The sequence below is a fragment of the Marinicrinis lubricantis genome (assembly GCF_042658665.1).
GTDB classification, from domain to species: domain Bacteria; phylum Bacillota; class Bacilli; order Paenibacillales; family KCTC-33676; genus Marinicrinis; species Marinicrinis lubricantis.
In genome coordinates, this window is record NZ_JBHSQV010000173.1 from 1 (window position 1) to 55,808 (window position 55,808).

Sequence of the window (55,808 nt, forward strand, 5' to 3'; positions counted from 1 at the left end):
GACCGGGATGGACGTACCGCTGGTGTACCAGTTGTTCCGCCAGGAGCACCGCTGGGTAGCCAAGTACGGAAGGGATAAGCGCTGAAAGCATCTAAGCGTGAAGCCCCCCTCAAGATGAGATTTCCCAATTCGTAAGACCCCTTGTAGACGACGAGGTAGATAGGTTCGGGGTGGAAGTGCAGCAATGCATGGAGCTGACGAATACTAATCGGTCGAGGGCTTATCCACAGATTTTTGATTTCCACCTTAACGTCACAACAAATATGAATCACATTTGATGTGACAATAAGTTCAGAGAAATCAAAAGATCCACCTTAGTATGACCCAAAAAAGTGACGTGAAGCGTTGAAGCTTACCCAGATACTTTTTCGGGACCCAATGGAAAGACATGAACTGCAACCTTACACTTTCGCATTCAGTTTTGAAGGAGCAAGAAAAGTACCCCACAAAGTGAAGAGAAATCTTCGAGGTGAACAGCCGATTACTTTGCGGGGACCCCGAAATGCTTCTTTAACTAAATATGGTTTGGTAACAATGGCGGAGGGGAACCACGCGTACCCATCCCGAACACGACCGTTAAGCCCTCCAGCGCCGATGGTACTTGGACCGAAGGGTCCTGGGAGAGTAGGACGTTGCCAAGCTAGCCTGAAGACCTGTGCATCTGCACAGGTCTTTTTATATGTACTCGTCAGATAGGTTTTTATTCGATATAGTTAGTGTCAATTAAATTGACATAAAACTAAAAGTTTCGAAAAATTAAGCATTGAAACGTAAGTATGAAATATAAGAATATGTATGCGTTTTTTTTATATTATAACATTATTGTTAAATAACTTAACATTGAATATGATTAATTCAATAGGTCTGGTTCTTATGTTAGTGAAAATGACATATGAAAAGGGTCTACTTCATCAACGATACATAGACGAGGAGGAATTACGATGAAGATGAAAAGATGGGGAAAGTGGCTGTTAACGAGTACATTAGCGGTTTCCGTATTGAATCCACTTCAAGCTTTTGCGGAATCTTCTAATGAAGTGATCACAAAAGGGGAGTTTTCCCAGTTGCTGATAGAAACAGCACAGCAAGCAGGGGTGGGGGCGCCGGAATGGATAGAGGATAGTTCTCCGCTGACTCGTGAAGATGCCGCAGCCATGATGTATCCGTTATTGAATATTGGTGAAACCGGTGAACCGTTTACGGATGTGCCGGACGACCATGAATATGCAGGAGAGATCGGGGCTGTTTATCAATCGGGAGTAATGCTGGGGTATAGTGAAGAAACATTCGGTTTTGGCGACCAGCTGACTCGAGAGCAAGTAGACATATTGCTGCCCAAACTCTATGAAACTATTAAGCCGTTTGAACTTTTGGAAGCAACAATCATGGATATTCAAGCCGCGATGGATGCTGGCAAAATTACCTCCAAAGAGTTGGTTCAGATGTATATAGATCGAATTGAGGAATATGATGATCAAGGACCGTCGATCAATGCAATCATCACAGTCAATCCGGCTGCGGTAGAAATTGCCGAGGCATTGGATAAGGAAAGGGAGGAAAAGGGTCCTAGGAGCTTACTACATGGCATACCTGTCATCGTAAAAGATAACTATGATACAGCGGATATGGAAACAACGGCAGGGTGTCTTTGCCTAGATGATTCTTTGCCTCCGGATGATGCTTTCCAAATTAAGAAGTTGAAGGAAGCAGGAGCTATCATTTTAGCGAAATCGAATCTTTCGGAATTTGCATTTTCCTTCTTGACGAACAGTTCAATGGGAGGACAAACTTTAAACCCTTACGACCTGACAAGATATCCCGGCGGATCCAGCGGGGGCACTGCAGCCGCACTTGCAGCAAACTTCGGTGTTGCCGGGTTGGGTACAGATACGGGTGGGTCGATTCGGCTGCCTTCTACACTGAACAGTTTAGTCGGCATTCGTCCTACGATCGGTTTGACCAGCAGGGATGGAATCATACCTTTAGCGCTTACGCAGGATGTAGGCGGTCCGATGGCGAGAACCGTCGAGGATGCAGCAATTATTCTCGATGCGATCAGCGGATATGACCCATCTGACATAGTTACGGCCCGCAGTGTCGGAGAGATCCCGGTGAGCTATACCGATTATCTTGATAAGGATGGGTTAAACGGTGCAAGAATTGGCGTTATTCGGGATTTGTTCGGTACGGAACCTGAACATGAAGCGGTCAATTCTGTCATTGATACCGCAATTGCCGATATGGAAAAGCTGGGCGCTACTGTGATGGATGTGGAAGTACCCCATCTGGAAGAAATTTTACAATACCCAAGCTTAAGCAGCTGGGAATTTAAATTCCAATTAAATGACTATCTAGCTTCTCTAGGAGAGGATGCACCGTATCAAACATTGGAGGAGATTATTGCTTCCGAACAGTTTGACCCTTCCATCGAATCCTCACTAGTTTCAAGAAATGAAAGAGAAACATTAGAAGATGCAGAGTATCAGGACATTGTCCTGAATCGGACGAAGCTGACACAGGAATCTCTGCTTAAGGTGATGGCGGATTATGATCTGGATGCACTCATATATCCTTCGTCTACGAATACCGCGGCAAAAATAGGTGAAAATCAATCGGCTGGCAGCAATAATCGCTTAAGCCCATTCTCAGGCTTTCCGGCCGTGACTGTTCCTGCGGGTTATACAGCGGACGAGAACCTCCCAGTAGGGATTGAATTTTTAGGAAGAGCCTTCAGTGAACCGGTATTAATTAAACTGGCATACGCCTATGAGCAAGGTACGCTTCATCGGGTAGCGCCACAAACAACGTCATAATGAAATGATGGTAGGTGTCAATGCAAATGACGGTCATTTCGGGGCTAGGACACCACATTAAAGCATAAGTCATGGAGAATTCATTATCGAGCACGGCGAAATTGGATATTACGGAAATGGATATTTCCGTCCCTTTCCTTTATGAATGAATTCCGAATTGTCATGTTACAAACCAGGAAGGTTAACTGTACTGACCTTCAACCCAAAATAAATCGTGAAGAAGACGGTTGTCTGCAGTGAGTAATAGGCTGCGGCGGCCGTTTTTTTCTGAAAAAAGATAGAATGGTTCCGCCGGATGGTTTGTGTCAAAAGCGAGGATTCCCTTTCATATTCATCGATTCCAAGTCTCGCCAACTACACCTAATGGGGCATGCGCAGATGATTCGGTTCATGTACAATTTTTTTGGCGGACCTATGTATTGGATTATTGGCGGATGCACAAGTATTGCAATTAAGATCAAATATTGGCCGACGATTCATCGCGGTTAGGGCTATTCTTAATGGAACGATGAAATTCGTGTTTCGACAGTACGATTTGGAATATAATACGGTAAAGATGATCGGTTTTGAAGACGAAAGGGCTGCAGTAAAGATGAATACATAAGAGGTGAGCCTCCAATTGAAACAAGATAAAGTTGATAAATGGATCAAGGGATTGCTTCCTGTCATCATCCCCATCGCGGCGATTGTAGTGTTGAACATGGCTATTCTATATATTGAAGGGTTGGAATGGTTGGCTGAAACATTCTATAACTTAGGCTATACATTCGGCAGCCTGATGGAACGGCTGGATGGATAGTTGGTCGCTGCAGCAGGCGAACCTACGGCTTAAAACGCGAATGGTTCGCCTTTGGCGTTATGAAACGTTGCCTATTTAATTGAAAAATCATCTCCAATCTCAAATACGACGAGGATATTTCCTTAAATAATCGCCTAAAATAAATATAGATGCGCTAATAAAGCGAGCTATTGCAAAGATAAAAAAAGTGCAGTATAATAAAGTCAACCTAAAGTCAAAGAAAGTCAAAGTCAATATAAATGGTTAGCGAAATCGATGTCTTGATAAGGGAGGCGACAGCATCAGTGCGCAACATTTCGGATATTATCGAACAGTATTTGAAGAAAATACTGCAGGAGAGTCCGAATAAAATGATTGAAATTCAGCGCAATGATTTGGCGGATGAATTTCAGTGTGTCCCTTCGCAAATCAATTACGTCATCAGTACACGCTTCACTTTGGAAAAGGGCTATGTCGTAGAAAGCAAGCGAGGCGGCGGCGGATACATTCGTATTCAGAAGATTACTCTCCCGCAGGACTGCAGTATAGACCATTACTTGTTCCAAAGCATCGGTGAACAAATCGATCAGAGCGCCGCAGAAGGGGTTATTTATCAATTGGAGGAAGCCGAGATTGTATCACCGCGTGAAGCGAATTTGCTGAGAACTGCAATGTGCAGAGACGTGCTCGCGTTAAAGCTCCCACTTCGGGACCAAATTCGGGCTAAACTGCTGAAAGCCATGCTGATATCCATTCTGACCAGGTAATTTTTGTGGCCTTTCGCTTATCCTCTCGGGTAAGGAAGAGCATACTTGAATAGAATGATATAAAGGAGGTCGCGCAGCTTATGATTTGTCAGGAATGCGGAAAAAGACCGGCTTCATTACATTTTACGAAAATAGTCAACGGCGAGAAAACGGAATTTCACCTTTGTGAAGTATGTGCTCGCGAAAAGGGAGATAAAATCCCGGGCTCATCCAATGGATTCTCCATTCATAATTTATTGTCCGGCTTGCTGGATTATGAACCATCTGCGAATTCATTTGGTGCGGCTCAGAAGCCGCTGCGCTGCGAGACATGCGGACTCACTTATGCTCAATTCGGCAAGATTGGACGTTTTGGCTGCAGCGATTGTTATGAGTACTTCTCCAGTCGGTTAGATCCTTTATTTCGCAGAATTCACGGCACTACCGCCCATCAGGGCAAGGTGCCCGCTAGATCTGGCGGGAAAATTAAATATCGCCGCGAAATTGATCAGCTGAAGCAGCAGCTCCAGCAAACCATTCAAATGGAGGAATTCGAGGCAGCTGCGAAGCTTCGAGATCAAATTCGTGAATTGGAAAGAAAAATTTCGGGGATGTAGAGGGGAGGCTGCTACTTATGTCGCTCAGTCGTTTTATCAAAAATGCGCAAAGTGAATGGATGAGAGGGAACGGACCCGAATCAGACATCGTTATCAGCAGCCGAATTCGTCTGGCGCGCAACATTCGTTCGTATCCCTTTCCGATGCTGGCAACGAATCAGCAGTCCGAAGAAATTTTGAATCAAAGCGAGAAGCTTCTACGTGATTCCTCCATTCAGAATATTGGAGAGTTTGAGCTGCTGAAGCTCTCGGAAATGAACGAGCTGGAGCGCAGAGTGCTGGTGGAAAAGCATCTGATTAGTCCGAACCTGGCGAATGAATCGAGGAACGGAGCCGTCATTCTCAGCGAGAACGAATCGATCAGCATTATGGTGAACGAAGAAGACCATCTTCGCATTCAATGTTTATATCCAGGCTTCCAAATCAAAGAGGCATGGAGTTTGGCGAATCAAATCGATGACATCTTTGAATCGCAGTTGGATTATGCATTCAGTGAGACTAGGGGTTATTTGACAAGCTGCCCGACGAACGTCGGTACGGGACTTCGGGCATCGGTGATGCTTCATCTTCCGGCATTAGTGCTGACGCAGCAAATTAATCGGATTCTATCCGCTGTGAACCAGGTGGGTCTTGCGGTACGGGGGATTTATGGTGAAGGCAGCGAAGCGTTAGGCAATTTGTTCCAGGTTTCGAATCAAATTACTTTAGGCCAATCCGAAACCGAGATCATAGACAATTTGCATAGTGTCGTCAAGCAAATTATCGAGCATGAACGCGCCGCAAGACAAAGGCTCATGAATGAATCCAAAACGCGCATCATGGATCGTGTATTCCGTTCTTATGGAATACTAAGTCATGCGCATATTATGGATTCAAAGGAAGCCTCTCAGAGATTGTCGGACGTTCGCTTAGGCATTGATTTAGGAATGATTACAGATGTGTCGTCTAATGTGTACAACGAGCTGATGGTGATGACGCAGCCCGGATTTCTGCAGCAGTACAGCGGCAAGAAGCTTTCGCCGGATGAAAGAGATGCGCGTAGAGCAGAGATGATTCGTACACGACTTAATAAATCCTAACATGTATTAAATCTGGAGGTGTAAGAAGATGATGTTCGGAAGATTTACAGAACGAGCGCAAAAGGTATTGGCATTAGCTCAAGAAGAGGCTGTTCGTTTAGGTCATAACAATATTGGAACAGAGCATATTTTGCTGGGTCTCATCCGCGAAGGCGAAGGCATTGCGGCAAAAGCCCTTCAAGCATTGGGACTCAATTTGGAAAAAATTCAGGATGAAGTAGAATCTTTGATTGGAAGAGGTCAGGATAAGCCAACGAACATCGCATATACGCCGAGAGCGAAAAAGGTCATCGAGCTTTCGATGGATGAAGCGCGAAAAATCGGTCATACTTATGTCGGAACAGAGCATATTTTGCTGGGCCTCATTCGTGAAGGTGAAGGCGTAGCGGCACGCGTATTGAACAACTTGGATGTAAGCTTGAACAAAGCAAGACAGCAGGTGCTTCAGCTGCTTGGCAGCAGCGAATCCGTCTCTTCAAGCCATTCCGCATCCACGAATGTCAATACACCGACACTGGACAGCTTGGCTAGAGATTTGACTGCGATCGCTAAAGACGGCAATCTGGACCCTGTCATTGGCAGAAGCAAGGAAATTGAACGAGTGATTCAGGTGCTCAGCCGCCGAACGAAGAACAACCCTGTACTCATTGGGGAGCCCGGAGTAGGTAAAACGGCGATTGCTGAAGGATTGGCACAGCGAATTATCAATAATGAAATTCCTGAAACCTTAAGAGATAAAAGAGTGATGACTCTTGATATGGGATCGGTTGTTGCCGGTACGAAGTACCGTGGTGAATTTGAGGACCGTTTGAAAAAAATCATGGACGAAATTCGCCAAGCCGGAAACATCATTTTGTTCATCGATGAGCTGCACACCCTGATTGGAGCGGGAGGGGCTGAAGGTGCGATTGATGCTTCCAACATCTTGAAGCCATCGCTGGCGAGAGGCGAACTGCAGTGCATCGGGGCAACGACCTTGGATGAATATCGCAAATATATTGAAAAGGATGCGGCATTAGAGCGCAGATTCCAGCCGATTACGGTGGACCAGCCAACGAATGAAGAGGCGATTCAAATCCTGTACGGCTTAAGAGATCGTTACGAAGCTCATCACCGCGTAAAAATCACGGATGAAGCGATCGAGCAGGCAGTGAAATTATCCGATCGCTATATTACGGATCGTTTCCTGCCGGATAAGGCGATTGACTTAATTGATGAAGCGGCTTCGAAGGTAAGACTTCGTTCTTACACGACACCGCCAAACTTGAAACAGCTTGAGAGCCGTTTGGAAGATGTTCGCAAGGAAAAGGATGCAGCCGTTCAAAGTCAAGAATTTGAAAAAGCTGCCTCTCTTCGCGATACAGAGCAGAAGATGAAAGAAGAGCTGGAACGCACTAAAAATGAATGGAAAGAAAAGCAGGGACGCACCGATTCTGAGGTAACTCCGGACGATATCGCAGACGTTGTGGCAAACTGGACTGGAATTCCAGTGAAGAAGCTGGCGGAGGAAGAAACGGAGCGCCTGCTTAAAATGGAGGACATTCTTCATAACCGGGTTATCGGACAGGAAGAAGCGGTGAAATCGGTCAGCCGAGCCATTCGCCGTGCAAGGGCTGGACTCAAAGATCCGAAGCGCCCAATTGGCTCCTTTATTTTCCTTGGACCTACAGGTGTAGGTAAAACGGAATTAGCACGAGCGCTGGCGGAAGCGATGTTCGGAGATGAAAATGCAGTCATCCGCATCGATATGTCCGAGTATATGGAGAAGCATTCCACATCCAGATTAGTCGGTGCACCTCCAGGATATGTTGGTTACGATGAAGGCGGACAGTTGACGGAAAAAGTAAGACGCAAGCCTTATTCGGTCGTGCTTCTGGATGAAATCGAGAAAGCTCATCCTGAAGTATTCAACATCCTGCTGCAGGTGTTGGAAGACGGGAGATTAACCGATTCTAAAGGGAGATTGGTCGATTTCCGCAATACCCTCATTATCATGACTTCCAACGTCGGCGCAGAGATGATCAAGAAGAACTCCGCACTCGGCTTTACCGCCCATCAGGATGCGGGACGCGATTACAACAATATGAAGAACAAGGTAATGGATGAACTGAAGAAAAGCTTCCGTCCGGAGTTCTTGAACCGGATCGATGAAATTATCGTGTTCCATTCCTTGGAGGAAACCCATATTGGCGAAATCGTGAGTCTCATGGCAGAGGAGCTGCGCAAACGTCTCAAGGATCAAGAGGTTGATTTCGAGTTGACGGACAGCGCCAAGGCGTTCCTAGCGAAAGAAGGCTTCGATCCGACGTACGGGGCAAGGCCGCTCCGCCGAGCGATTCAGAAGCATATTGAGGATCGTTTGTCTGAGGAGCTGCTTAAAGGCAATATTTCTAAAGGCGACTCTCTCATCATTGATGTCAAAGACGGCGATCTTACGGTGGATAAGAAAGAAACGGTAAAACAATCTTAAACAAATCATGTAGAAAATAATCCGGCGTTATGCCGGATTATTTTTCTGCACTCAGAAAGGCGTGTAAGGGGTTTTCTTGCGTAAGGTAAAGTGGTAAACTTTGAATAAACAAACGTGTGAGGAAGTTTATGGCCAAGACAAAAACGAAATTTGCTTGTCAGGCTTGCGGGTATGAATCCGCAAAATGGATGGGCAAATGTCCGGGCTGCAACGCCTGGAATACGATGGTGGAAGAAACGGAAACGACAGTGAAGCATCGCGGGATCTCTAGCCCGCTTTCAATAAAGAAGGAAAAGGCGACCTCCATCATTCATGTCGATACAGCAAGTGAACCTCGAATTTATTCTCCCTACCATGAATTCAACAGGGTCGTTGGAGGAGGCATTGTTCCAGGCTCACTCATTCTAGTGGGTGGAGATCCTGGTATCGGGAAGTCGACATTGCTTCTGCAAATATCTCATGCGCTTTCCAGTCAACAGCTGAAGGTGCTGTATGTCTCCGGAGAGGAATCGGTGAAGCAGACGAAGCTGAGAGCGGATCGGCTAGGAGCATTGTCGGAACAGCTATATGTGCTTTGTGAGACGGATATGCAAGCGATTCAAGAAGCGATCGATCAGGTCGATCCAGATTGCTTGATCATCGACTCGATTCAGACAGTATATGAACCGGCTGTTGCTTCGGCACCGGGAAGTGTTTCTCAAGTTCGGGAATGTACTGGCATTTTAATGAGAATAGCTAAAATGAAGGGTATTGCCACCTTCGTTGTCGGTCATGTCACGAAAGAGGGGACCATCGCGGGACCAAGATTGCTGGAGCATATGGTGGATTGCGTGCTTTATTTTGAAGGCGAGCGTCACCATACATACCGGGTGCTTCGGGCAGTCAAAAATCGCTTCGGCTCAACGAACGAGATGGGCATATTTGAAATGGGAGAGCAGGGGCTGCGCGAAGTGAGCAACCCGTCCGAGTTGTTCTTGTCGGAACGGCCTATGGGGGCTGCCGGCTCTACAGTTATGGCGAGTATGGAAGGGACGCGTCCGGTGTTGGTTGAAATCCAATCGCTGGTATCTGTGACGAATTTCCCTTCGCCGCGAAGAACCGCTACCGGTTTTGATCATACAAGACTATCTTTAATCATTGCGGTCTTGGAAAAGAGAAACGGGCTGCATTTGCAGCACCATGATGCTTATTTGAATATTGCAGGTGGCGTAAAGGTAGATGAACCGGCTGCCGATCTTGCTGTGGCGGTCAGTATCGCATCCAGCTTTCGTGATGCACCAACACGCCCTTATGATGTCGTGTTCGGTGAAATCGGATTAACGGGGGAAGTCAGGGCGGTCTCAAGAGTAGAGCAGAGAGTGAATGAAGCGAAAAAACTAGGCTTTAAACGTGTCATCCTGCCGGAGCACAGCTTGAAGGGCTGGAAGCCAGCGGACGGAATCGAAATTATCGGGGTGCGGACGGTCTCGGAAGCCCTGCAGGTAGCCTTTGATTAAAGCTTCTTAGAAAAACGGGGGTGGTAAATCATGATAAGAGATGAAGGTAATCAAGAAGTAATGAGCAAGCTGCTTCAATTGGTCGCCCCGGGAACAGCGTTCAGGGATGGACTGGAGAATGTACTCAGAGCCAAGACAGGTGCTTTGCTGGTTGTCGGATATAGCCCGGAGGTGATGGAGATCGTCGATGGGGGCTTCTCCATTAACTGCGACTTTTCCCCTAACTACCTGTACGAGTTAGCGAAGATGGATGGGGCGATTATTCTAAGTGAAGATTTAAAGCGTATTTTGTATGCGAATACGCAGCTCATTCCGGATTCTTCGATATCTTCTACGGAAACCGGTATTCGGCACCGGACCGCGGAAAGGGTGGCGAAGCAAACGGGGAAATTGGTCGTATCCATATCCCAAAGGCGGAACGTCATCACCTTATATCAAGGCAACTTACGTTACTCCTTGAAGGACATTGGTGTGATTTTGACCAAAGCGAATCAGGCGATTCAGACGCTTGAAAAATACAAGGTCGTCTTGGACCAAGGATTTACTAATCTAGGCGCAACCGAGTTTGAGGAATTAGTGACGCTGCACGAGGTGTGCAATGTCATTCAGCGCGTCGAAATGGTGCTCCGCATCAAATCAGAAATTATTAATTATATTAACGAGCTCGGTACAGAAGGCCGGTTGATCAGCATGCAGATGGAGGAGCTTACGTCCAAAATTGATGCTGAGGCCTTGTATCTGCTCAAGGATTATGTGAAGGAACCGGACGAGGAACGCATCCAAGAAATACGCCAGCAGTTAAAAAGGCTCACGAATGACGAGCTTCTGGATCCGCATCATATTGTTCGGCTGCTTGGTTATCCGAATACGAATACAGCGATGGAGGAATCGATTTCACCGAGAGGCTACAGAGTTCTTCACAAAATTCCCCGTTTGCCTTCGATTATTATTAATAACCTGGTAGAACGTTTTGAGTATTTGCCTCACGTGATGATGGCAACGATTGAGGAATTGGATGAAGTTGATGGCATTGGCGAAGTTCGGGCAAGGGCAATTAAAGAAGGTCTGAAAAGAATACAGGAACAAGTATTCATTGACAGACATATTTAATTTGCATACAATCATACAATGAACCATCCCGATGTAAACATAGGATATTCTTGTTTTGCGTGGGGAACAGTAAACTTGAGGTGGACATTCCATGTTTACAAAATCGCTTCCGAGCTTTTTCACGATATGCAATTTATTTCTTGGCATCATCTCGATCATTTTGGTCTTTCACGAGAAGCCGGATTATGCGGCCATCATGGTTATCGTGGCCATGTTAACCGACGGTTTGGATGGTCGAGTGGCAAGAGCATTGAATGTGCAGAGTGAATTTGGCAAAGAGCTGGATTCTTTATCCGATGTGATTTCTTTTGGGGTCGCTCCCGCATTTATTATGTACGTCGTGGCTTTTCAGGAAATGAATGAGCCCTTAGCATGGATGATAACAGCGCTCTTTCCGATTTGTGGCGCATTGAGATTGGCTCGGTTTAATGTGGTGGAAGCCGTGCCTGGATATTTCATCGGCCTTCCGATTCCTGCGGCTGGCGGAGTATTGGCTACGTTGGCATTATTCCATAATGAACTTTCTACGGTTGTGCTGGCCATTGTAACCGTTATGCTGGCACTGCTCATGATCAGTACGGTTAAATATCCCAGCTTCAAAAAGGTTGGCATTCCCAAAGCGGCGATTTGGATTACACCGATCATCGTCGTTGTTGCGGTCGTACTTGCGGTATTATTTCCAGGTCAAATTTCGAAGATTATCATGATTCCATTAGTTTTCTACGCGATTTGGGGATTAAAAAAAAACGTTAGAATTGTACGTTTCTTAGCACGAAGGCGCAAAAAGAAGTCAGTGGATGAAGAGAGCTATCAGGAATCACGTTAACGATATAGAGCAGGTAAAATAAAAAGCATTTATTTTTTCCACATCGGAGAAATAAATGCTTTTTTTCATTCTTTTGCAGTTGTTTTGTTGAAAATAGGTTTTACGACATGTTGAAAATTCCTAGGGTTGAGCAGCGTTTGGCTTCATCCTCAACGACCTTCTCCAGCTTCAAATCCAGAAGATTGCATAAAGAGGAAAGGTAGAATAAATTTCTGCCGAGCTGTGCACTGACAGCCTCTTGGCAGCTTTCACACAATCCACCCTCAACTTGGCTGTCCAGTATTTTCTTCGCATCCTCGATCGTCATCTCTGAGGTCAACATTTGTTTTTTGCCGTGCAGCTCTATACATCCGCATTCGGTAACGGCCTTGATCACTGAACGATGAACGGCTGAACTGGATTGATCGATTTTGGATAATACGTCTAATAAGCTTCGGTGACGGAGCAGCAGTTTGGATACCAATTCCTGAAATTCATTCAAATTTTGGACGCTCATTCGAATCACCTCGTACTTTTCTCTAAGTCGTGCCAGCTCGCTGACAAGCAGCCAGGTCCCGGCGGCTCCAGAATAGGTTGATACCATTATAGTTCAAAAAGGGACCTCATTACAAAGAAAAAATCAAAATGAAAAAATTTAACGAGTGGCAGATTATAGCTTTCCCATGTTTTGTTCATACTGTTAAGGAATAAAACATCTTTCCCTAATGGAGGTGAATTGTCGATGTGGTTAAATCGATGGATACAATTAGCGGCGATTATAGCAGGAGCTTTACTAGGATATGAATGGTACAACCAGCGGACTTTTCTTCAAGATGCCGAGTTTGGGCAGTGGACAATGATAGGATTAGGTGCGGCAATTCTTTGGATGGCTGCGAACGTCATAGGAATCGTATTTTCCATTGTCTTAAAAAAGGGTGAGCGATGGTTTTCCAAGGTTTCGAATGGAGAGCTCGTCGCGGGTTTAAGCGGTTTGCTTATCGGATTAATGATTTCCGCGCTTTTATATCCGGCCATGTCTAAGCTGAGCGGCTGGGCAGCATGGATGCCTGCCGTGGTGACGATTGCGCTGAGTACGTTCGGATTTAGGATCGGAATGAGCAGGAAAGCCGAACTGACTGCATGGCTGTCTTCGATTCGAAGAGCAAGCGACATCGCAGATGTGAACAGTCTTTCGGTGTATGAACACAAGATTTTGGATACTTCAGTCATCATTGATGGAAGAATTGCGGATATTTGCAAAACGGGTTTCGTGGAGGGAACGCTCGTCATTCCTGAGTTCGTGCTGGAGGAGCTGCAGCATATCGCGGATTCTTCGGATTTATTGAAACGGAACAGAGGCAGGCGGGGGCTCGATATTTTGAATAAAATTCAAAAGGAACTCGATGTAAAGGTGCTCATCTATGAAGGTGACTTCGATGAAATCTCCGAAGTGGACAGCAAGCTGGTGAAATTGGCCAAGGTATTGCAAGGAAAAGTCGTGACCAACGACTTTAATTTAAACAAGGTGTGCGAGCTTCAAGGGGTACCCGTGCTCAATATCAATGATTTAGCCAATGCAGTGAAGCCGGTCGTCCTGCCAGGTGAGGAAATACTGGTACAAGTTATTAAAGACGGCAAGGAATATGGACAAGGTGTTGCATACCTCGACGATGGAACGATGATTGTCGTCGAAGGAGGAAGAGACCATATCGGCTCTGTCGTGGAAGTGATGGTGACGAGCGTGCTGCAAACCTCTGCTGGAAGAATGATATTTGCCAAGCCGAAATTGTTGGAAAAAGCGCTCTGAAAAGATTATACTTCTATAGTAGGCTGACGTCATGATCATATTTTTCGGCAGGAAATAACGTCACGCTATAATTGTGGTGATGGAGCTGAGCACATGAAGATCGGGTTAGGCGCTGTGATTGTTGCCGCGGGGAAAGGAACCCGGATGAATACGCCCGAAAGCAAGCAGTATTTGCTTTTAGAGGATAAGCCGATTCTCGTACATACGATACAGGCGTTTGAGCGCTTCGCTCTCATAGAGCATATTACCGTCGTCGTAGGATCGGAACATATAGAGAGAGTCCAGAATTGGACGAGCAGGTACGAGTTTAAGAAGCAGGTGAAGGTTGTAGCTGGCGGCAAGGATCGGCAGGAGTCGGTATACGAAGGCTTGAAGCAACTACCTGAGAATATCGAGTGGGTGCTTATCCACGACGGTGTTCGTCCATTTATTTTGCAGGAACAGATGCAGGCCTGCTGGGAAGCGGCGCAGATTACAGGCTCCGCCGTATTGGCGGTGCCTGTGAAGGATACGATTAAAACCGTCGGTTCGGATATGCGGATAAAAAATACACCGGACAGACAGAGCTTGTGGGCCGTTCAAACCCCGCAAGCTTTTCGTGTTTCCGAAATCGCAGATGCACATAGACGTGCGGCATCAGAGGGCTACGTTGGAACAGATGACGCGTCCTTGATGGAAAGGATGGGGCGTCCGGTGCAAGTTGTTATGGGAGATTATCGCAATATCAAAATTACAACACCGGAGGATTTACGCATCGCCTCAGTTATTTTAGAGGAAATCAGAACAGCCCAATCGTAAAGCCTCAGGTACCTCATAAAGAGATGATGCGTGTGATACAACTATTCTTTATTAAAAATATGAACTGGGGAGAGGAATTTCATTGATTCGAGTAGGACAGGGCTTTGATGTACATCAATTTGCGGAAGGACGCAAATGTATGATCGGGGGAATCGACATTCCTTATGAAAAAGGGCTGCTTGGCCATTCTGACGCTGATGTTTTGCTCCATGCCATTACGGATGCCGTATTAGGAGCACTTGCCAAAGGGGATATTGGAAAGCATTTTCCTGATACAGACCCCGAGTTTAAAGATGCCGACAGTGCACAATTGTTGAAGCAGGTATGGCAAATGGTCAAAGCTGAAGGATACAGACTTGGGAATGTGGATGCCACGATTATCGCTCAGCAGCCTAAGATGGCTCCGTATATCGAACAGATGGCAGCGAATATCGCTCGTCTGTTAGAGGCGGATGTGACGCAGGTGAACGTGAAGGCGACTACGACAGAGCGTCTGGGCTTTACAGGCAGGGGCGAAGGGATTGCAGCACAATCGGTTGTTTGTCTTGTGAAAGATATGCTATGATTTGAAAATAATTGTATCTCAAGAAAGTGGAGAGGGGTTCGTATTTCGATGACGGAACAGGTTCGTGTACGTTATGCGCCAAGTCCAACAGGACATTTACATATTGGAAATGCTAGAACGGCTTTGTTTAATTATTTGTTTGCTCGAAACCAAAATGGGAAGTTCATCGTTCGGATTGAAGATACCGATTTGAAACGGAACGTAGAGGGCGGCGTAGAAAATCAGCTGACGTTCATGAAATGGCTCGGCATCGATTGGGATGAATCGATTGACGTGGGCGGGGAGTATGGTCCATACCGTCAGACGGAGCGTCTGGATATTTATAAAGAAATTACACAGCAATTGATGGATAGCGGCTTTGCATACAAATGTTACTGCACGGAGGAAGAGCTGGAGAAGGAGCGGGAGGAGCAGGCAGCGCGCGGCGAGAATCCGAAATATTCGGGGAAGCATCGCAACTTGACGCCGGAAGAGCAGCAGGCTTTGGAAGCTGAAGGACGAATTCCGAGCATTCGCTTCAAGGTACCGGAGAATAAGACCTTTACGTTTAACGATATGGTTAAAGGAGAGGTATCCTTCAGCTCGGATGATTTCGGCGATTTCGTCATCGTGAAAAAGGATGGCATTCCAACATATAATTTCGCCGTTGTGGTAGACGATTATTTGATGAAAATTACCCACGTGCTGCGCGGGGATGACCATATTACCAATACGCCAAGACAGCTGATGATTTATGAGGCGCTGGGATGGACCGCACCTACCTTCGCGCATATGACACTGATCGTGAATGAAAACCGGAAGAAGCTGAGCAAACGAGATGAATCCATCATCCAGTTTATTGAGCAGTACAGTAATCTCGGCTATTTGCCGGAGGCGATGTTTAATTTCATCGCGCTGCTGGGCTGGTCGCCGGAAGGAGAACAAGAGCTATTCTCAAAAGAGGAGCTTATTCAGATTTTCAATCCGAACCGTCTTTCCAAGAGTCCGGCCGTCTTTGATCGCGAAAAGCTGAAATGGATGAACAATCATTATATAAAGCAGGCTGACGTGAAGCGACTGACCGATCTGTGTATTCCGCATATGCAGGATGCCGGCTATTTGTTCGACGATGTGGATGAGCCCACCTATCAGTGGACGATGCGTCTTGTGGCGCTATATCAAGAGCAGATGACCTGCGCCGCCGATATTGTGGAATTGTCCCGCTTGTTCTTCTATGAGAATGTAGAGCTTGAAGAGGAAGCAGCGGAAATTTTGGGGCAGGAGCATGTTCCAGTGGTTCTCGGAAGCTTCGTGCAGCAAGTGGATCAAGCGGAAGATTTTGAACCGGAAACCATTAAGGGTCTCCTTAAAGCAGTGCAAAAGGAGACCGGCTATAAGGGCAAGGATTTGTTCATGACGGTCCGTGCAGCGGCAACGGGGCAGACGCATGGGCGCGATCTTAATCAAACCTTGTCTCTGCTCGGCAAAAAGACCGTTCAAAAACGACTGAACGCTATATTGCAAGCCTGAGCATCAGCAAATTCCTTCTTGTGATCAAGCCAAATATGAAACGTGATCCCTTATGAAGGGGAAGCCTCCGTTGAATAGGTTTTCTCATTGTCAAACGAAAGGCGATATGCTACGATACAAGAAAAGTTGAACAAAGCGTCAAAAGCGATGAACAGGAAAGTATGCGTAGGCTGGGAATTCACAGAGAGGGCGGCCGCAACTGCTCATGAGGCAGTGGGGGCTGGAAGCTGCCTATTTCCCCTTATGAGGAAGTGCACCTGTAAGCTGCTGGGCTGACGCGAATGGGGATCAGAGGAAACTCATTCGTTAGGTCCTGCCGTCCGGCCGCGTTAAGGTCATGAGAGGGTACAGTCTTCGTCAAGTTAGGCTGTGCCAAGCAGAGTGGAACCGCGTCATGACGTCTCTGCAGCGATATCGCTGCAGAGACTTTTTTGTTACCTATCATTGCTGCGCTTTAGACAGATAGACAGCCAAGTGTTTCACATTCATCAGGCGAATATAGATGACGAATGGGGGGAGAGGTGCCAATGTTCAAGACGATCAGATCCGATATTCAAGCAGTTTTTGACAACGACCCGGCGGCACGCAGCGTTTTTGAAGTGATATTTACGTATTCGGGTCTGCATGCCATTTGGGCACATCGCATCGCTCATTGGTTTTTCAGACACGGCTGGTATACGATAGCCAGAATCATTTCGCAGTTGAGTCGATTTTTTACCGGAATTGAGATTCACCCGGGGGCTAAGATTGGCAATCGATTTTTCATTGACCATGGAATGGGCGTCGTCATTGGGGAAACGTGTGAGATTGGTGACGATGTTGTGGTCTACCAAGGGGTTACTTTAGGCGGGACCGGCAAGGAAAAAGGAAAGCGGCATCCGACGATTGGGAACAATGTTGTCATCAGCTCTGGGGCTAAAGTGTTGGGTTCGTTCAGTGTAGGCGACAATACGCTGATTGGGGCCAATGCGGTTGTCTTGAAGGAAGTCCCCCCGAATTGCACGGTTGTTGGCATTCCGGGTAGAATTGTAAAGAGAGACGGCATTCGTGTAGATAAGCTGGATCACAGCAAGCTGCCGGATCCGGTGATGGAAGTGTGCAAAGGGATGCAGGATGAAATTGAACGGCTGCAACAACAAATTAGGCAAATGGAACAAATGGAGGAAAAGAAGAAGAATGAGCTTACACATTTATAATTCGCTGACAAGGCGAAAGGAACCGTTTCAACCGCTTGAGCCAGGAAAAGTGAAAATGTATGTGTGCGGCCCTACCGTCTATGACTATATTCATATCGGAAATGCGAGACCGGTCATTGTCTTTGACGTCGTTCGAAGATATTTGGAAAACCAAGGCTATGAGGTTCGCTTTGTTCAGAATTTTACGGATGTGGACGATAAGCTGATCAAACGTTCCAACGAAAGAGGAGAATCGGTTCCGGTTCTGGCTGAACGGTATATTGAAGCGTTCTACGAGGATGTAGAAGCTCTAAAGGTGAAGAAAGCGACCGTCCATCCGCGAGTGACGGAAAATATCGATGAAATCATCGCTTTTATTTCCGTTCTAGTCGATCGGGACATTGCTTACGAGAAGGACGGAGACGTTTATTTCCGCACCTCTAAATTCGAAGAGTACGGGAAGCTGTCGCATCAAAATCTCGATGAGCTTCAATACGGCATTCGGATTGAAGTCGATGAGCGCAAGGAAAGTCCGCAGGATTTTGTGCTGTGGAAAGCAGCGAAGCCGGGAGAAATTTATTGGAGCAGCCCGTGGGGAGACGGTCGTCCGGGTTGGCATATTGAATGCTCGGCGATGGCGCGCAAATATTTAGGGGACACGATCGATATTCACGGCGGCGGTCAAGATTTGCAGTTTCCGCATCATGAGTGTGAAATCGCGCAGTCGGAGTCGCTGACCGGAAAGCCATTCGCCAGGTACTGGATGCATAACGGATATATTCAGTTTAATCATGTGAAAATGTCCAAATCTTTGGGCAACGGGGTTAATGTAAGGGAACTGAGGAAAAAATATTCACCAGAAGCGTTAAGGTACTTTATGCTTTCCGCCCACTACCGCAATCCGCTGAATTTCAGTGAAGAAGCGATGACACAAGCGGTACAAAGCTCATCGAGGCTGGAAATCGGTCTGCAAAACTTGAAATATGCTTTGGATAAAGCGCTGGATCGGCATGACGAAGATGAAGCTCAGCTGATCGCCAAGGTCGATGACGCCGTGCAGCTATTTCATCAGAAGATGCAGGATGATTACAATACACCGGATGCCATTACAGCTATGTTCTTGGTGTTAAACGAAGCGAATCAATATTTAAGCCGTCAAGAAGGACTAAGCCGTAAAGTGCTGGGGCATATGGCAGCAGCGCTGGAGATGATGAATTCAGTACTCGGCATCATTCCAGTGCAGGAGGAGCAGCTTCTGGACGAGCAAGTTGAGCAGCTGATTCAGGAAAGGACCCAGGCCCGCAAGGATAGAAACTGGGCAAGAGCGGATGAAATTCGCGATCAGCTGCAGGAGCAGGGCATTATATTGGAAGATACCCCTCAAGGCATTCGCTGGCGGAGAAAGTAGAGCGTGCATACGATGGAACATCAACTGGAAATGATGGGTCGGCTGTTCGAGCCTTCCAAGCGGCCCGAACTGCTTCACCCCCTTGTACTTGCCTACATTGGAGACGGCGTGTATGAGGTGTTTGTTAGACAGCACCTGTTGTCCCGGAAAAACCACAAGCCGCATCATCTGCAGAAAGAAGCGGTGAAGTACGTCTCAGCGAAGGCCCAAGCAAAAGCACTGGAGAAGCTGATGCCTTCGCTCACTGAACCTGAACAAGAATTCGTGCGCCGCGGAAGAAACGCCAAATCAGGCACGATTCCGAAGAATGCTTCTGTGGCAGAGTATCGGCACAGCACCGCTTTCGAGTGCTTGATCGGATATTTATATTGCACGAAGCAGTACAGCAGGCTGCAGGACATCATATTACGCGTCATTCAAGAGGAGGATTAACTTGGGAGAATATATTGGAGGAAAGCATGCAGTAATAGAAGCGCTGCGTGCCGGCAGGGAAATCCATAAAGTATTTGTTTCCCTTCAAGCTCAGCCCCATCTGACGCAGCCCATCATGCAAGCAGCCAAAGCAGCAGGGATCGTCGTGCAGAAAGTGGATAAAAAGAAGCTCGATCAGATGGCAGAAGGTATTCAGCATCAAGGAGTCATCGCCCAAGTCGCCTCTGCTGAATACATAGAGCTTGAAGATTTAATGGAGCAAATCCGTGAGAAGGAAGCACCGGCTTTTTTGCTCATTCTGAATGAATTAGAGGATCCGCATAATCTAGGATCTATACTGAGAACAGCAGAATGCACCGGGGTAGACGGTATTATCATACCGAAGCGCAGGTCGGTCGGTCTGACGGCTACTGTCGCCAAAACATCGGTGGGTGCCGTTGAATATGTGCCGGTTGCGCGGGTTTCCAATTTGGCACAGACGATGGAGAAGCTGAAGGAAGCGGGTATATGGATCGTCGGAGCGGATGGCTCGGCCGATCAGGAGGTTTACGATGTGGATTTGAAAATTCCGATTGCGATCGTCATTGGGAATGAGCATAAGGGGATGAACCGCATCGTACGGGAAGGCTGCGATTTTGTGGCCAAGCTTCCAATGTACGGAAAGATCAATTCGCTGAATGCATCCGTCGCTGCAGGTCTATTCATGTATGAGGTGGTCCGGCAAAGATACGGCAAAGGGTAGTCCGGTACGATGGTGCAGGACATTTTGATTGTGGACGGCTACAACATGATCGGGGCATGGCCGAATCTGAGGAGACTGGCGGACGAGAATCTCTTAGAAGACGCGAGGGACGAGTTGATATCGATGCTTGCCGATTATCAAGGCTTCAGCGGCATGAAAGTCATTCTCGTCTTCGACGCGCACCAAGTGCCCGGACTGGGGAAAAGATATAGGCAGAGCAGATTGGACATTCGTTATACGAAAGAGAAGGAAACGGCAGATGAATGTATCGAAAGGCTCGTTTATGAATGGTTGAATAGGAGAACCCGGATTTATGTTGCGACGTCGGACAATGTAGAACAGCATGTTATTTTTGGCAAGGGAGCGCTTAGGTTGCCGGCAAGAGAGCTCTTTATAGCCATAGAGGAAAATCGTAAAGAAATGCGCAGAAAAATCAAGGAAACGGAAGCTAAACCGAGGAATTCCTTTGAAAGTAAGCTGGGCGATGAGCTGAAAATGAAGCTCGAAAGATGGAGAAGAGGCGAGACACCTTAGCATATAATCCCACCCACCGCAGGGTTGTTCGCAAAATTTGTTTGACGGTTTATCCTTACTTCATGTATACTAATCCTATCTTTTGTAGGAATGACAAGGGTTTTCAGCCTTGTAGGCCGGAGGGATAACATGAGTGTCGACCTCAACGATCTCTTGACGAGTGAGTATGACCTCAAGACAGATGAAGAAATTGTCGAAGCGGTCCGAGAAGGCGATAGCAGTGCATTAGAGTTCTTGATTAACAAATATAAGAACTTTGTCAGAGCTAAAGCCCGGTCTTATTTTTTGATTGGCGCGGATCGCGAGGATATCGTCCAAGAAGGCATGATAGGATTATATAAATCTATTCGCGATTTTCGCGGAGACAAGCTGGCTTCTTTTAAAGCCTTTGCTGAACTCTGCATTACTCGCCAAATCATTACCGCCATAAAAACAGCTACCCGTCAAAAGCATATACCGCTTAATTCATATGTTTCATTGGACAAGCCTATTTATGATGAAGATTCCGATCGAACGCTGCTCGATATCATTTGCGGATCAAGAATGTCTGATCCGGAAGAGTTGATGATCAATAAAGAAGAGTTTAGCGGCTTGGAAGATAAAATGAGCGAATTGCTGAGTGATTTGGAGAGGCAAGTGCTCATGCTTTACTTAGATGGCCGTTCCTATCAGGAAATCGCGGTGGACTTGAAACGACATGTAAAGTCGATAGACAATGCCCTTCAGAGAGTGAAGCGAAAGCTGGAGCGATATTTGGAGGTCAGAGATAACGGTTTGTAAACGCGGCACCTTTTTAAAAAGAAAAGGGTGTCTTTTTAATTGGGCGGATTTGAAATAGACATGTTTATTGTCGGCGGAATCGGACGATAATGTGGAATAGATTACCGCATAAGAATAAGGGTTCGTTTGTCAAGCTTATTCTTGACACGCCATAACCCATGTGATACAGTTTTTTAGGTAGCCCTAAATATGCGCAGGTATTGGGATGGAAATGTTTGAAATAAAGAAGCTTCTTTATCCTTTAGGTAGTTGCAGGAGGTGGATGACATGCGGGTGACGGTTACACTAGCTTGCACAGATTGCAAGCAAAGAAATTACACGTCCAATAAGAACAAGAAGACTCACCCAGACCGCTTGGAATTGAAGAAATATTGCAAATTCTGCAATGCACATACCACTCATCGCGAGACCAGGTAATAACTGGGAGGTGTAGTCATGGCGTTCTTAGGCAGAGTGAAGAAAGGGTTTGGCTCTACGTTTTCTTTCTTTTCTGACAGTTGGGCAGAATTAAAAAAGGTCAAATGGCCTAAACGCAAAGAGCTTGTTTCCTATACGATCGTTGTGTTGGTAACGGTTATCTTTGTAGCTGTTTATTTCGCATTGCTCGACTTAGGTTTATCTGAGCTGATTCGCTTGGTGTTTGACTAAGCAGTTTTCAAAGGTGGCTTTTTTTATGGAAAAAAGATGGTACGTGGTTCATACTTACTCGGGTTACGAGAATAAGGTGAAGGCAAATCTGGAGAAACGCGTGGAATCCATGGCGATGCAGGATAAGATCTTTCGCGTGCTTGTTCCGATGGAAGAAGAGCTTGTCAATCGGGATGGCAAGAAGAAAGTCGTCATGCGCAAAGTGTATCCTGGATACGTATTGGTGGAGATGATCCAGACTGACGATTCATGGTATGTCGTTCGCAACACACCGGGTGTTACCGGATTTGTGGGATCGACTGGATCCGGATCGAAGCCAACGCCGCTTCTTCCCGACGAAGTAGACGCGATCCTCAAGCATATGGGCATTGAGGAGCCTAAGCCGAAAATTGACTTTGAGCTGAAAGAGACAGTGAAGGTAAAAGTAGGTCCATTTGCCAACTTTGTCGGAACCGTTGAAGAAATTCAAACCGACAAAAGCAAAGTCAAAGTACTTGTGAACATGTTTGGCAGAGAAACCCCTCTTGAATTGGATTTCCATCAAGTGGAAAAGGTGTAGCCGCCTGGTTTTCGAGCGTTTTTCCAAAGCTGATGATCCTGCATGCCGATACAAGATCTAATATGGCTGGAAAAATGTTGGCTTTGGCATGAATCCATTGTTATGCTAAAATGATTCGTGCTGTATAGTGGGAGGGCATGTCCCGTTTAACCACAACTATGGCAAGGAGGTGTGTCGCATGGCTAAAAAGGTTATTAAAATGGTGAAACTGCAAATTCCTGCAGGTAAAGCGAATCCTGCTCCTCCAGTAGGTCCTGCTTTGGGTCAAGCTGGTGTGAACATTATGGCTTTCTGTAAGGAGTTTAACGCTCGTACGCAAGAACAAGCGGGTTTAATCATTCCTGTTGAAATCTCTGTATTCGAAGACCGTTCCTTCACCTTCATTACTAAAACTCCTCCGGCTGCAGTGCTGTTGCTGAAAGCTGCTGGAATCGAGAAAGGTTCTGGAGTGCCGAACAAGAACAAAGTGGCAAAAGTGAAGCGTGACAAAGTCAAAGAGATCGCAGAAACAAAAATGCCTGACCTGAACGCTGCATCTGTTGAAGCTGCAATGCGCATGGTTGAAGGTACTGCCCGCAGCATGGGTATCGAAATCGTAGACTAATCCCAGCGGGTATCTGTGGGAGGATTATCCGTTATGACCACAAAGGAGGAAGAACGATGGCTAAACACGGCAAGAAGTATCAAGAAGCTGTGAAGATGATAGATCAAGAAGCTCTGTACGAAGCTCGTGAAGCGATGGAGCTTGTGAAAAAAGCATCTACAGCTAAATTTGATGAAACAGTCGAAGTTGCTGTTCGTCTAGGCGTAGATCCTAAGAAACAAGATCAGGCTGTCCGCGGTGTAGTAGTACTGCCTCACGGAACAGGTAAAACCAAGAAAGTTCTTGTATTTGCGAAAGGCGATAAAGCCAAAGAAGCAGAAGCTGCCGGCGCTGATTATGTAGGCGATCAAGATATGATCAACAAAATTCAGCAAGGCTGGTTCGAATTCGATGTCTGCGTAGCGACACCGGATATGATGAGTGAAGTCGGTAAGTTGGGTCGTCTGCTTGGTGGTAAAGGTTTAATGCCTAACCCGAAAGCAGGTACAGTCACTTTCGACGTTGCGAAAGCAGTGCAAGAGATTAAAGCCGGTAAAATCGAGTTTCGTCTTGATAAAGCAGGCCAAATCCATGCACCACTTGGCAAAGTGTCCTTCGAAGAGGACAAACTGGCTGAGAACTTGAACACTCTTCTGGACGCTTTGCAAAGAGCGAAACCAGCAGCTGCGAAAGGTACCTACTTGAAGAACGTTGCCGTATCTTCGACAATGGGACCAAGCGTAAGAGTGAAGCTTTAATTTCCAATTGAATCCATTTGCTTGACAGGAGCTTTGCTCCGTGATAGTCTAATTGAGGCATTGGGAATTATACCGAAATTGAATATGCTTACCGTAGACAGTAGGTGCCGTAAGGCTTAATTTCCTACCGAGGTGTTGTGAATAGATTGCATACCGATCGTGCTTCGGCTTGACGGATATCTATAATATCGCCTTCGTAGAGTCTACGGAGGCTTTTAACATTTCAAGACCATTCCACACTTAAAGATTAGGAGGTGTGACCCTTGCCTAACGCAAAAGTTCTAGAACAAAAACAACAAAAGGTTTCTGAAGTGAGCGAGAAGCTGCGTGATAGTGCCAGCACTGTCATTGCGGACTACCGCGGACTGAACGTAGCTCAAGTGACAGAACTTCGTAAAACGCTGCGCGAAGCAGGTGTTGAATTCGAAGTATTGAAAAACACTTTGATGAGACGTGCGACTGCAGAGACGGAGTTAACGGATTTGGACGAACATTTAACTGGACCAACTGCGGTTGCTTTTAGTAAAGAGGATGCAGTTGCGGCTGCGAAAATTTTGTCCCAGTTTGCGAAAAAGAACGAGCACTTGAAAATTAAAGCCGGTGTTGTCGAAGGTAAAGTGGTTTCCGAAAGTGAAATCAAAGCTTTGGCAGACCTTCCTTCCAGAGAAGGACTTCTTTCCATGTTGCTCAGCGTGCTTCAAGCACCTGTGCGCAACTTCGCGCTTGCAGTTAAAGCTGTTTCTGAGAAAGACGGAGAAGCACAGCAAGCTTAATTGTCATATTGAACTGAACGCGTCCTAGAACGCAACAAAAAAATAACATTTTACATGGAGGTTTACCATGAGCAAAGAGCAAATTATTGAAGCCATTAAAGGTATGACTGTTCTTGAACTGAACGATCTTGTAAAAGCAATTGAAGAAGAATTCGGAGTAACTGCTGCAGCTCCTGTAGCTGTAGTTGGCGGAGCTGCTGCTGGCGGCGATGCAGCTGCTGAGCAAAGCGAATTTGATGTTATCTTGGCAAACGCTGGTGCATCCAAAATCAACGTTATCAAAGTGGTTCGCGAAATCACTGGCCTTGGCTTGAAAGAAGCGAAAGAGCTTGTTGACAATGCACCAAAACCATTGAAAGAAAAAGTATCCAAAGAAGATGCAGAAGCTTTAAAAGCAAAATTAGAAGAAGCTGGCGCAACTGTAGAAGTAAAATAATTATTCTTTGTCTTTCATTCAGTCCCCTTGAATTTTTCAAGGGGACTGTTTCATAGTTATGAACGGTAGAATGGATATAATAAGTTTCAGTTAAAGATTTTGAGAACAATGGCGTTTTTTTGGGAGGTTATTATGTCCGATCATTATTACAGCCCTAAACCTTCAGCTGAGCATGATGTTAGACAAATTAGCGAAACCATCCGAGATATTCGGCTAACCTTCCATACTGATGCCGGTGTGTTTTCCAAGGGCGGCATTGATTTTGGCAGTAGAGTGCTAATTGAGAGTCTGGAGATTCCAGATAGGGCGCGTCTTTTGGATGTCGGCTGTGGTTATGGCCCGATCGGACTGTTTGCCGCGAAGCTTGCAGCGGATGTGCAGGTCACTATGGTTGATGTAAATGAACGGGCGCTGGAGCTTGCCAAGCGCAATGCAAAAGTAAATGGAATCGACAACGTCGAGGTTCTGCAGAGTGATCGGTTTAGCGCACTTGATAATCGAATGTTTGAGATGATCGTAACGAATCCGCCGATTCGAGCAGGTAAAGAAGTGGTACATTCTATCTTTGATGAATCAGAACGGCATCTGGTACCAGGCGGAACTTTGTGGATTGTGATTCAAAAGAAGCAGGGTGCACCATCGGCTTTAGAGAAGTTGAAATCGATATTCTCGGAAGTCGAGGAAGTGGCCAAGCGAAAGGGCTATCGTATCTATAAAGCGACCAAATCGCTTGAATCATAAATGTGGTGGGATTGCAAGATTGAAATAATGATAACGTAAGAATAAGTTGACTGTGGTGCCAGCCTATGTTATTATTATTTAATGTCAGTATTAGGATGCTCTATATGTCTTTAGTTGAGTAAAATGTCAAGAATTTTTTCTCAGCATGAGGAATAAAAAAAGGGCATTTTACGTATAATATTAAGATTTTGGGCAAATCTACATGATAAGGATAAAAAATGGGAACAGAGAAAAGGACAGGAATATATCCGGCTTTCACAGGAAGTTTCAGCGTTTTGCAGAGGATTTATTCTTGGTCGGCTGCCTACTTGACTTGAATGATCTGGAACTGTCTTGATCGGGCAAGGTGATAGTGGGGGGCTTTGTTTTGTTTTCATTTTTTTCTTTGCAATTTGCGTCAATAGACATAAGGGGTGAAGGGAAGTTGGCAGGTAAACTTGTTCAATACGGACGCCGCACGCGCAGAAGTTATGGCCGTATCAATGAAGTGCTGGATATTCCGAATCTGATCGAAATTCAGCAGAAATCCTACCAATGGTTTTTGGATGAAGGATTGCGTGAAATGTTTCAAGATATTTCACCGATTCAAGATTTCACAGGCAATTTGGTGCTCGAGTTCATTGATTATAGTCTCGGTGAACCTAAATATGCCGTGGATGAATGTAAGGAGCGTGACGTTACATACGCCGCCCCGTTAAGAGTAAAGGTTCGTCTGTTAAATAAGGAAACAGGGGAAGTCAAAGAGCAAGAAGTGTTCATGGGCGATTTCCCGCTGATGACGGAAACAGGTACTTTTATTATTAACGGTGCTGAACGGGTTATCGTCAGCCAGCTTGTTCGTTCTCCTAGCGTCTATTTCAGCACAAAAGTAGATAAGAACGGGAAGAAAGCCTATACCGCGACTGTCATTCCGAACCGTGGTGCTTGGTTGGAGCTTGAGACAGACGCGAAGGATATTATATATGTTCGAATTGACCGCACGCGCAAAATCCCGGTGACGGTTCTGCTTAGAGCGCTCGGTTTCGGTACAGATCAAGAAATCATTGATTTGTTGGGTGACGAGGAGTTCGTGCGCAATACCTTGGATAAGGATAATACGGACTCTACCGATAAAGCGCTGATTGAAATTTATGAAAGACTTCGTCCGGGCGAGCCGCCTACATTGGACAACGCGAAGAGCTTGCTCGTTGCACGCTTCTTTGATCCAAAACGGTATGATTTGGCGAACGTAGGACGATACAAGATCAATAAAAAGCTGCATATTAAAAACCGTCTGTTTAATCAACGGCTTGCAGAAACATTGGTGAACCCTGAGACGGGTGAAATTCTTGCCGAAGCTGGACAATTGGTTGACCGTCGTTTGCTCGATGAGATCATGCCGTACTTGGAGCAGGGCATCAATTTGAAGAACTATAACGTGCAGAGCGGAGTTCTGGACGCGAATCAAATTCCAATGCAGGTCATTGACGTTTTCTCGCCGATCGAGGATGGAAAAGTGATCAAGGTGATATCCAACGGTTATATCGAGAAGAACGTTAAGCATATTACGCCTGCGGATATTATTGCTTCTATTAATTATTTCATTAATTTGCTGCATGGCGTCGGAGATACAGATGATATCGACCATCTAGGCAACCGTCGTCTGCGTTCCGTAGGCGAGCTGCTCCAGAACCAATTCCGTATTGGTCTCTCCCGTATGGAAAGAGTCGTTCGTGAGCGGATGTCTATTCAGGACGCCAGCACGATTACACCGCAGCAGTTGATTAACATTCGTCCTGTGATTGCGGCAATTAAAGAGTTCTTCGGAAGTTCCCAGCTGTCACAATTTATGGACCAGACGAACCCGCTTGCGGAGCTTACGCACAAACGCCGTCTCTCTGCATTGGGACCAGGCGGTCTGACCAGGGAACGCGCAGGCTTCGAGGTTCGTGACGTTCATAATTCACACTATGGGCGGATGTGTCCGATTGAGACGCCTGAGGGACCAAACATTGGTTTGATCAACTCACTCTCGACATTCGCGAGAATTAATGTGTACGGATTTATCGAGGCGCCGTACCGTTGGGTTGACCCAAAGACACATCAAGTTACGGAAAAAATTGATTATTTGACAGCCGACGAAGAAGATAATTACGTCATTGCGCAGGCCAATGCGGAGCTGAACGAGAACGGATCGTTCGTACAGGAAAATATCATTGTTCGTTATAACAAAACGTCGGATAACATCTTAACGCTGCCTAGAGAACGGGTAGACTACATGGACGTTTCGCCGAAACAGGTCGTGTCTGTGGCGACGGCGCTGATTCCATTCTTAGAGAACGACGACTCCAACCGTGCGCTCATGGGTTCGAACATGCAGCGGCAGGCCGTTCCACTGCTCGTTCCGAGAGCGCCGTTGGTAGGAACTGGGATGGAACATAAGTCTGCGAAAGACTCCGGAGTTTGTATTGTATCCAAATATAACGGAGTTATTGAAAAAGTGTCGGCCAAAGAAATTTTGCTTCGCAGACAAGAAATGGTTGACGGTCGGTTGGTAAACGGAGATCTGGTGCGTTATAAGATCACGAAATTCACCCGGTCCAACCAAGGGACGTGCATCAACCAACGTCCGATCGTACGCAAAGGAGATATCATTAAGGTCGGAGATATCTTGGCGGATGGACCTTCCACGGAACAAGGCGAATTGGCACTGGGTCAAAACGTAGTCGTCGCCTTTATGACATGGGAGGGCTACAACTACGAAGATGCGATTCTGCTTAGTGAAAAGCTCGTAAAAGAAGATGTATATACATCGATTCATATTGAAGAGTACGAATCCGAAGCCCGAGATACAAAGCTGGGTCCTGAAGAAATTACACGTGACATTCCGAATGTTGGTGAAGACGCGCTGAAGAATTTGGATGAACGTGGAATTATTCGGGTTGGTGCGGAGATCGCTGCCGGCGACATTCTGGTTGGTAAAGTAACGCCTAAAGGGGTAACGGAGCTGACAGCGGAAGAGCGTCTGCTGCACGCTATTTTCGGCGAAAAGGCTCGTGAAGTTCGCGATACTTCCTTGCGCGTTCCGCATGGAACAGACGGAATCGTTGTCGATGTTAAAGTGTTTACAAGAGAAAACGGAGATGAGCTTCCTCCAGGAGTTAACCAGCTGGTACGTGTCTATATTGCTCAGAAACGGAAGATCTCTGAAGGGGATAAGATGGCGGGACGTCACGGTAACAAAGGGGTTATCGCCCGCATTATGCCAGAAGAAGATATGCCGTTCCTGCCGGATGGAACGCCAGTACAGGTTGTTCTTAATCCGCTCGGCGTGCCGTCTCGGATGAATATTGGACAGGTGTTGGAAGTCCATTTGGGCATGGCTTGTAAACGACTTGGCATTCATGCAGCTACTCCGGTGTTTGACGGAGCGACAGAGCATGACGTGTTTGATACGATGGAAGAAGCAGGCATGCAGCGCAATGGTAAAACGATACTTTACGACGGCAGAACGGGTGAACCGTTCGAAAGAGAAGTTACCGTTGGGGTCATGTATATGATTAAGCTCGCGCACATGGTTGATGATAAAATTCATGCTCGTTCCACGGGACCATACTCGCTTGTTACGCAGCAGCCGCTGGGCGGTAAGGCTCAGTTCGGCGGACAACGTTTCGGAGAGATGGAGGTTTGGGCGCTTGAAGCATATGGCGCCGCTTATACGCTGCAGGAGATTTTGACGGTCAAGTCTGATGATGTCGTTGGACGCGTTAAAACATACGAAGCGATCGTGAAGGGCGAGAATGTACCTGAACCTGGAGTGCCAGAGTCCTTTAAGGTATTGATTAAAGAACTTCAAAGCTTGGGGATGGACGTTAAAATCTTGTCCGAAGATGAAGAAGAAATCATCATGAAAGAGATTGACGAAGATGACGACAGCTCCAGTGAAAGACTTAGCTTGAATCTTGAAGGCGCTGAAGCAGGTAACGAGTAATTGAGTCAAGTGTAACCACTACACAAACTTCAGGAGGGTTGCTCCTTGATAGACGTAAACAATTTTGAGTTTATGAAGATCGGTCTCGCTTCACCTGAGAAGATCCGTTCCTGGTCTCGGGGGGAAGTGAAGAAACCGGAAACCATCAACTATAGAACGCTAAAGCCGGAAAAAGAAGGCTTGTTTTGTGAAAAAATCTTCGGGCCGCAAAAAGACTGGGAATGTCACTGCGGTAAATACAAACGCGTCCGTTATAAGGGCGTCGTTTGTGACCGTTGCGGTGTTGAGGTGACGAGAGCGAAGGTTCGCCGTGAGCGCATGGGTCACATTGAGCTTGCTGCGCCGGTATCCCATATTTGGTATTTCAAAGGGATTCCGAGCCGTATGGGTTTAGCGCTTGATATGTCTCCAAGATCGCTTGAAGAGATTATCTATTTTGCATCATATGTCGTAACGGATCCAGGGGATACGCCGCTTGAGAAGAAACAGCTTCTTTCGGAGAAGGAATACCGCAGCTATCGTGAAAAATATGGCTATGGTTTTCAAGCGGGTATGGGTGCGGAAGCCGTGAAAAAGCTTCTTGCAGATATTGACCTCGAAAAAGAAGTGAATATGCTGAAAGATGAATTGAAGACGGCGCAAGGACAAAGAAGAAACCGTGCGATCAAGCGCTTGGAGGTCATTGAGGCATTCCGTCATTCCGGCAACCAGCCGGAGTGGATGATTCTCGATGTACTTCCGGTCATTCCTCCGGAATTGCGTCCTATGGTACAGCTGGATGGAGGACGCTTTGCGACTTCCGACCTGAACGATCTGTACCGCCGCGTGATCAACCGAAACAATCGTTTGAAGCGCCTGCTCGATCTTGGAGCTCCAGATATTATCGTTCAGAACGAAAAGAGAATGCTGCAGGAAGCGGTTGACGCATTGATCGATAACGGCCGCCGCGGGCGTCCCGTTACCGGTCCAGGGAACCGTCCTTTGAAATCCTTAAGCCATATGCTCAAAGGTAAACAAGGTCGTTTCCGTCAAAACCTATTGGGTAAACGGGTAGACTATTCTGGCCGTTCTGTTATCGTCGTTGGACCAAGCCTGAAGATGTATCAGTGCGGTCTGCCGAAAGAAATGGCATTGGAGCTTTTCAAGCCTTTTGTCATGAAAGAATTAGTGAATAAAGGCCTAGCTCATAACATCAAGAGCGCCAAACGAAAAGTGGAGAAGGTCAGCCCTGAAGTTTGGGATGTGCTCGAAGAAGTTATTAAGGAACACCCAGTTCTGCTGAACCGTGCGCCAACGTTGCACAGACTTGGAATCCAGGCTTTCGAACCAACGCTTGTTGAAGGCCGTGCGATTAAGCTCCATCCGCTGGTATGTACTGCTTATAATGCGGACTTTGACGGAGACCAAATGGCTGTTCACGTTCCGCTTTCCGCTGAAGCTCAGGCGGAAGCTCGTATTCTGATGCTGGCTTCTGGCAATATCTTGAACCCTAAAGACGGTAAGCCGGTTGTTACTCCATCTCAGGACATGGTTCTCGGCAGCTATTACTTGACGATGGAAAATCTGGAAGCGAAAGGTACGGGAAGTATCTTTGGTTCTGTGAATGAAGCGGTAGTCGCATACCAGCTTGGCCATGCTTCGCTGCATGCAAGAATTGCGATTCCGGTGAAGGCTCTGAACAGAGAAAGCTTTACAGAAGAACAGCAGAATGGAATGCTCATCACGACGGTAGGCAAGCTGATATTCAACGAAATCTTCCCAGGCTCATTCCCTTTCATTAATGAACCTACTAAGGAAAATCTGAACCAGATCAGCGAACGCTTTATCGTGCTGGAGAAAGGTTCCGATTTGAGGCAGCGCATGAACGAACTGCCTGAAGTGAAAGCAGTCGGTAAAGATTACCTGGGAACGATTATCGGCGAATGCTTCCGTCGCTACCATACAACGAAAACATCCGTCATTTTGGACAGAATTAAAGCGACTGGTTTCGTATATTCGACCAAAGCGGGTATCTCGATTTCGGTTGCGGACGTTATCGTTCCGGAACAAAAAGCAGAGATCATGGCCGAATCCGAAGCAAAAGTACGGACCATTACGAACCAATATCGCCGTGGATTGATTACGAACGAAGAGCGTTATGACCGTATCATCGAAATTTGGAGCAAGGCTAAAGACGACTTGACCGATATTTTGATGAAGTCGATGGATAAATACAACTCCATCAGCATGATGGTGGATTCCAAGGCACGGGGTAACAAATCACAGATTACTCAGCTCGGCGGTATGCGTGGATTGATGGCAAACCCATCCGGACGGATCATTGAATTGCCGATTAAATCCAACTTCCGGGAAGGTCTCACTGTCTTGGAATACTTTATTTCGACACACGGTGCACGGAAAGGTTTGGCGGATACAGCTCTGCGTACAGCCGATTCCGGTTACTTGACTCGTCGTCTCGTAGACGTGGCTCAAGATGTCATTGTGCGTGAGGATGATTGCGGCACGGATAAAGGGGTTGTCGTATATCCAATTCAAGACGGTAAAGAGGTTATAGAAGATCTGTTCGACCGTATTGAAGGACGCTATGCTTTCGAAACCGTACGCCATCCGGAAACGGGCGAAGTGCTGGCCGTACGCGATCAATTGATCGATGCGGAATTGGCAAGTAAAATTGTCGCATCCGGCATTCAAAAGCTGACCATTCGTTCCGTGCTTAGCTGCAGAACAAGACATGGTGTATGTAAAAAATGCTATGGCCGAAACTTGGCTACTGGCCAATTCGTGGAAATCGGCGAAGCTGTCGGTATCATCGCAGCTCAATCCATCGGTGAACCAGGAACTCAGCTGACCATGCGTACGTTCCATACCGGTGGCGTTGCCGGAGACGATATTACACAAGGTTTGCCGCGGATTCAGGAATTGTTTGAAGCCAGAAATCCGAAAGGGCAAGCGATTATTACAGAGCTTGATGGTGTCGTTAAAGATATTCGCGAGACGAAGGATCGTCGGGAAATTGAAGTCGAGGGTGAAGCGGAATCGAAGGTGTACAGTGTACCGTTCGGTGCTCGTGTCCGTGTGACCGTCGGTCAAACGATTGAAGCAGGGGATGAGTTGACCGATGGATCGATCGATCCGAAGGAAATGCTGCGCATTAAAGGGATTCGCGGCGTACAAAATTATATTCTTCAAGAAGTACAGCGCGTTTACCGGAACCAAGGGGTTGAAATCAACGACAAGCACGTTGAAGTCATGATCCGTCAAATGCTGCGCAAGATTCGGATTGTGGATAACGGAGACACAACCCTCTTGCCAGGCTCATTCGTCGATATTCATGAGTATGAAGAAGCGAATAAGCAAGCGCTCTTTGCGGGTAAAGAACCCGCTGTCGCTAAACCTGTACTGTTAGGTATTACGAAAGCATCTCTTGAGACGGACTCGTTCTTGTCTGCGGCATCCTTCCAAGAGACCACGCGCGTATTGACGGATGCAGCCATCAAAGGCAAAGTGGATCAGCTTCTCGGATTGAAGGAAAATGTAATTATCGGTAAATTGATTCCTGCCGGAACCGGTATGAATCGTTACCGCAGCATCAAAATCAACGACCCTCTTGCGAAGCCTGAGGATGAAGAAGAAGTTTTTGCAGAGGCAGTTTCCGTAGAGTAAATGGGATGGATTGTCGTATGACATGCAATCTACTGAGGTGAGCAAACCTTAGTAGATTGCTGCAGTACCTGTAAGATGCGGTTCATCTAGCAGGACAATTCAAACAATGAACTTCTTGACACCGGAATGACGAGATGCTAATATATCGAAGTGTGCCAAAAAACCTGATATGAACTTTGGAGGATGGCAATGTCTAATGATGAAGTAATTCGGGCCGGCACCTACAAAATTGGTACGAAGCAAACGATGAAAACCGTGGAGCAGGGCAAAGCGGTCGAAGTGTTTGTTGCGAAAGATGCAGATCCAAAGATCACAAACAAAGTGACTCAGCTTTGCCGAAAGCATGGGATTAAAGTGACTTACGTAGACACGATGAAGATGCTGGGTAAAGCGTGCGGAATAGAAGTGGGTGCAGCTACGGCTGCCTTGTTGAAATAACTGAAAATGTTTTTGTTAGAGCAGCAACGCTTGCGGCTTTGGCAAAAACATTTCCTTTGTTAAAAAATGAACCGCCTGGATCTGTGGACTTAAAATTTTCTTCATAATGCAAAATGAACAACTTGGAAGGAGGTGCAGACATGCCAACAATTAATCAGCTGGTTCGTAAAGGACGTAAATCGAAAGTGGTTAAATCCAAATCGCCTGCATTGCAAAGAGGTTTCAATGCGATGAAACGCGAAGAAACGGATTTAAGCTCTCCGCAAAAACGGGGCGTATGTACTCGTGTAGGTACGATGACTCCAAAGAAACCAAACTCCGCGCTTCGTAAGTATGCCCGTGTACGCTTGACTAACCGTGTAGAGGTTACAGCATACATTCCGGGAATCGGACACAACCTGCAAGAGCACAGCGTGGTCTTGATTCGTGGAGGAAGGGTAAAAGACCTTCCAGGGGTTCGTTACCATATCGTTCGCGGTGCTTTGGATACAGCCGGTGTGAACAACCGTATGCAAGCTCGTTCGAAATACGGTACGAAAAGACCGAAAGAGAAAAAACAATAATCCATTCGTGGATAAAACTTCTTAGAAAGGGGGATGACTATGCCACGTAAAGGTCCAGTATCTCGCAGAGACGTATTGCCAGATCCAATTTATAACAGCAAGTTGGTAACTCGTTTGATCAACCGTATCATGATTGACGGTAAAAGAGGGGTTGCACAACGCCTGCTGTATGATGCGTTTGAGATCATTAAAGATCGTACAGGTAAAGAGCCAATGGAAGTGTTCGAAGCAGCGATGAAAAACATCATGCCGGTACTAGAAGTAAAAGCTCGCCGTGTCGGTGGTGCGAACTATCAAGTGCCGATCGAAGTAAAACCCGAAAGACGTACTGCTCTTGGGTTGCGTTGGTTAGTGAACTACTCTCGTCTTCGCGGTGAGCATACCATGGAAGAGCGTCTAGCAAACGAAATCATCGATGCAAGCAACAACACAGGTGCATCTGTGAAGAAGCGTGAAGACACTCACAAAATGGCTGAAGCGAACAAAGCGTTTGCTCATTACCGCTGGTAGGATCTATATTAGATCAATGATCTACCACCAAATCAATGGAAGGAGACCGATTCATGCCTAGAGAGTTTTCCTTGGAAAATACAAGAAACATAGGCATCATGGCTCATATCGATGCGGGGAAAACCACGACGACTGAGCGGATTTTGTTCTACACCGGGCGTACGCATAAAATCGGTGAGGTTCATGAGGGCGGGGCCACCATGGACTGGATGGAACAAGAGCAAGAACGTGGTATTACCATCACTTCTGCTGCAACGACAGCGCAATGGAAGGGTTATCGAGTCAATATCATCGATACTCCAGGACACGTAGACTTCACCGTTGAAGTAGAACGTTCCTTGCGTGTACTGGACGGAGCGGTTGGGGTATTCAGTGCCAAAGAAGGCGTTGAGCCTCAATCCGAGACGGTTTGGAGACAAGCAGACAAGTATGGCGTTCCTCGGATTGCCTATGTAAATAAAATGGATATTATCGGTGCAGATTACCTTAACGTTGTTAAGGATATGCGCGATCGTCTCCAAGCCAATGCTGTAGCGATTCAATTGCCAATCGGTGCAGAGAACGATTTCAGAGGCATCATCGACTTGGTCGAAAGAGTTGCCTATATGTACAAAGATGATCTCGGAAGAGACATCGAGCGTGTAGAAGTTCCAGAGGAATTTGCTGCACAAGTGGAAGAGCTTCGTACAGAATTAGTGGAGAAAGTCGCTGAACTGGACGAAGAACTTACAATGAAATACCTTGAAGGTGAAGAGATTACTGTGGAAGAGTTGAAAAAGGCACTTCGCAGAGGTGTTTGTGAAGTGAAAATCTTCCCAGTCGTTTGCGGATCCTCTTACCGTAATAAAGGTGTTCAGCTGATGCTGGATGCAGTTATTGATTACTTGCCTGCTCCTGTAGATGTTCCAGACATCCGCGGAGTATTGGAAGATGGCACTGAGGTTACCCGTAAATCTTCGGATAACGAACCATTCTCCGCTTTGGCATTTAAAATCATGACTGACCCATATGTCGGTAAGTTGACATTCTTCCGTGTATATTCCGGTATTTTGAACTCCGGTTCTTACGTGTTGAATGCAACGAAGGGCAAGCGCGAGCGTGTTGGACGTATTCTTCAAATGCATGCCAACAGCCGTGAAGAGATCCAACAAGTCTATGCAGGTGATATTGCAGCTGCTGTAGGTTTGAAGGATACAACTACAGGGGATACACTGTGCGATGAGAAGAGCCCAGTTATTCTGGAGTCGATGAACTTCCCAGAACCTGTTATTCACATCGCGGTTGAACCGAAAACGAAAGCGGACCAGGACAAGATGGGCGTTGCTTTATCCAAGCTGTCCGAAGAAGATCCTACGTTCCGTGCTCGTACTGACGAAGAAACTGGACAAACGATTATCTCCGGTATGGGTGAGCTTCACCTGGAAATTATCGTTGACCGTATGCTTCGTGAATTTAAAGTGGAAACCAATGTAGGTAAACCTCAGGTTGCTTACAGAGAAACTTTCCGTGCTCCTGCGAAGGTTGAAGGTAAGTTCGTAAGACAATCCGGTGGTCGCGGTCAATACGGTCACGTTTGGATTGAATTCGAACCACTTGAGGCAGGTCAAGGCTTCCAGTTTGAGAACAAAATTGTCGGCGGTGTCGTTCCTAGAGAATATGTACCTGCCGTTCAATCCGGTATTGAAGAAGCTATGAAAAATGGTGTTCTTGCTGGATATCCACTAGTAGATATCAAAGCGACTATTTTTGATGGTTCTTACCATGACGTCGACTCCAGTGAAATGGCGTTTAAGGTAGCAGGTTCGATGGCACTTAAAGCTGCCAAAGATAAATGTAATCCTGTTATTCTTGAGCCAATCATGAAAGTTGAAGTTACAGTACCGGAAGAATACATGGGAGACGTTATGGGTGACCTAAACTCTCGCCGTGGACGGATTGAAGGTATGGATTCTCGTGCCGGAGCACAAGTGATTCGCGCGAACGTACCTTTGTCTGAAATGTTCGGATACTCCACAACATTGCGTTCTCGTACACAAGGTCGTGGCGTGTATTCGATGGAAATCTCCCACTATGAAGAAGTACCTAAGTCTATTGCGGAAGAATTAGTCGCAAAGAACAAAGGTGCATAATTAATATTTATTAATTGAGGAGGCATTCTACTCATGGCAAAAGCAAAATTCGAACGTACAAAACCGCATTTGAACATTGGTACAATCGGTCACGTTGACCACGGTAAAACAACTTTGACTGCTGCGATCACAACTGTTCTTTCCACTAAATACGGCGGTGGTTCCGCAGTAGCATTCGATCAAATCGACAAAGCTCCAGAAGAGCGTGAACGCGGTATTACAATCTCCACAGCACACGTTGAGTATGAGTCCGCTAATCGTCACTATGCTCACGTTGACTGCCCAGGACACGCCGACTATGTTAAAAACATGATCACAGGTGCTGCGCAAATGGACGGAGCGATTCTAGTTGTATCCGCTGCTGACGGTCCAATGCCACAAACTCGTGAGCACATCCTGCTTTCCCGTCAGGTAGGCGTACCTTACATCGTTGTATTCATGAACAAATGCGACATGGTTGAAGACGAAGAACTGCTTGAATTGGTTGAAATGGAAATTCGCGATCTTCTTAGCGAATATGACTTCCCAGGCGATGACACTCCAGTTATTCGTGGATCCGCTCGTGAAGCTCTTCAAAACCCAACAGGTGAGTGGGCTGAGAAAATCGTTGAATTGTTCAACATCATCGACGAGTACATTCCTGAGCCAGAGCGCGACACTGACAAGCCTTTCTTGATGCCTGTCGAGGACGTATTCTCCATCACTGGACGCGGTACTGTTGCTACAGGTCGTGTAGAGCGTGGTACAGTTAAAGTTGGTGACGAGATCGAAATCGTTGGTATTGCTGAAGAAAGCCGCAAATCCGTTGTTACTGGAGTAGAAATGTTCCGTAAATTGCTGGATTCTGCTCAAGCTGGTGACAACATCGGTGCACTTCTTCGCGGTGTAGATCGTAAAGACATCGAGCGCGGTCAAGTATTGGTTAAGCCGGGTTCCGTAAAGCCTCACACGAAGTTTACGGCTCAAGTTTACGTACTGACTAAAGAAGAGGGTGGACGTCACAAGCCTTTCTTCACTGGATATCGTCCTCAGTTCTACTTCCGTACTACGGACGTAACTGGAATTATCGATCTTCCAGAAGGTACTGAAATGGTTATGCCAGGCGACAACATCACAGTTACTGTAGAATTGATCGCTCCAATCGCGATCGAAGAAGGTACTCGCTTCGCTATCCGCGAAGGTGGACGTACAGTAGGCGCTGGCGCCGTTGCAACCATCATTAAGTAATCTATCTTCTATTATAAATAGAAGATATACGAGGCGGTCTCCGATATTCGGAGATCGCCTTTTTGCTTATAGTGAATGGATGATTTTAGTGGTTGTTTTGCAAGGCCATTATCTTATACAATAGACAAAGTTAACCGGCAGTTGCTAGCAAAGCAGCTGTCGTTCGGATGTCATCACAACAGAACTGAAAAGTATGCAATGTTTTTCTTGCATTCAATACGCCTATGTATTATAATAGTGAACGTTGGTCTGTGACTTTGCGATGATGTGAGAGGTTGCTGACACACCCGGCCCCTTTGCCATAGCGGGGAGTCAGGATATTCTCACGGAGTATGTCCGAATAAAATTTGGGCGATAGAAGGAGGGGACAGTATGGCAAAACAAAAAATTCGCATCCGTTTGAAGGCTTATGATCACAGAGTTTTGGATCAATCTGCAGAGAAAATCGTGGAAACAGCAAAACGTTCCGGTGCAGGTGTTTCTGGTCCAATTCCGCTTCCTACGGAAAAACAAATCATTACGATTCTACGTGCGGTGCATAAGTACAAAGATTCTCGCGAGCAATTCGAAATGCGTACACATAAACGCTTGATCGATATCGTGAATCCGACGCCGCAAACAGTTGATGCTTTGATGCGTTTGGATTTGCCGTCCGGTGTGGACATTGAAATTAAATTGTAATCTGATTCTTTGAAAGAAAAGAGGTGTGGACGAAGATGAAAGGTATCTTAGGAAAAAAACTGGGAATGACTCAGGTGTTTACGCCAGAAGGTATTGTAATCCCAGTAACCGTAATTGAAGCCGGTCCTTGCGTCGTTCTTCAAAAGAAGGATGTAGAGAATGATGGATACAATGCCATCCAAATCGGTTTTGGTGATAAAAAAGAAAAGAATGCGAATAAGCCTGAGCAAGGTCACGCGAAGAAAGCCGGTGTAACGCCTAAGCGCTACATTAGAGAGATTCGCAATGTGAACTTGGATGAGTACGAAGTGGGTCAAGAGCTGAAAGCAGACATCTTCGCAGAAGGCGAGTTTGTTGATGTAACAGGAACTTCTAAGGGTAAAGGGTTCCAAGGTACGATCAGAAGAAATAAGCAGTCCAGAGGACCTATGAGCCATGGTTCCCGCTATCATCGTGGACCAGGTTCGATGGGATCGATCGCAGCAAACCGTGTATTCAAAGGAAAAGTTCTTCCAGGACACATGGGTGTTGAAACAGTAACCCTGCAAAATCTGCAAGTGGTTAAAGTCGATAGTGAACGTAACGTTATTCTTGTGAAAGGATCCATTCCAGGTCCTAAAAACAGCTACGTAAACATCAACTCTGCGATTAAAAAACAAGGATAAGAAAGGAGGATAAACGATGCCTAAAGTAGCTTTATATAATGTGAGCGGCGCACAAGTAGGCGAGGTTGAGCTTTCCGATATCGTATTCGGGATCGAACCAAACAAACATGTGCTTCATGATGCAGTTGTAATGCAACAAGCGTCTCTGCGTGCAGGTACGCATAAAGTTAAAGGACGTTCCGAAGTTCGCGGCGGTGGACGCAAGCCGTGGAAACAAAAAGGAACAGGTCGTGCACGTCAAGGTAGTATCCGTGCACCACAATGGGTTGGCGGCGGAACGGTATTTGGACCTACTCCAAGAAGCTACAGCTATAAGCTTCCTAAGAAGGTTCGCCGTTTAGCAGTGAGATCTGCACTTTCTTCGAAAGTGATCGATAACGAAATTGTCGTGCTGGATCAATTGGTGATGGAACAGCCTAAAACGAAGCAATTTGCTGAAATTTTGAACAACCTGAAGGTTGAACGCAAAGCATTAATCGTAACGGCTAATTTCGAAGACAATGTTTATCTATCCGCACGCAACATTCCCGGCGTGAAGTTCGTAACAGCTGAAGGAATCAACGTGCTTGATGTGTTGAATTACGATAAATTGATCATTACGAAAGAAGCGGTCGATAAGGTAGAGGAGGTGCTTGCGTAATGAAAGACCCTCGCGATATTATCAAACGTCCAATCATCACTGAGCGTACGAGTGATATGATGGCGCAGCTGAAGTATACCTTCGAAGTGGATATGAAAGCCTCGAAGACCGAGATTAAACAAGCGGTAGAGCAAATTTTCAAAGTGAAAGTAAAGAAAGTCAACACGTTGAGAATGCCTGCGAAGCCGAAACGTTATGGTCGTCATTCCGGTTATACTTCCGAGTGGAAGAAAGCTTACGTACAGCTGACCGAGGATAGCAATCCACTAGAATTCTTTGAAACTGTATAATTCCACATTGTAAAAGAAGGAGGGAACCTACGTGCCAATCAGAGGTTTTAAACCGACGACTCCAAGTCGCCGTAATATGACGGCTTCGACTTTCGAAGAAATTACGACTTCGACGCCCGAGAAATCTTTGCTTGCTCCGCTTTCTAAAAAAGCAGGACGCAACAACCAAGGTAAAATTACGACTCGTCACCATGGCGGTGGACATAAGCGTAAATATCGTATGATTGACTTCAAACGTACGAAAGACGGAATTCCAGGCACCGTTGCTACGATCGAATACGATCCAAACCGTTCCGCGAACATTGCGTTGATCAACTATGCGGATGGAGAAAAACGTTACATCCTAGCTCCTAAAGGATTAAAAGTGGGAATGAACATCATGTCCGGTGCAGACGCCGACATTAAAGTGGGCAATGCATTGCCGCTTGAAAACATTCCAGTAGGTACTGTGATTCACAATATCGAACTCAAGCCTGGTAAAGGCGGACAATTGGTGCGTGCTGCCGGTACAGAAGCTCAGCTTCTCGGTAAAGAAGAAAAATACGTATCGATTCGTTTAGCCTCCGGTGAAATGAGAAGAATTTTAAAAGAGTGCCGTGCAACGATCGGTTCCGTTGGTAACGAAGACCACGAATTGATCAATATCGGTAAAGCCGGACGCAATCGCTGGTTGGGCAATCGTCCTACCGTTCGCGGATCGGTAATGAACCCTAACGATCACCCACACGGTGGTGGTGAAGGCCGTTCGCCAATCGGACGTAAATCTCCGATGTCTCCTTGGGGTAAACCAACACTTGGTTACAAAACCCGCAAAAAAGGAAAAGCTTCCGACAGCCTTATTATTCGTCGTCGTACGAAGTAATAATAGATTCGGAAATGTTAATATACGGTGCCCATTAGGCATGAATCGCAGCAACCATATGCTGTGTGCAGCCTAAAGAGGGATAAAGAATGAAGGGAGGATCAATCTATGGGCCGCAGCTTGAAAAAAGGACCATTCGTAGATGGTTATCTGTTGAAAAAAGTTGAAGCAATGGATCCGAACAAAAAGCAAGTGATCAAAACTTGGTCTCGTCGTTCCACCATCTTCCCTCAATTTGTAGGTCATACCTTCGCAGTATATGATGGACGCAAGCACGTTCCAGTATACGTATCCGAGGATATGGTAGGCCACAAGTTGGGTGAATTCGCACCAACTCGTACGTACAAAGGTCATACGGACGAAGACCGTAAAACCAGAAGATAATGATAGTTAAACACTCAAGGCATTGAGAGGAGGGTTTCTCGTGCAAGCAAAAGCACATGCTAAATATGTTCGCATTGCTCCTCGTAAAGTCAAATTGGTTATCGATTTGATTCGCGGTAAAGCGGTTGGCGAAGCGGTTTCCATTCTGCGCCATACACCTAAAGCTGCTTCTCCTGTAGTTGAGAAGTTGCTCAATTCCGCTATAGCAAACGCAGAGCATAACTATTCTTTAGATCCGAACAATCTTGTGATTAGTGAAGTATACGTGAATCCGGGTCCAATTATGAAGAGATTTCGTCCGCGCGCGATGGGTCGTGCCAGCCGGATTAACAAACGTACCAGCCACATCACTGTAGTGGTATCTGAAAAATAAGGAGGGATGACGTGTGGGTCAAAAGGTTAGCCCAGTGGGCCTCAGAATCGGAGTAATTCGTGATTGGGAGTCCAAATGGTATGCTGATAAAGAATTCGGTACTTTACTGATCGAGGACGTGAAAATCCGTGAGTACCTGAAAAATAAACTTAAAGATTCCGCCGTTTCTCGAATTGAAATCGAGCGTGCGGCCAATCGCGTAAACGTAACGATCCATACAGCGAAGCCTGGGATGGTTATCGGTAAAGGCGGAGCAGAAGTTGAAAATATCCGCGTATATCTCGCGAAAATGACAAACAAAAAAGTGCATATCAACATTGCGGAAGTGAAAAATCCGGAATGGGATGCAACACTTGTTGCAGAAAGTATTGCACAGCAGCTTGAGCGTCGTGTTTCGTTCCGTAGAGCGATGAAACAAGCGATCCAAAGATCGATGCGCGCAGGCGTAAAAGGTATCAAAACGATGGTAAGCGGACGTCTTGGCGGCGCTGAGATCGCTAGAAGCGAAGGTTACAGCGAAGGTACGGTTCCACTTCACACACTTCGTGCAGACATCGATTATGGAACAGCAGAAGCTCATACAACTTATGGACGTATCGGTGTAAAAGTTTGGATTTACCGTGGAGAAGTTCTTCCGACCTCTAAGAAAAAGGCGGAACAGGAAGGAGGAAACTAAACGATGTTAGTACCAAAACGCGTTAAACACCGCAAAGAGCATCGCGGTAATATGAAAGGTCGTGCAAAAGGCGGTACTGAAGTCGCTTTTGGTGAATACGGTCTTCAGGCGCTCGAGCCTTCCTGGATCACCAACCGTCAGATCGAAGCAGCGCGTATTGCGATGACTCGTTATATTAAACGGGGCGGTAAAGTTTGGATTAAAATTTTCCCTTCCAAGCCGATCACTCAAAAGCCTCTTGAAGTGCGGATGGGTTCCGGTAAAGGTAACGTGGAAAAATGGGTAGCAGTCGTAAAACCAGGCAAAATTTTGTTTGAGTTGGCGGGTGTCAGCGAGGAAGTCGCACGTGAAGCGATGAGACTTGCAGCGCACAAGCTTCCAATTAAAACGAAGTTTGTAAAACGAGAGGAATTGGGTGGTGAAGTCAATGAAAGCAACTGAATTTCGCAACTTAACCACTGCAGAGATTGAACAAAAAATTGCTTCTTTCAAAGAAGAGTTGTTTAACCTTCGCTTTCAATCGGCAACCGGTCAATTAGATAATCCTGCTCGAATTCGCGATGTTCGCAAGTCTATTGCGAAAGCAAAAACGGTACTTCGTGAAAGAGAATTAGGAATTAGCTAATCGGATGAAGCAGATGAAATAGAAGCAAGATTTAAGGATCCATGCAGGAAGGAGGAAATTCCGTGAGCGAACGCAATGAACGCAGAGTACAAGTAGGACGTGTAGTCAGCGACAAAATGGAAAAAACCATCGTTGTAGCTGTTGAAACTTACAAAAAACATCCTCTATATCATAAACGTATTAAATACACCAAGAAATTCAAGGCTCATGATGAAAACAACACAGCTAAAATTGGTGATACAGTACGGATTATGGAAACTCGTCCCATTTCCAAAGATAAGCGTTGGAGATTGGTTGAAGTAGTGGAAAAAGCGGTTATCGTTTAATTTCATAGGAACATCCGGAAGGAGGGAACACAAGTGATTCAACCTTTTACACGATTGAAGGCTGCTGACAACTCCGGTGCGAAAGAATTGATGTGTATTCGCGTTTTGGGCGGTACTGGACGTCGCGTAGGCCATATCGGTGACATCATCGTATGCTCCGTAAAACAAGCAACACCAGGCGGCGTTGTCAAAAAGGGAGACGTCGTAAAAGCGGTTATCGTTCGTACAAAGCGTACAACTCGCCGTAAGGACGGATCTTACATCGCGTTTGATGAGAACGCAGCGGTTATTGTTAAAGAAGATAAAACCCCTCGTGGGACTCGTATCTTCGGACCAGTCGCGCGCGAACTGCGTGACAGAGACTTTATGAAAATCGTCTCCCTGGCACCGGAAGTACTGTAATTGAACGGAAAGCCAAAGGCACTTTGATCATAAAGCGTCAAAGGAATGCACGTAGGAGGTGTACAATCCATGGCAAAGCAAAAGAAGCTTGAATCAGCGGGCAATAAGCTGCACGTGAAAAAGGAAGATACCGTAATGGTGATTACGGGTAAAGATAAAGGCAAAAAAGGACGCATCATTGCGGCATATCCTCGTCAAAACAGGGTTCTCGTTGAAGGTGTGAACATGGTTAAAAAACATGCTCGTCCATCTCAACAAAATCCTCAAGGCGGAATTATTACGCAAGAGGCGCCGATTCACGTTTCGAACGTCATGCTTGTTGATCCGAAGAGCGGCCAACCTACTCGTGTAGGTTACAAAGTATTGGACAACGGCAAAAAAGTTCGAGTTGCTAAAAAATCTGGCGAAATCATCGACTAATGGTTGCAGCGGAAAGGAGGTTATTTAGCTAATGGGTGCTAGAATGAAAGACCGTTATCTAAACGAAATTACACCTGCGTTAATTCAAAAATTCAATTACTCCACAGTGATGCAGGTTCCGAAAATTGAGAAAGTTGTTATTAACATGGGTATGGGCGAAGCGGTTCAAAACTCCAAAGTTTTGGACAATGCGGTTCAAGACATGACTACGATTTCAGGTCAAAAGCCTGTCATCACGAAAGCGAAGAAATCCATTGCTGGATTTAAGCTTCGTGAAGGAATGCCAATTGGGGTGAAAGTAACCCTTCGCGGTGATCGTATGTATCACTTTTTAGACAAGTTGTTCAACGTTGCACTTCCACGTGTACGTGACTTCCGCGGTGTTTCCAACAAAGCGTTTGACGGACGTGGTAACTATACGCTTGGTCTGAAAGAACAGCTCATCTTCCCTGAAATGGAATATGATCAAATCGATAAAGTTCGCGGAATGGACATCGTTATTGTAACTACGGCGAAGACGGACGAAGAATCCCGTGAGTTACTTGCGCAATTAGGGATGCCATTTGCGAAATAATTTGGAGGTGTAAAGCAAAGTGGCAAAAACTTCGATGAAAGTGAAACAGCAACGTAAACCGAAGTTCGAAGTTCGCGCATACACTCGCTGCGAGCGCTGCGGTCGTCCGCACTCTGTATTGCGCAAATTTAAAATTTGCAGAATCTGTTTTAGAGAACTGGCTTATAAAGGACAAATTCCTGGCGTTAAAAAAGCAAGCTGGTAATGACCCGACTCGGGAAGGAGGTTTGAACTATGGTAATGTCTGATCCAATTGCAGATATGCTGACACGCATTCGTAATGCGAATACCGTTCGTCATGAAACCGTCGAGATCCCTTCATCCAAAATCAAAAAGCAAATTGCTGAGATTTTGAAGCGCGAAGGTTTCATCCGTGACGCTGAATATATCGATGACAACAAGCAAGGCTTGATCCGTATCTTCTTGAAATACGGTCAAAACAATGAGCGTGTCATTACAGGCCTGAAAAAAATCAGTAAGCCTGGACTGCGCGTTTATGTGAAAAGCACAGAACTTCCAAAGGTACTTGGTGGTCTTGGTATCGCCATCCTTTCTACTTCCCAAGGCGTAATGACGGATAAGGAAGCTCGTCAAGCAAAAGCCGGTGGAGAAGTTATCTGCTACGTATGGTAATTCGAACGCTTAATTGACAGGAGGTGCAACGATGTCTCGCGTAGGTCGCAAACCGATCGCTATTCCTAGCGGTGTTGACGTTAAACTGGATAATACAACGATTACTGTTAAAGGACCTAAAGGAACACTTTCTCGTGAACTGCACAGAGAAATTGAAGTATCTGTAGAAGAAAATGAGATTGTTGTGACTCGTCCTTCAGATAATAAATTGCATAGATCCCTGCATGGTACTACCCGCAGTGTCATTGCCAATATGGTCAATGGGGTAACCGAAGGGTTCGCTAAATCCCTTGAATTAGTTGGGGTTGGATACCGTGCTCAGCTCAGCGGCAAGAAAGTCGTTCTGAACGTAGGATATTCTCATCCTGTGGAAATTGAGCCGGAATCCGGTATTGAATTCGAAGTACCTTCCAATACCAAGATCATCGTTAAAGGTATTGATAAAGAACGTGTCGGCGCATATGCCGCAAAAATTCGCTCTGTTCGTGAACCAGAACCTTATAAAGGGAAAGGTATCAAATACGAAGGCGAACGCATTATCCGTAAAGAGGGTAAATCCGGTAAGAAGTAATAAGTTAAAGTCTGCTTGAGAAAGGAGTGACTTCCTCGTGATTTCCAAAGGCGATAAAAACAAAGCGCGTTTGAAAAGACACCTGCGTGTCCGTAAAAAAATCAGCGGAACGACTGCTCGTCCGCGTTTGAATATTTTCCGTTCTTCGAAGCACATCTACGCTCAAATCATCGATGATACCCAAGGGGTTACTATCGTATCTGCATCGACTGTGGATAAAGGTTTAAGCGGTGAAGTGAAAAACGGCGGTAACGTTGAGTCCGCTCGTAAAGTTGGAGAATTGGTTGCAAAAAGAGCTTTAGATAAAGGAATTAAACAAGTCGTTTTCGATCGTGGCGGATATTTGTATCACGGAAGAGTTCAAGCACTCGCTGATGCAGCTCGCGAAGCAGGACTTGAATTCTAAACAAAACGAATAAGGAGGTTAGTAAGTTGCGCATCGATCCAAATACATTAGAACTGACTGAAAAAGTAGTTCATATCAACCGTGTTGCTAAAGTCGTAAAAGGCGGACGCCGTTTCAGCTTCAGCGCATTGGTCGTTGTCGGTGACGGAAAAGGACATGTTGGCGCAGGAATCGGTAAAGCATCGGAAGTACCTGATGCGATCCGCAAGGGTATCGAAGACGCGAAGAAAAACATGATCAAAGTTCCGTTCGTAGGAACTACCATTCCTCACCAAGTGATTGGACATTTCGGCGCCGGTCGTGTGCTGCTGAAGCCAGCATCCGAAGGTACTGGAGTTATTGCCGGTGGCCCTGTACGTGCCGTACTTGAGCTTGCAGGCGTAGGTGATATTTTGACGAAATCGCTCGGTTCTTCTAACTCCATGAATATGGTAAATGCAACATTGGAAGGCTTGAGCCGTCTGAAAACCGTTGAAGAGGTTGCTAAACTTCGCGGAAAAACTGTGGAAGAAATCTTAGGTTAGGAGGGGAACGTTGTGGCTAAATTACAAATTACCCTCAAACGGAGCTTAATTGGACGTCCTCAAGACCAAAGAGTAACGGTTAAGACTTTAGGTCTCGGTAAGCTCAACTCTACCGTAGTGCAGGAAGACAATGCAGCCATCCGCGGGATGATTAACAAGGTCAGCCATTTGGTAGAAGTAAAAGAAGTGTAAAAAGCTTAAACAAAGCAGGAAGATCGTTCTGCTTTAGAGAAATTAATGCTTAATCTTAAAGGAGGTGCAACGATGAAACTCCATGAGTTAACTCCAGCTCCTGGTTCCCGTAAAGAGCGCAAGCGTATCGGACGGGGAATCGGCTCCGGTAACGGAAAGACTGCAGGAAAAGGACATAAAGGTCAAAACGCACGCTCCGGCGGTGGCGTTCGTCCAGGTTTCGAAGGGGGACAAAACCCAATCTACCGTCGACTGCCTAAACGCGGATTTACGAACATTCATCGCACAGAATATGCGATCGTAAATCTGAGCGATTTGAACCGTTTCGCTGAAGGTACAGAAGTAACTCCTGAGACTTTACTTGAGTCCGGTGTAGTGAAAAACGCGAAAGACGGTATCAAAGTATTGGGTAACGGTGAACTGAACGTGAAACTGACCGTGAAAGCAAACAAGTTCTCTCAATCTGCAGTTGAGAAAATTGAAGCTGCCGGCGGTAAATCCGAGGTGATCTAATGTTTAAGACCCTTTCCAACATTATGAAAGTAGCGGACCTTCGAAGCAAAATATTGTTCACTTTACTGGCGTTGTTAATTTACCGGGTCGGGTCTTTTATTCCGGTTCCTAACATCGATGTTGATTTTTTGAGAAACTACGATCGTTCACAGCAAGGTGACATTTTTGGGTTGCTCAACACCTTCTCTGGTGGAGCATTGAATAATTTCTCCATCTTTGCGATGGGGATTATCCCATATATTACGGCCTCGATTATTGTCCAGCTGCTTTCCATGGATGTCATCCCGAAATTTGCCGAATGGGCAAAAGAGGGGGAAAACGGGAGAAAGAAGCTGACACAGTTTACCCGTTACGGTACGATTGTATTAGGTTTAGTTCAAGCTTACGGTTTAGCCATCGGCTTCAATCGCTTATACAACTATGACATGGTATTAGACCCAGGCTTTGCGACGTATACATTAATCGCGATCGTACTTACGGCTGGTACCGCATTTCTCATGTGGCTTGGTGAGCAGATTACCGAGAAGGGGATCGGAAATGGGATTTCGATTCTGATCTTTGCTGGTATCGTAGCTGCTTTCCCAACGGCCATCAACCAATTATATACGACTTTGTTTACCGGAGAGGCTAGAGATCAGTTGTTCTTCAACATCATCAAAGCCGTCATCATCGTGGTTGCGATCGTCGTAATCATCGTGGGTGTTATCTTCGTTCAGCAAGGGATTCGCAAAATCCCAGTTCAGTATACAAAACGTGTAGTTGGACGCAAGATGTACGGCGGCCAGTCCACGCACATTCCTTTGAAAGTGAATGCTGCAGGGGTTATCCCGGTTATCTTTGCGATTTCCTTACTGTTCTTCCCTGCGACGATTGCTTCGTTCTGGCAAGGTCAAGGATGGGCAGATTGGATTATCGGCAATCTAACTTATCAAGAACCGCTTGGTATGGTTCTCTACGTAATTCTGATCATTGGATTTACGTATTTCTATACCTTCGTACAAATTAATCCGGTGCAAATGGCTGATCAAATGAAAAAGAACGGTGGCTATATTCCAGGAATCCGTCCAGGAAAAGCAACCAGCACCTACCTCACTCGTGTACTCAATCGGATTACACTGAGCGGTGCATTGTTCTTGGCTTTGATTTCGATCATTCCGGTATTCTTCGGCAATTTGGCAGATCTGCCGCAGACTGTAACGATCGGCGGAACTTCGCTATTGATCGTAGTCGGGGTTGCTTTAGAAACGATGAAACAAATCGAAAGCCAGCTCATTAAACGCCATTACAAAGGGTTTATCAATAATTAACAGCTACAGGGTTAGGTTCTGGTGGATGATGCGCTGTTTGCGGTATCCATCGGTTCCTATTGTTCTGTTAAGCAAGAGCATGTGACTGCTTGTTTTCTCAAGGCGTACCTCGGGGAGAAACGGGGAAACCAGGGGAAAACATTCTGGGAGGTTATCACTTGAATATCGTGTTTATGGGCCCTCCCGGGGCCGGAAAAGGCACCCAGGCAGAATTTATTGTGAAGGAATTTGGTATTCCTCATATCTCTACCGGTGACGCATTCCGTTTAGCGATGAAAGAAGGAACGGCACTTGGCAAAAAAGCCAAAGAGTTTGTAGACCAAGGTCTGCTTGTTCCGGATGAAATCACCAACGGGATTGTGAAAGAACGTTTGGCATTGCCAGATTGCGATAAAGGTTTTCTGCTAGACGGCTTTCCAAGAACGATTGCACAAGCCGACGCGTTAGAAACCATGCTCTCCGAACTAGGCAAATCATTGACACACGTGATTAATTTGAAGGTTGATCGGAGCTTTTTGCTCGCGAGATTGACTGGACGCCGTATCTGCAAAAGCTGCGGTGCCACCTATCATGTGATGTTCAACCCGCCGAAGACGGAAGGCGTATGTGATAAATGTTCTGGGGAACTGTATCAACGCTCCGATGATACCGAAGAAAAAGTCGGAACCCGTCTCGATGAATATATGAATAAAACTGCTCCACTTCTGCAGTATTATGCAGATAAAGCACTTCTTCGTGAAGTGAACGGAGAACAGGAAATCGAGGAAGTAAAGAGCGAGATCGCTGCTTTGCTGCGGGGCTAAACGGAATGATCATCTGCAAATCCGAGGTTGAATTGAACCTGATGCGTGAAGCAGGCCGTATTGTTGCCGAAACCCATCGCTTTATCAAAGAAGCGGTGAAACCAGGGATTACAACCAAAGAATTGGATCGAATTGCTGAAGAAACTATTCGCAGTCAAGAAGCCGTTCTTTCCTTTATAAGAAAAGAAGGCTTTGCCGGTAATAAGTGTGTATCGGTAAATGATAAGCTCGTTCATGGCATACCGGGCGACCGGGTTTTGGCCTGTGGCAACATGATCAGTATAGTTATTGGTGCGAAGTACGAAGGGGATCATGGTGATTCGGCATGGACCTATCCGGTAGGAAACGTTTCTCCATTTATGGAGAGGCTGCTTCAGGTGACGGAACAATCGCTCAATGCGGATCTCGAGTTTGCGGAACCGGATATACGTCTTTACACGATCTCCCACGCGATTCAGCAGGCTGCTTAACATGCCAGTTTTTCGGTTATTCGAAAGTATGCCTAAAGATGAAATGGTGCAGACTTGCATGAAGAACCGAAAAAGTCGTAATTCGGCTTGTCGGATCGGAGTCCCCGGTTAAGCGGGAATGGTGCTCGCTATCGAACCGATGGTGAATATGGGAGAGCGTCATGTAAGGACGTCAAGCGATGGCTGGGCCGTTGTTACAGTACATGGCAAAACTTGTGCTCTATTCGAGCATACGATTGCCATGACTCCCAAAGGATATGTAATCTTAACCAAAATATAAGGTTTGGGTGGTATTCGTGGATGATAGCAGTAGTATTCCGAAGATTGGGCAGCTCGTAAGAATCATTCGCGGCCGGGATCAAGGCAAAATTGCCGTGATGATCGGAAAAGTGGATGATCGGTTCGTTCTAATCGCGGATGGGGACAAACGGAAGTTTGACCAGCCGAAGAAAAAGAATGTGATGCACCTTGAGGTTCTGGATGAGATCAGTCCGGAAGTGACCCAGAGCATCAATGAGACCGGTCGAGTAACAAACGGAAAACTTCGTTTCGTCATCAATCGTTTTGTCAACGAGCAGATCGATGCACAGAAAGGAGAATGACTGTGTCTAAAGAAGATGTCATTGAAGTTGAAGGTACGGTAATCGAACCTCTGCCAAACGCCATGTTTAAGGTGGAACTTGAAAATGGCCATCAAATTTTGGCTCATGTTTCAGGTAAACTCAGAATGCACTTTATTCGGATCCTGACAGGAGACAAAGTGGTCATTCAGTTGTCCCCGTACGACTTGACGAGAGGCAGAATCACTTATAGAAAGTAATCAGAGGGAAACGGCTTGGCGCATAACAGGTTAAGCAATTCGAGCGAATGCTTCGCTCGTGACTTAGGAGGTAATACACATGAAGGTGAGACCATCTGTCAAACCGATTTGCGAAAAATGCAAAGTCATTCGCCGCAGAGGCAATGTGATGGTAATTTGCGAAAATCCGAAACATAAACAAAAACAAGGCTAAGGGGGTGTAAGAACGAATGGCACGTATTGCTGGTGTAGACTTGCCTCGTGATAAGCGTGTGGAGGTAGCTTTAACTTATATTTTTGGTATCGGCCTTTCCACATCTCAGAAAATTTTAAGTACAACAGGTATTAGCGCGGATACTCGTGTTCGTGACTTAACAGAAGACGAAGTAAGCAAGCTTCGTGAAGCAATTGACAAGATGAAAGTGGAAGGGGACCTTCGACGCGAAATCGCGTTAAATATTAAGCGACTCGTTGAGATCGGCTCTTACCGCGGTCTTCGTCACCGCCGTGGACTTCCAGTTCGCGGTCAAAGATCCAAAACCAATGCACGGACCCGTAAAGGCCCTCGCCGTACGGTAGCGAACAAGAAGAAATAAGGAGGGATAATGATCAATGGCTAAACCGAAAAATAAAGTTTCTCGTACCAAACGTCGTGACCGTAAAAATATTGAATCCGGTGTAGCGCATATCCGCTCCACGTTCAACAATACGATCGTTACGATTACGGATCCTCACGGAAATGCCATCTCTTGGGCTAGCTCCGGTAACCTGGGCTTCAAAGGCTCCAAGAAAAGCACACCGTTTGCTGCGCAAATGGCTGCTGAATCGGCTGCAAAAACAGCGATCGATCACGGCATGAAATCTGTTGAGGTTATGGTTAAAGGCCCTGGTGCAGGTCGCGAAGCTGCGATTCGTTCTCTGCAAGCCGCTGGATTGGAAGTTAGCATGATTAAAGACGTAACTCCGATTCCGCATAACGGCTGCCGTCCGCCAAAACGTCGTCGTGTTTAATTCATAATCGACAATGTAGTATAATTATCTTTGACTTGTGAATAATGTAGTCAATGATAGGCATACTACATCATTTGGGCGAAATTTGAATGATCCAGAGGAACGACGTTTGTAAGGAGGGTTCATATTAATGATAGAAATCGAAAAACCGAAGATTGAAACCGTAGAAACCAATGAAGAAAGCACGTACGGTAAATTCGTAGTAGAGCCGCTTGAACGGGGATACGGTACGACGCTGGGTAACTCTCTGCGCCGTATTCTGCTTTCTTCCTTGCCTGGTGCTGCGGTCACCTCGGTTCAAATCGATGGTGTGCTTCATGAGTTCTCTACGATTCCAGGTGTTCTGGAAGACGTTACAGAAATCATCCTCAACCTCAAAAAGCTATCGTTGAAAATTCATTCCGACGAGGAAAAGGTGCTGGAGATCGACGCTGACGGCGAAGGTGATATTAAAGCCGGAGATATCCGTGCGGACAGTGATGTGGAAATTCTAAATCCGGATCTTCACATTGCAACACTCTCTTCGGATGCGCGTCTTCACATGAGAATTACGGCGAACAGAGGTAGAGGATTCGTTCTCGCAGATCGGAACAAGCGGGAAGATCAACTGATTGGCGTAATTCCGGTCGACTCTATCTATACGCCTATCTCTCGCGTGAATTACAGCGTTGAAAATACGCGCGTCGGTCAAGTAACCAACTACGATAAGCTGACCCTCGAAGTATGGACCGATGGAAGCATCAAGCCTGAAGAAGCTGTAAGCTTAGGTGCGAAGATTTTAACAGAGCATCTCATGCTGTTTGTCAGCTTGACGGATGAAGCCCAAGAAGCGGAAATCATGGTAGAGAAAGAAGAAGACAAAAAGGAAAAAGTGCTCGAGATGACGATCGAGGAGCTTGACCTTTCTGTTCGCTCCTATAACTGCCTGAAGAGAGCCGGTATCAATACCGTTCAAGAACTGATCACCAAGTCTGAAGAAGACATGATGAAAGTGCGCAACCTGGGTCGAAAATCTTTGGAAGAAGTACAAGAAAAACTCGAAGAACTAAACTTAGGTCTGCGTAAAGAAGAATAAGACAGCATGGTATAAACGACCGAGAAGGAGGGGAAACACATGGCATACCAAAAGTTGGGTCGTAACTCCAGCGCTCGGAAGGCATTGTTCCGTGACCTGGTAACCGACTTATTCCTATATGAGCGTATTGAGACGACAGAAGCAAAAGCGAAAGAAGTTCGCTCTATCGCTGAGAAGCTGATTACTCTTGCGAAGCGTGGCGATCTTCATGCACGCCGTCAAGTGGCTGCTTTCGTTCGTCGCGAGACTGTGGACGGGGAAAAGGATGCAATCCAGAAGCTGTTCACCGATTTAGCTGCGCGTTATGCGGAGCGTCCGGGTGGATACACGCGGATCATGAAGCTTGGACCTCGCCGCGGAGATTCCGCGCCTATGGTTTATTTGGAACTGGTTGACCAAGCGTAAGGTTCCAGCAAAAAAAGTGGTTGTTTAAAAAGACCGGCACCTTGTGCCGAATCTTTTTAAACCGCATCTGAAAGGGTGGACAGAATCTATGGGTTCTGATGAAGCCCTTTTTTTGTTTCATCTGCAGGACTTATTTCTGTGAAGATGAAGGAAATGCTAAACATTCGACTAAGAACGAAAGCAACGAGAGCTATCTTTATACGTGAACAACATGTATAAGGCGATCAGTCAGCCTTGGAGACTTCTTTTGAAGTTTTTCTTGTTTGGGGGGAAGGTATCACGCCATGCGGAATATCGCGATGACTGTCAGCTACGACGGAACCCATTACAGCGGCTTTCAGATTCAGCCCGGAGTAGATACGGTACAGCAGATGTTGATGAATGCCGTTCAAAAAGTAACAGGCGAGAGCTGTCACATTATCGCTTCAGGGCGTACGGATGCCGGTGTGCATGCCATTGGGCAGGTTATAAATTTCTATACCGAATCGAATATTCCGGCGGAGCGTTGGCCGATTGCGATGAATACGGTTCTCCCGCGAGACATTGCTGTTATCGCAGCTGTTGAAGCGCCGTTCAATTTTAACGCTCGCAAGCATGCGGTTCGAAAGACATACCACTACTATATCGAAAGAGATCGGAAGCGCAGCGTATTCACTGAAGGTCTAGCACATCATCATCCCGGGCACTTGAATGTGAATGAGATGCAGGAAGCGGCACAGATGCTGCTGGGAGAGCATGATTTCAGCTCATTCTGCTCTCTTAAGTCCACTAAAAGCTCGCATGTTCGGACTTTGTATTCGGTTGATTGTGTGCTGGAGCCGCACCCGCTGCACGGGCCAGGTTTGCTTCCTCAGCTGGTCGTGAAAGTATCGGGGAACGGCTTTTTATACAATATGGTACGCATCATTGTCGGTACGCTGCTTATGGTGGGACGCGGACGGAAGAAAGCCGAAGAAGTACAGGCGATTCTCCAAGCGAAGAATAGGCATCTTGCCGGGCCGACGGCTCCGCCCGAAGGTTTGTTTTTATGGCAGGTAGAGTATGACAATCTGCAATTTCCTACTTGATCTCTGTATAGTTATATAGTATTATATTTGTTGGTGTTTCATAGCTGGCTTCCCACGGCCCCGAGCTGCGAAACCACCAATGAATCTTGATTTGTAATGAAGCAAGACCTGACTTACTTGAACATTAACAACTGAAACTCAACATGAAACATTGAAACGTGACCATAGATTGGTTAGAACCAAGAGGAGGATATTTCGATGCGTACCACATATATGGCGAAGCCCAACGAAGTAGAACGCAAATGGTACATCGTTGACGCAGAAGGAAAGACTTTAGGCCGCCTTGCAAGTGAAGTGGCAACTATCATTAGAGGTAAACATAAGCCTCAATTTACACCTCACGTAGATACAGGGGACTTCGTAATTGTCATCAATGCGGAGAAAATTGTACTCACCGGTAAGAAATTGGATGACAAGAAATACTATCGTCATTCCGGACATCCAGGCGGATT

The 55,808-nt window shown here is 46.1% G+C and carries 67 protein-coding genes, 2 rRNA genes, 1 pseudogene and 1 other annotated feature (1 of these 71 running past the window's edge); of the genes and pseudogenes, 69 read left to right on the forward strand and 1 reads right to left on the reverse strand.

Annotated features, from left to right (window positions below):
• The 11 genes from ACFPXP_RS15900 to pssA form a co-directional block, all read left to right on the forward strand.
• Window positions 1-228 (forward strand): 23S ribosomal RNA (locus ACFPXP_RS15900); the annotation flags it as partial.
• Window positions 229-524: 296 nt separating this feature from the next.
• Window positions 525-641: ribosomal RNA gene (rrf, locus tag ACFPXP_RS15905) — 5S ribosomal RNA — on the forward strand.
• Window positions 642-941: 300 nt separating this feature from the next.
• Complete coding sequence (locus ACFPXP_RS15910; protein ID WP_379895314.1) at window positions 942-2,813, forward strand: amidase family protein; 1,872 nt, start codon at window positions 942-944, stop codon at window positions 2,811-2,813.
• 619 nt (window positions 2,814-3,432) lie between these two features.
• Window positions 3,433-3,612: a hypothetical protein gene (locus ACFPXP_RS15915; protein WP_379895315.1), complete on the forward strand. Its 180-nt coding sequence runs from the start codon at window positions 3,433-3,435 to the stop codon at window positions 3,610-3,612.
• Between the two features lie 284 nt (window positions 3,613-3,896).
• On the forward strand, window positions 3,897-4,358 hold the full coding sequence (locus ACFPXP_RS15920; protein WP_379895316.1) for a CtsR family transcriptional regulator: 462 nt from the start codon (window positions 3,897-3,899) through the stop codon (window positions 4,356-4,358).
• Between the two features lie 80 nt (window positions 4,359-4,438).
• Window positions 4,439-4,954 carry a UvrB/UvrC motif-containing protein gene (locus ACFPXP_RS15925; protein WP_379895317.1) on the forward strand — a complete coding sequence of 172 codons (516 nt, stop codon included), beginning with the start codon at window positions 4,439-4,441 and terminating at the stop codon, window positions 4,952-4,954.
• Window positions 4,955-4,971: 17 nt separating this feature from the next.
• Window positions 4,972-6,033 (forward strand): protein arginine kinase, encoded by a 1,062-nt coding sequence (locus ACFPXP_RS15930; RefSeq protein ID WP_379895319.1) that lies wholly within the window; start codon window positions 4,972-4,974, stop codon window positions 6,031-6,033.
• Between the two features lie 28 nt (window positions 6,034-6,061).
• Window positions 6,062-8,503, forward strand: coding sequence for an ATP-dependent protease ATP-binding subunit ClpC (clpC, locus tag ACFPXP_RS15935; protein WP_379895321.1), 2,442 nt, complete (start codon window positions 6,062-6,064; stop codon window positions 8,501-8,503).
• Window positions 8,504-8,631: 128 nt separating this feature from the next.
• The gene (gene radA / locus ACFPXP_RS15940) at window positions 8,632-9,999 is read left to right on the forward strand and encodes a DNA repair protein RadA (RefSeq protein ID WP_379895323.1); all 1,368 of its coding nucleotides are present in this window, start codon (window positions 8,632-8,634) and stop codon (window positions 9,997-9,999) included.
• A gap of 30 nt (window positions 10,000-10,029) precedes the next feature.
• Window positions 10,030-11,109 (forward strand): DNA integrity scanning diadenylate cyclase DisA, encoded by a 1,080-nt coding sequence (disA, locus tag ACFPXP_RS15945; protein WP_379895324.1) that lies wholly within the window; start codon window positions 10,030-10,032, stop codon window positions 11,107-11,109.
• Window positions 11,110-11,200: 91 nt separating this feature from the next.
• Window positions 11,201-11,935, forward strand: a complete 735-nt coding sequence (pssA, locus tag ACFPXP_RS15950) for a CDP-diacylglycerol--serine O-phosphatidyltransferase (protein ID WP_379895325.1) — start codon at window positions 11,201-11,203, stop codon at window positions 11,933-11,935.
• 100 nt (window positions 11,936-12,035) lie between these two features.
• On the opposite strand, the gene ACFPXP_RS15955 is transcribed toward pssA, so the two are convergent.
• Window positions 12,036-12,431: a DUF1573 domain-containing protein gene (locus tag ACFPXP_RS15955; protein ID WP_379895326.1), complete on the reverse strand. Its 396-nt coding sequence runs from the start codon at window positions 12,429-12,431 to the stop codon at window positions 12,036-12,038.
• Window positions 12,432-12,656: 225 nt separating this feature from the next.
• On the opposite strand from ACFPXP_RS15955, the gene ACFPXP_RS15960 reads away from it, so the two are divergent.
• The 58 genes and pseudogenes from ACFPXP_RS15960 to rplM form a co-directional block, all read left to right on the forward strand.
• Complete coding sequence (locus ACFPXP_RS15960) at window positions 12,657-13,721, forward strand: PIN/TRAM domain-containing protein (protein ID WP_379895327.1); 1,065 nt, start codon at window positions 12,657-12,659, stop codon at window positions 13,719-13,721.
• A 93-nt stretch (window positions 13,722-13,814) separates the two neighbouring features.
• A complete protein-coding gene (gene ispD, locus ACFPXP_RS15965; protein ID WP_379895329.1) occupies window positions 13,815-14,519 on the forward strand; it encodes a 2-C-methyl-D-erythritol 4-phosphate cytidylyltransferase in 705 nt (234 codons plus the stop codon).
• Between the two features lie 82 nt (window positions 14,520-14,601).
• On the forward strand, window positions 14,602-15,084 hold the full coding sequence (ispF, locus tag ACFPXP_RS15970) for a 2-C-methyl-D-erythritol 2,4-cyclodiphosphate synthase (RefSeq protein WP_379895330.1): 483 nt from the start codon (window positions 14,602-14,604) through the stop codon (window positions 15,082-15,084).
• A 48-nt stretch (window positions 15,085-15,132) separates the two neighbouring features.
• Window positions 15,133-16,593 carry a glutamate--tRNA ligase gene (gene gltX, locus ACFPXP_RS15975; RefSeq protein ID WP_379895331.1) on the forward strand — a complete coding sequence of 487 codons (1,461 nt, stop codon included), beginning with the start codon at window positions 15,133-15,135 and terminating at the stop codon, window positions 16,591-16,593.
• Between the two features lie 527 nt (window positions 16,594-17,120).
• A complete protein-coding gene (gene cysE / locus ACFPXP_RS15980; RefSeq protein WP_379895332.1) occupies window positions 17,121-17,789 on the forward strand; it encodes a serine O-acetyltransferase in 669 nt (222 codons plus the stop codon).
• A complete protein-coding gene (gene cysS, locus ACFPXP_RS15985) occupies window positions 17,770-19,176 on the forward strand; it encodes a cysteine--tRNA ligase (RefSeq protein WP_379895333.1) in 1,407 nt (468 codons plus the stop codon). The genes cysE and cysS overlap by 20 nt, the downstream gene beginning before the upstream one ends.
• 12 nt (window positions 19,177-19,188) lie before the next feature.
• Window positions 19,189-19,608 (forward strand): Mini-ribonuclease 3, encoded by a 420-nt coding sequence (locus ACFPXP_RS15990; protein ID WP_379895401.1) that lies wholly within the window; start codon window positions 19,189-19,191, stop codon window positions 19,606-19,608.
• A gap of 1 nt (window position 19,609) precedes the next feature.
• Window positions 19,610-20,350 carry a 23S rRNA (guanosine(2251)-2'-O)-methyltransferase RlmB gene (gene rlmB / locus ACFPXP_RS15995; protein WP_379895334.1) on the forward strand — a complete coding sequence of 247 codons (741 nt, stop codon included), beginning with the start codon at window positions 19,610-19,612 and terminating at the stop codon, window positions 20,348-20,350.
• A 9-nt stretch (window positions 20,351-20,359) separates the two neighbouring features.
• Entirely contained in the window at window positions 20,360-20,884 is a 525-nt protein-coding gene (locus ACFPXP_RS16000; protein ID WP_379895336.1) for an NYN domain-containing protein, read from the forward strand.
• Between the two features lie 129 nt (window positions 20,885-21,013).
• Complete coding sequence (gene sigH / locus ACFPXP_RS16005) at window positions 21,014-21,664, forward strand: RNA polymerase sporulation sigma factor SigH (RefSeq protein ID WP_379895338.1); 651 nt, start codon at window positions 21,014-21,016, stop codon at window positions 21,662-21,664.
• Window positions 21,665-21,931: 267 nt separating this feature from the next.
• On the forward strand, window positions 21,932-22,081 hold the full coding sequence (rpmG, locus tag ACFPXP_RS16010; RefSeq protein WP_379895339.1) for a 50S ribosomal protein L33: 150 nt from the start codon (window positions 21,932-21,934) through the stop codon (window positions 22,079-22,081).
• A gap of 18 nt (window positions 22,082-22,099) precedes the next feature.
• Complete coding sequence (gene secE, locus ACFPXP_RS16015; protein ID WP_379895340.1) at window positions 22,100-22,312, forward strand: preprotein translocase subunit SecE; 213 nt, start codon at window positions 22,100-22,102, stop codon at window positions 22,310-22,312.
• 25 nt (window positions 22,313-22,337) lie between these two features.
• A complete protein-coding gene (nusG, locus tag ACFPXP_RS16020; RefSeq protein WP_379895341.1) occupies window positions 22,338-22,871 on the forward strand; it encodes a transcription termination/antitermination protein NusG in 534 nt (177 codons plus the stop codon).
• A 178-nt stretch (window positions 22,872-23,049) separates the two neighbouring features.
• On the forward strand, window positions 23,050-23,475 hold the full coding sequence (rplK, locus tag ACFPXP_RS16025; RefSeq protein ID WP_379895342.1) for a 50S ribosomal protein L11: 426 nt from the start codon (window positions 23,050-23,052) through the stop codon (window positions 23,473-23,475).
• A 56-nt stretch (window positions 23,476-23,531) separates the two neighbouring features.
• Window positions 23,532-24,212, forward strand: a complete 681-nt coding sequence (rplA, locus tag ACFPXP_RS16030; protein ID WP_379895343.1) for a 50S ribosomal protein L1 — start codon at window positions 23,532-23,534, stop codon at window positions 24,210-24,212.
• Between the two features lie 73 nt (window positions 24,213-24,285).
• Window positions 24,286-24,440, forward strand: a sequence feature (ribosomal protein L10 leader region).
• A 35-nt stretch (window positions 24,441-24,475) separates the two neighbouring features.
• Entirely contained in the window at window positions 24,476-24,985 is a 510-nt protein-coding gene (gene rplJ, locus ACFPXP_RS16035) for a 50S ribosomal protein L10 (protein ID WP_379895344.1), read from the forward strand.
• Window positions 24,986-25,052: 67 nt separating this feature from the next.
• Window positions 25,053-25,421 carry a 50S ribosomal protein L7/L12 gene (gene rplL, locus ACFPXP_RS16040; RefSeq protein WP_379895345.1) on the forward strand — a complete coding sequence of 123 codons (369 nt, stop codon included), beginning with the start codon at window positions 25,053-25,055 and terminating at the stop codon, window positions 25,419-25,421.
• Window positions 25,422-25,553: 132 nt separating this feature from the next.
• Window positions 25,554-26,162 carry a class I SAM-dependent methyltransferase gene (locus ACFPXP_RS16045; RefSeq protein ID WP_379895346.1) on the forward strand — a complete coding sequence of 203 codons (609 nt, stop codon included), beginning with the start codon at window positions 25,554-25,556 and terminating at the stop codon, window positions 26,160-26,162.
• Window positions 26,163-26,568: 406 nt separating this feature from the next.
• On the forward strand, window positions 26,569-30,132 hold the full coding sequence (gene rpoB, locus ACFPXP_RS16050; RefSeq protein ID WP_379895402.1) for a DNA-directed RNA polymerase subunit beta: 3,564 nt from the start codon (window positions 26,569-26,571) through the stop codon (window positions 30,130-30,132).
• 45 nt (window positions 30,133-30,177) lie between these two features.
• Window positions 30,178-33,795, forward strand: coding sequence for a DNA-directed RNA polymerase subunit beta' (rpoC, locus tag ACFPXP_RS16055; protein WP_379895347.1), 3,618 nt, complete (start codon window positions 30,178-30,180; stop codon window positions 33,793-33,795).
• Window positions 33,796-33,984: 189 nt separating this feature from the next.
• Window positions 33,985-34,233: a ribosomal L7Ae/L30e/S12e/Gadd45 family protein gene (locus ACFPXP_RS16060; RefSeq protein WP_379895348.1), complete on the forward strand. Its 249-nt coding sequence runs from the start codon at window positions 33,985-33,987 to the stop codon at window positions 34,231-34,233.
• Window positions 34,234-34,373: 140 nt separating this feature from the next.
• A complete protein-coding gene (gene rpsL / locus ACFPXP_RS16065; RefSeq protein ID WP_379895349.1) occupies window positions 34,374-34,796 on the forward strand; it encodes a 30S ribosomal protein S12 in 423 nt (140 codons plus the stop codon).
• A 39-nt stretch (window positions 34,797-34,835) separates the two neighbouring features.
• On the forward strand, window positions 34,836-35,306 hold the full coding sequence (gene rpsG / locus ACFPXP_RS16070) for a 30S ribosomal protein S7 (RefSeq protein WP_379895351.1): 471 nt from the start codon (window positions 34,836-34,838) through the stop codon (window positions 35,304-35,306).
• Between the two features lie 53 nt (window positions 35,307-35,359).
• Window positions 35,360-37,435, forward strand: a complete 2,076-nt coding sequence (gene fusA / locus ACFPXP_RS16075; RefSeq protein WP_379895352.1) for an elongation factor G — start codon at window positions 35,360-35,362, stop codon at window positions 37,433-37,435.
• A 33-nt stretch (window positions 37,436-37,468) separates the two neighbouring features.
• Window positions 37,469-38,662, forward strand: coding sequence for an elongation factor Tu (tuf, locus tag ACFPXP_RS16080; RefSeq protein ID WP_379895353.1), 1,194 nt, complete (start codon window positions 37,469-37,471; stop codon window positions 38,660-38,662).
• 372 nt (window positions 38,663-39,034) lie between these two features.
• Window positions 39,035-39,343, forward strand: a complete 309-nt coding sequence (rpsJ, locus tag ACFPXP_RS16085) for a 30S ribosomal protein S10 (protein WP_006212922.1) — start codon at window positions 39,035-39,037, stop codon at window positions 39,341-39,343.
• 35 nt (window positions 39,344-39,378) lie between these two features.
• Entirely contained in the window at window positions 39,379-40,008 is a 630-nt protein-coding gene (gene rplC, locus ACFPXP_RS16090; RefSeq protein ID WP_379895354.1) for a 50S ribosomal protein L3, read from the forward strand.
• Window positions 40,009-40,024: 16 nt separating this feature from the next.
• Entirely contained in the window at window positions 40,025-40,648 is a 624-nt protein-coding gene (rplD, locus tag ACFPXP_RS16095; RefSeq protein ID WP_379895355.1) for a 50S ribosomal protein L4, read from the forward strand.
• Window positions 40,648-40,938, forward strand: coding sequence for a 50S ribosomal protein L23 (rplW, locus tag ACFPXP_RS16100; protein WP_379895356.1), 291 nt, complete (start codon window positions 40,648-40,650; stop codon window positions 40,936-40,938). The genes rplD and rplW overlap by 1 nt, the downstream gene beginning before the upstream one ends.
• A gap of 31 nt (window positions 40,939-40,969) precedes the next feature.
• On the forward strand, window positions 40,970-41,800 hold the full coding sequence (rplB, locus tag ACFPXP_RS16105; RefSeq protein ID WP_379895357.1) for a 50S ribosomal protein L2: 831 nt from the start codon (window positions 40,970-40,972) through the stop codon (window positions 41,798-41,800).
• A 108-nt stretch (window positions 41,801-41,908) separates the two neighbouring features.
• A complete protein-coding gene (gene rpsS, locus ACFPXP_RS16110; RefSeq protein ID WP_379895358.1) occupies window positions 41,909-42,184 on the forward strand; it encodes a 30S ribosomal protein S19 in 276 nt (91 codons plus the stop codon).
• A gap of 40 nt (window positions 42,185-42,224) precedes the next feature.
• Window positions 42,225-42,557, forward strand: coding sequence for a 50S ribosomal protein L22 (rplV, locus tag ACFPXP_RS16115; RefSeq protein ID WP_379895359.1), 333 nt, complete (start codon window positions 42,225-42,227; stop codon window positions 42,555-42,557).
• 13 nt (window positions 42,558-42,570) lie between these two features.
• Window positions 42,571-43,233 carry a 30S ribosomal protein S3 gene (gene rpsC, locus ACFPXP_RS16120; protein ID WP_379895361.1) on the forward strand — a complete coding sequence of 221 codons (663 nt, stop codon included), beginning with the start codon at window positions 42,571-42,573 and terminating at the stop codon, window positions 43,231-43,233.
• Between the two features lie 3 nt (window positions 43,234-43,236).
• Window positions 43,237-43,674 (forward strand): 50S ribosomal protein L16, encoded by a 438-nt coding sequence (gene rplP / locus ACFPXP_RS16125; RefSeq protein ID WP_379895362.1) that lies wholly within the window; start codon window positions 43,237-43,239, stop codon window positions 43,672-43,674.
• Window positions 43,661-43,858, forward strand: a complete 198-nt coding sequence (gene rpmC, locus ACFPXP_RS16130; protein ID WP_379895363.1) for a 50S ribosomal protein L29 — start codon at window positions 43,661-43,663, stop codon at window positions 43,856-43,858. The genes rplP and rpmC overlap by 14 nt, the downstream gene beginning before the upstream one ends.
• Before the next feature lie 62 nt (window positions 43,859-43,920).
• The gene (gene rpsQ, locus ACFPXP_RS16135; RefSeq protein ID WP_379895365.1) at window positions 43,921-44,184 is read left to right on the forward strand and encodes a 30S ribosomal protein S17; all 264 of its coding nucleotides are present in this window, start codon (window positions 43,921-43,923) and stop codon (window positions 44,182-44,184) included.
• 33 nt (window positions 44,185-44,217) lie between these two features.
• Window positions 44,218-44,586, forward strand: coding sequence for a 50S ribosomal protein L14 (gene rplN / locus ACFPXP_RS16140; protein ID WP_379895366.1), 369 nt, complete (start codon window positions 44,218-44,220; stop codon window positions 44,584-44,586).
• Window positions 44,587-44,655: 69 nt separating this feature from the next.
• Complete coding sequence (gene rplX / locus ACFPXP_RS16145; RefSeq protein ID WP_379895367.1) at window positions 44,656-45,006, forward strand: 50S ribosomal protein L24; 351 nt, start codon at window positions 44,656-44,658, stop codon at window positions 45,004-45,006.
• Window positions 45,007-45,037: 31 nt separating this feature from the next.
• Window positions 45,038-45,580: a 50S ribosomal protein L5 gene (gene rplE, locus ACFPXP_RS16150; RefSeq protein ID WP_379895368.1), complete on the forward strand. Its 543-nt coding sequence runs from the start codon at window positions 45,038-45,040 to the stop codon at window positions 45,578-45,580.
• A 19-nt stretch (window positions 45,581-45,599) separates the two neighbouring features.
• Window positions 45,600-45,785 carry a type Z 30S ribosomal protein S14 gene (locus tag ACFPXP_RS16155; RefSeq protein ID WP_379895369.1) on the forward strand — a complete coding sequence of 62 codons (186 nt, stop codon included), beginning with the start codon at window positions 45,600-45,602 and terminating at the stop codon, window positions 45,783-45,785.
• A 29-nt stretch (window positions 45,786-45,814) separates the two neighbouring features.
• The gene (gene rpsH, locus ACFPXP_RS16160) at window positions 45,815-46,213 is read left to right on the forward strand and encodes a 30S ribosomal protein S8 (protein WP_379895370.1); all 399 of its coding nucleotides are present in this window, start codon (window positions 45,815-45,817) and stop codon (window positions 46,211-46,213) included.
• A 31-nt stretch (window positions 46,214-46,244) separates the two neighbouring features.
• Window positions 46,245-46,784 (forward strand): 50S ribosomal protein L6, encoded by a 540-nt coding sequence (rplF, locus tag ACFPXP_RS16165; RefSeq protein WP_379895371.1) that lies wholly within the window; start codon window positions 46,245-46,247, stop codon window positions 46,782-46,784.
• Between the two features lie 37 nt (window positions 46,785-46,821).
• Window positions 46,822-47,190 carry a 50S ribosomal protein L18 gene (gene rplR / locus ACFPXP_RS16170; protein WP_379895372.1) on the forward strand — a complete coding sequence of 123 codons (369 nt, stop codon included), beginning with the start codon at window positions 46,822-46,824 and terminating at the stop codon, window positions 47,188-47,190.
• 26 nt (window positions 47,191-47,216) lie between these two features.
• Entirely contained in the window at window positions 47,217-47,714 is a 498-nt protein-coding gene (rpsE, locus tag ACFPXP_RS16175; protein WP_379895373.1) for a 30S ribosomal protein S5, read from the forward strand.
• Between the two features lie 12 nt (window positions 47,715-47,726).
• On the forward strand, window positions 47,727-47,906 hold the full coding sequence (gene rpmD, locus ACFPXP_RS16180) for a 50S ribosomal protein L30 (protein WP_379895374.1): 180 nt from the start codon (window positions 47,727-47,729) through the stop codon (window positions 47,904-47,906).
• Window positions 47,907-47,978: 72 nt separating this feature from the next.
• On the forward strand, window positions 47,979-48,419 hold the full coding sequence (gene rplO, locus ACFPXP_RS16185) for a 50S ribosomal protein L15 (RefSeq protein ID WP_379895375.1): 441 nt from the start codon (window positions 47,979-47,981) through the stop codon (window positions 48,417-48,419).
• Window positions 48,419-49,726, forward strand: coding sequence for a preprotein translocase subunit SecY (gene secY, locus ACFPXP_RS16190; RefSeq protein ID WP_379895376.1), 1,308 nt, complete (start codon window positions 48,419-48,421; stop codon window positions 49,724-49,726). The genes rplO and secY overlap by 1 nt, the downstream gene beginning before the upstream one ends.
• A gap of 158 nt (window positions 49,727-49,884) precedes the next feature.
• Window positions 49,885-50,529, forward strand: coding sequence for an adenylate kinase (locus ACFPXP_RS16195; protein WP_379895377.1), 645 nt, complete (start codon window positions 49,885-49,887; stop codon window positions 50,527-50,529).
• 5 nt (window positions 50,530-50,534) lie between these two features.
• Window positions 50,535-51,279 (forward strand): annotated as a pseudogene (gene map / locus ACFPXP_RS16200) (type I methionyl aminopeptidase).
• Between the two features lie 16 nt (window positions 51,280-51,295).
• Entirely contained in the window at window positions 51,296-51,601 is a 306-nt protein-coding gene (locus tag ACFPXP_RS16205) for an RNA-binding protein (RefSeq protein ID WP_379895379.1), read from the forward strand.
• Window positions 51,602-51,603: 2 nt separating this feature from the next.
• Entirely contained in the window at window positions 51,604-51,819 is a 216-nt protein-coding gene (gene infA / locus ACFPXP_RS16210; protein WP_379895380.1) for a translation initiation factor IF-1, read from the forward strand.
• Window positions 51,820-51,898: 79 nt separating this feature from the next.
• On the forward strand, window positions 51,899-52,012 hold the full coding sequence (gene rpmJ / locus ACFPXP_RS16215; RefSeq protein WP_122906754.1) for a 50S ribosomal protein L36: 114 nt from the start codon (window positions 51,899-51,901) through the stop codon (window positions 52,010-52,012).
• Between the two features lie 16 nt (window positions 52,013-52,028).
• Window positions 52,029-52,394, forward strand: coding sequence for a 30S ribosomal protein S13 (rpsM, locus tag ACFPXP_RS16220; RefSeq protein WP_379895381.1), 366 nt, complete (start codon window positions 52,029-52,031; stop codon window positions 52,392-52,394).
• A 16-nt stretch (window positions 52,395-52,410) separates the two neighbouring features.
• The gene (rpsK, locus tag ACFPXP_RS16225) at window positions 52,411-52,809 is read left to right on the forward strand and encodes a 30S ribosomal protein S11 (protein ID WP_379895383.1); all 399 of its coding nucleotides are present in this window, start codon (window positions 52,411-52,413) and stop codon (window positions 52,807-52,809) included.
• 130 nt (window positions 52,810-52,939) lie between these two features.
• On the forward strand, window positions 52,940-53,884 hold the full coding sequence (locus ACFPXP_RS16230) for a DNA-directed RNA polymerase subunit alpha (RefSeq protein WP_379895384.1): 945 nt from the start codon (window positions 52,940-52,942) through the stop codon (window positions 53,882-53,884).
• Between the two features lie 39 nt (window positions 53,885-53,923).
• A complete protein-coding gene (gene rplQ / locus ACFPXP_RS16235) occupies window positions 53,924-54,289 on the forward strand; it encodes a 50S ribosomal protein L17 (protein WP_379895385.1) in 366 nt (121 codons plus the stop codon).
• A gap of 284 nt (window positions 54,290-54,573) precedes the next feature.
• Window positions 54,574-55,356, forward strand: coding sequence for a tRNA pseudouridine(38-40) synthase TruA (gene truA / locus ACFPXP_RS16240; RefSeq protein WP_379895387.1), 783 nt, complete (start codon window positions 54,574-54,576; stop codon window positions 55,354-55,356).
• 198 nt (window positions 55,357-55,554) lie between these two features.
• Window positions 55,555-55,808, forward strand: partial view of a 50S ribosomal protein L13 gene (gene rplM, locus ACFPXP_RS16245; RefSeq protein WP_379895388.1) — the 5' portion only. 184 nt of this gene lie beyond the right edge of the window; 254 of the gene's 438 nt are visible here — the first part of the coding sequence; the start codon lies at window positions 55,555-55,557; its stop codon lies off the right edge, out of view.

What these genes read in the sequence shown, in the direction of transcription:
- rplC (WP_379895354.1), top strand. Translation starts at nt 39,379, where the DNA reads ATGAAAGGTATCTTAGGAAAAAAACTGGGAATGACTCAGGTGTTTACG.
- ispD (WP_379895329.1), top strand. Translation starts at nt 13,815, where the DNA reads ATGAAGATCGGGTTAGGCGCTGTGATTGTTGCCGCGGGGAAAGGAACC.
- rplA (WP_379895343.1), top strand. Translation starts at nt 23,532, where the DNA reads ATGGCTAAACACGGCAAGAAGTATCAAGAAGCTGTGAAGATGATAGAT.
- cysS (WP_379895333.1), top strand. Translation starts at nt 17,770, where the DNA reads ATGAGCTTACACATTTATAATTCGCTGACAAGGCGAAAGGAACCGTTT.
- rpmG (WP_379895339.1), top strand. Translation starts at nt 21,932, where the DNA reads ATGCGGGTGACGGTTACACTAGCTTGCACAGATTGCAAGCAAAGAAAT.
- rpsS (WP_379895358.1), top strand. Translation starts at nt 41,909, where the DNA reads ATGGGCCGCAGCTTGAAAAAAGGACCATTCGTAGATGGTTATCTGTTG.
- rplO (WP_379895375.1), top strand. Translation starts at nt 47,979, where the DNA reads ATGAAACTCCATGAGTTAACTCCAGCTCCTGGTTCCCGTAAAGAGCGC.
- disA (WP_379895324.1), top strand. Translation starts at nt 10,030, where the DNA reads ATGATAAGAGATGAAGGTAATCAAGAAGTAATGAGCAAGCTGCTTCAA.
- secY (WP_379895376.1), top strand. Translation starts at nt 48,419, where the DNA reads ATGTTTAAGACCCTTTCCAACATTATGAAAGTAGCGGACCTTCGAAGC.
- rpmJ (WP_122906754.1), top strand. Translation starts at nt 51,899, where the DNA reads ATGAAGGTGAGACCATCTGTCAAACCGATTTGCGAAAAATGCAAAGTC.
- ACFPXP_RS16045 (WP_379895346.1), top strand. Translation starts at nt 25,554, where the DNA reads ATGTCCGATCATTATTACAGCCCTAAACCTTCAGCTGAGCATGATGTT.
- rplL (WP_379895345.1), top strand. Translation starts at nt 25,053, where the DNA reads ATGAGCAAAGAGCAAATTATTGAAGCCATTAAAGGTATGACTGTTCTT.
- fusA (WP_379895352.1), top strand. Translation starts at nt 35,360, where the DNA reads ATGCCTAGAGAGTTTTCCTTGGAAAATACAAGAAACATAGGCATCATG.
- rplF (WP_379895371.1), top strand. Translation starts at nt 46,245, where the DNA reads ATGTCTCGCGTAGGTCGCAAACCGATCGCTATTCCTAGCGGTGTTGAC.
- rplP (WP_379895362.1), top strand. Translation starts at nt 43,237, where the DNA reads ATGTTAGTACCAAAACGCGTTAAACACCGCAAAGAGCATCGCGGTAAT.
- rplK (WP_379895342.1), top strand. Translation starts at nt 23,050, where the DNA reads ATGGCTAAAAAGGTTATTAAAATGGTGAAACTGCAAATTCCTGCAGGT.
- secE (WP_379895340.1), top strand. Translation starts at nt 22,100, where the DNA reads ATGGCGTTCTTAGGCAGAGTGAAGAAAGGGTTTGGCTCTACGTTTTCT.
- rpsG (WP_379895351.1), top strand. Translation starts at nt 34,836, where the DNA reads ATGCCACGTAAAGGTCCAGTATCTCGCAGAGACGTATTGCCAGATCCA.
- truA (WP_379895387.1), top strand. Translation starts at nt 54,574, where the DNA reads ATGCGGAATATCGCGATGACTGTCAGCTACGACGGAACCCATTACAGC.
- rpmC (WP_379895363.1), top strand. Translation starts at nt 43,661, where the DNA reads ATGAAAGCAACTGAATTTCGCAACTTAACCACTGCAGAGATTGAACAA.
- gltX (WP_379895331.1), top strand. Translation starts at nt 15,133, where the DNA reads ATGACGGAACAGGTTCGTGTACGTTATGCGCCAAGTCCAACAGGACAT.
- rpsJ (WP_006212922.1), top strand. Translation starts at nt 39,035, where the DNA reads ATGGCAAAACAAAAAATTCGCATCCGTTTGAAGGCTTATGATCACAGA.
- ACFPXP_RS16060 (WP_379895348.1), top strand. Translation starts at nt 33,985, where the DNA reads ATGTCTAATGATGAAGTAATTCGGGCCGGCACCTACAAAATTGGTACG.
- rpsL (WP_379895349.1), top strand. Translation starts at nt 34,374, where the DNA reads ATGCCAACAATTAATCAGCTGGTTCGTAAAGGACGTAAATCGAAAGTG.
- rpsK (WP_379895383.1), top strand. Translation starts at nt 52,411, where the DNA reads ATGGCTAAACCGAAAAATAAAGTTTCTCGTACCAAACGTCGTGACCGT.
- sigH (WP_379895338.1), top strand. Translation starts at nt 21,014, where the DNA reads ATGAGTGTCGACCTCAACGATCTCTTGACGAGTGAGTATGACCTCAAG.
- rpsH (WP_379895370.1), top strand. Translation starts at nt 45,815, where the DNA reads ATGGTAATGTCTGATCCAATTGCAGATATGCTGACACGCATTCGTAAT.
- tuf (WP_379895353.1), top strand. Translation starts at nt 37,469, where the DNA reads ATGGCAAAAGCAAAATTCGAACGTACAAAACCGCATTTGAACATTGGT.
- rplE (WP_379895368.1), top strand. Translation starts at nt 45,038, where the DNA reads ATGGGTGCTAGAATGAAAGACCGTTATCTAAACGAAATTACACCTGCG.
- rplD (WP_379895355.1), top strand. Translation starts at nt 40,025, where the DNA reads ATGCCTAAAGTAGCTTTATATAATGTGAGCGGCGCACAAGTAGGCGAG.
- ACFPXP_RS15910 (WP_379895314.1), top strand. Translation starts at nt 942, where the DNA reads ATGAAGATGAAAAGATGGGGAAAGTGGCTGTTAACGAGTACATTAGCG.
- rplW (WP_379895356.1), top strand. Translation starts at nt 40,648, where the DNA reads ATGAAAGACCCTCGCGATATTATCAAACGTCCAATCATCACTGAGCGT.
- ACFPXP_RS15960 (WP_379895327.1), top strand. Translation starts at nt 12,657, where the DNA reads ATGTGGTTAAATCGATGGATACAATTAGCGGCGATTATAGCAGGAGCT.
- pssA (WP_379895325.1), top strand. Translation starts at nt 11,201, where the DNA reads ATGTTTACAAAATCGCTTCCGAGCTTTTTCACGATATGCAATTTATTT.
- rpsM (WP_379895381.1), top strand. Translation starts at nt 52,029, where the DNA reads ATGGCACGTATTGCTGGTGTAGACTTGCCTCGTGATAAGCGTGTGGAG.
- ACFPXP_RS15990 (WP_379895401.1), top strand. Translation starts at nt 19,189, where the DNA reads ATGGAACATCAACTGGAAATGATGGGTCGGCTGTTCGAGCCTTCCAAG.
- ACFPXP_RS16230 (WP_379895384.1), top strand. Translation starts at nt 52,940, where the DNA reads ATGATAGAAATCGAAAAACCGAAGATTGAAACCGTAGAAACCAATGAA.
- nusG (WP_379895341.1), top strand. Translation starts at nt 22,338, where the DNA reads ATGGAAAAAAGATGGTACGTGGTTCATACTTACTCGGGTTACGAGAAT.
- ACFPXP_RS15955 (WP_379895326.1), bottom strand. Translation starts at nt 12,431, where the DNA reads ATGAGCGTCCAAAATTTGAATGAATTTCAGGAATTGGTATCCAAACTG.
- ACFPXP_RS15925 (WP_379895317.1), top strand. Translation starts at nt 4,439, where the DNA reads ATGATTTGTCAGGAATGCGGAAAAAGACCGGCTTCATTACATTTTACG.
- cysE (WP_379895332.1), top strand. Translation starts at nt 17,121, where the DNA reads ATGTTCAAGACGATCAGATCCGATATTCAAGCAGTTTTTGACAACGAC.
- ACFPXP_RS16000 (WP_379895336.1), top strand. Translation starts at nt 20,360, where the DNA reads ATGGTGCAGGACATTTTGATTGTGGACGGCTACAACATGATCGGGGCA.
- radA (WP_379895323.1), top strand. Translation starts at nt 8,632, where the DNA reads ATGGCCAAGACAAAAACGAAATTTGCTTGTCAGGCTTGCGGGTATGAA.
- ACFPXP_RS15930 (WP_379895319.1), top strand. Translation starts at nt 4,972, where the DNA reads ATGTCGCTCAGTCGTTTTATCAAAAATGCGCAAAGTGAATGGATGAGA.
- clpC (WP_379895321.1), top strand. Translation starts at nt 6,062, where the DNA reads ATGATGTTCGGAAGATTTACAGAACGAGCGCAAAAGGTATTGGCATTA.
- rplQ (WP_379895385.1), top strand. Translation starts at nt 53,924, where the DNA reads ATGGCATACCAAAAGTTGGGTCGTAACTCCAGCGCTCGGAAGGCATTG.
- rplX (WP_379895367.1), top strand. Translation starts at nt 44,656, where the DNA reads ATGGCAAAGCAAAAGAAGCTTGAATCAGCGGGCAATAAGCTGCACGTG.